Raw genomic sequence first — 57,671 nt, forward strand, 5'->3', positions numbered from 1 at the left:
GCCGATAACGACGTAACTGTTTGACGTCAGTTGAACATCGCTAGTTGCTATGATGCGCGCTAACTCAGCCGCCGCTGGCAACTTTTTTAGCATCACCTCACTATGGGGCGGCAGGTCGATGGTGTCCTCGACGGTTTCTGCAATTGCCTCTTGAATTGGCGCAGCATGGTTTTGCTGTTGCGCCTCACTTGACGATTGCGAACCAGCATACAGGGCGACAATTTCACCCAAGGTACGACACTCGGCTAAATCCTCAGGGCTCAGTTCTGGCATGTTCGGCAGTTGGTCTTGTACTGTGCCTAAAATTTCCACGCGCTTGATGGAGTCGATACCAAGGTCGGCTTCCATATCCATGCTTAGCTCAAGCATCTCAACGGGATAGCCGGTTTTGTCGGCCACGACCGCCATCATACTGCGTTCAATCGCGTCATTAGAAACCGCAGCGCTTGATGCTACTGCACTTGTGAGTACTGCATTTTGTGTCGCATGGCTAACTGTGGCCGCAGCTGTTACAGGTGCCGCTTGGCTAAATAGCGCGACAATTTCCCCTAGGGTGCGGCACTCGGCTAGATCCTCAGGGCTCAGTTCTGGCAGGTTTGGCAGTTGGTCTTGTACTGTGCCTAGAATTTCCACGCGCTTAATGGAATCGATCCCAAGGTCAGCTTCCATATCCATGCTCAGTTCCAGCATTTCCACGGGATAGCCTGTTTTGTCGGCGACGACCGCCATCATAGTGCGTTCAATCGCGTCATTAGAAACCGCTGTGTTTGCAGCTACTGGACTTGCGTGTACTGCATTTTGTGTCGCATGGTTAACTGTGGCCGCAGCTGTTACGGGTGCTGCTTGGCTAAAGAGCGCCACGATTTCTCCTAAGGTGCGACACTCGGCGAGATCTTCTGGGCTCAGTTCTGGCAGGTTGGGTAATTCATCTTGTACTGTGCCTAGAATTTCTACGCGCTTAATGGAATCGATCCCAAGATCGGCTTCCATATCCATGCTCAGTTCCAGCATTTCCACGGGATAGCCAGTTTTGTCGGCCACCACTGCCATCATAGTGCGCTCAATTTCATCATTGGAAATCGCTGCGTTTGCGGCTACTGCAGTTTGTGCCGCATGGCTAACAGTTGATGCTGGTGTTACAGGAGTCGCTTGGCTAAATAGCGCCACAATTTCCCCTAAGGTGCGGCACTCGGCAAGATCTTCTGGGCTCAGTTCTGGCAGGTTCGGTAATTCGTCCTGTACTGTGCCTAGAATTTCTACGCGCTTAATAGAATCGATACCAAGGTCGGCTTCCATATCCATGCCAAGTTCCAGCATTTCCACGGGATAGCCAGTTTTATCGGCCACCACCGCCATCATAGTGCGTTCAATTTCATCATTAGAAACCGCTGGGCTTGCAGCTACTGCACTTGCGAGTACTGCATTTTGTGTCGCATGGCTAACTGTGGCCGCAGCGGTTACAGGAGTCGCTTGGCTAAATAGCGCCACGATTTCCCCTAAGGTGCGGCACTCGGCGAGATCTTCTGGGCTCAGTTCTGGCAGGTTGGGTAATTCGTCCTGCACTGTGCCTAGAATTTCCACGCGTTTAATAGAATCGATACCAAGGTCGGCTTCCATATCCATACTGAGTTCCAACATCTCAACCGGATAACCCGTTTTATCGGCGACCACTGCCAGCATGGCGGTTTCGATTTGCTGCACGACGGACTTCTCAGAAAGCACGCGAGTTGCTGCTGCCACAGTTTGCACTTGTGGTCGTGCTACTTGTGGTTGTGTTACTTGAGGTTGCTGAACTTTGGGCTCAATCACAGGCACAACAGTCGCTTTTGGCTCTACAACTAACGCTTGAAGCACGGGCGCCTGAGTTGGAGCGACTGGCGTTGCCACTGCAACCGTCACAGGTGCCGCTTGAATGGGGGCTTGAACCTGAGGCGCTGGCATTTGGCCGAGCAGGGCTAATGCCGCTTGGCTGCTGCTGGTCTGCAATTGCATAAATTCAGCATGGCTCTTTAGGGTTTGTGCCTGATGCTGGTGGAACAGCTCCATCGAGCGTTGCAGACTCTCTGGAATGGCGATGCCAAGGCTTGCCATTTTGGCTTGCTCTGCCATCAGAGCACTGACGGTATCGCCGTATTGCTGCGGGATCGCTAAAAATTGTTGATGTAATTGCGCGGCCTGGGTTTGGGCGGCAAAAAAGGCGCTCAGGGCATTTTGATTCGCCTGTCCAGTGGTAAAGCTGGTTGGTTGTGTAGGTGTTTGCTGTTGAATATTATTGTTATTTTGTGCCACTGGCTTTTCCACTTCGACAACCTTCTCTAGAATTTTTTCGACAATCACGGGTTTTTCAACGACTTTCTCAACCACTTTCTCAACGAGGCGATCCACATACTGCACTTGGCTGGTTATTTTGCCCGATTGCAGCGAATCGACCATTTTGTTGCGGGTCGCTGGGCTGATGTAGTTGGTCGCGTTGAGCTTGATATTCATGGCTGAAGGCGTTGCTGGCGCAATCAATTCGGCTTGATAAGGGTCGATTTCCCCCAGTGTTACCCCCGCAACCGCCAGTTGCACCGCAGCGCTGCGCAGTTGGCTGTCAGAGTCGGCTTTAGGATTGGGGTTAATGCTGATAAGGCAAAGCTCGTTTAACTGCGCGGCTAAGGTATTTTCTGTCAACTTTTGCAGAATGTTTTTCGGGCCGAACTCGACAAACACCCGTGCACCATCGGCATACATGGCCTCTAGCTGCTCGCTAAAGTGCACCGATTGCAGCATATGATCTTTAAAGGCGGTTTTGATGGCGTTGGCTTCAGTAGGGTGTAGCTCTCCTGTGCCATTGGCATACAGGGCAATCTTTGGCGTGTTGAATTGAGCCTTATCGATGGCTTCGCTAAAGGGCTTTTGCGCATGGGCAACCAATGGCGTGTGGAAGGCGCCGGAAACGGGCAGGGCAATTGCCTTAAAGCCTAACTCGCCAATGGCCTTAGCGGCCTGTTGTGTTGCTGTAGTAGCGCCTGCAATCACCAGTTGAGTCGGTGAGTTGTAGTTGGCAATCTTGACGTCGTCAAACTGCGCTAGGCAATCGTTGATAGCCTCAATATTTTGTTTTTGCTTAAGAATGACGGCATACATGACGCCAGCATCACGACTGGAGTCGGCATCCTGAGGTGACTGCGCCATTGCCTGTCCACGCTCAAAGGCCAGCTTGATGTAGTCATCCATTGAGATAACGCCTGCGGCGCACAGGGCTGAAAGCTCACCAAAGCTATGACCTGCGAGCATATCTGGGGCGAAACCCGCCTGAGTCAACAGGGTGTACTGCGCCATAGAGATCGCGCCGATGGCGCTTTGGGCATAAAGGGTATTGGTTAATGCACTTTCCTGCGCTTTTCTCGATTCGTCATCGAAGGCGGGGATCGGGTACAGCACGTTTGAAAGCGAAGCCTCACCACGGTCGCTAAACACTTTATCGCTGGCGTGGATATGGCGACGAAGCTCGGGGAAGTTGTTGGCAATTTCCAGTCCCATATTCAGGTACTGCGAGCCTTGGCCGGCAAATAAGGCCGCGACCTTATTGTTATCCTTGACCAGCGCTTGGGCGCGGAAACTTATCCCTGAGGGTAACTGCCAGCTCTCGGCGCTATTGGATTCTAGCTGCGCTATCGCTTGGGTTAACAGAGTCTGTAACTGGGCATAGTCCTTGGCAATAAAGCCAAGACGGGCCGATTGCGGGGGGAGTTCACGCAGGGCGTAGGCTTTCGCAAAGGCAACAAAATGCGCCTGAGAAAGCTCTGTTTTGGCCGCAGTGGCTTGCTGCAATGCGGTTTTTAACTCGCTCAGCAGTGCGGTTTTGTCGGCGGCGGCAAACAGCCAGCTTTGCGCTACGCAGCGTTGACGATAGGCGTCATCGCGCGCGTGTTCGGGGTGATATTCTTCGAGCACTAAATGGAAGTTAGTGCCCCCAAAACCGAAGGAGCTGATCCCGGCGCGGCGCGGCGTATCGTCACTGCGTTGGATCCAAGGGCGTGCCTCGGTATTGAGATAAAAGGGCGAGCGGGTGATGTTTAATTTAGGGTTGGGCTGACTGACGTTAATTGTTGGTGGCAAGACTTTATGGTGCAGTGCCAATGCTGCCTTAATCACACCCGCTGTGCCCGCGGTGGACTTAGTATGACCGACCTGAGATTTAACTGAGCCTAAGGCGATATGCTGTAACTGCTCATTATCCTTCGAGAATACTGAGGTTAAGCCATTGAATTCGGCCACATCGCCTGCTGCTGTGCCTGTACCGTGGGCTTCAATCAAGCCAACGGTGTGCGGCGCAAAGCCTGCGTCATCATAGGCGCGCTCTAATGCCTTGGCTTGGCCTTCGGGGCGCGGTGCATAAATGCTCTTAAATTTACCGTCCGATGATGCGCCAACGCCTTTGATTACCGCATAGATACGGTCGCCATCGCGCTCGGCATCGTCGAGGCGTTTTAAGGCGACCATGCCGATCCCTTCGCCAATCATCATGCCCTTAGAATCGATATCAAAGGGTTGAATCTGTTCGTTGGTGGTAAAGGCTGGCGTCTTTGAGAAACTCATATACATGTAGGGCGAGTTGTCAGTACAGACACCGCCGGTAATCATCATGTCGCTGCGACCTTCGGTCAGTTCGGTCAGCGCCATACGCATGGCGGCAAGCGAACCGGCGCAGGCGGCATCGACGACGCAGTTCATTCCCCCTAAATCGAAACGGTTGGCGATGCGTCCGGCAATCACGTTGCCCAGGGAGCCGGGGAAAGAGTTTTCTTCCCAGTGGACATATTGATCTTGGAATTTTTTGATCAGCAGTTCGCTATCTTCATCGCTCAGGCCACTGCTTTTAAATACTTTTTTCAGCACTGGGTATTGCAGGCGGGCATTGAGGCTATGGCTTAACTTTTGGCCTCCGCCAATCCCGAGGGTGATGCCGATGCGGTCACGGTCGTAATCGTCTGGCAGATTGGCATCCTGTAGGACTTCCTTGGCGACGACTAGTGAGAGCAATTGCGAACTGTCGGTGAGTTCCAAAATATTAGGCGGCAGGCCAAACTCCATCGGATTGAAGTCGACCTCTGGCATAAAACCACCGCGTTTGCAGTAGCTCTTATCGGCCTTGGATTTATCCGCATCGTAATAGTCATCAATCGACCAGTGGGATTCGGGCACGTCGGTAATGGCATCAATCTTGTCGCAAATTAAATCCCAAAATTTATTCAAATAGCGGGAGTTAGCAAAGATACTTGCCATGCCAACGATGGCAATCGGCATATCTTTTAAGCGTTTATTCAGTCTCTTATCGGCTTTTTCATCGGTTGATAATTGAGGCTGTGAAGGGGTATGGCTCATAACGAGTCTCCACTGGCAAAGCGTTTGGCCGTTGCCTTATTAAGGGATTTAGCGATGGCTTTTGGGGTTTGCACGCCAGGAAAGCGGGCTAAAAAAGTGTGGTAGTTGCGTACCAGCAATTTACGCAGATGAAACGGCCCATCCTTCAGCACATAGGCGATGTACCGATTGGCCGCTTGGGTGTTACTGTCTTGATAAATATCGATATAAATCCAATCTGCCTTGCTATCTATGCCAAGGAGTACCGATTTAGGTTCGGCCTCGGTTAATTGCGGCGGCAGGGTGAGGGACACCACTTGTACTACGGTATCGCCATCTGTGCTTGGCAGGGCAAGCGCCTTGGCCAAGGTTTCGGAGTTGACCGTGTAGGTCTGAACATCGCTGCCTTGGCTGATAGGTAATTGATTAAAATACTGTTTAGGCACAAGCTCTTGATCAAACTCATCGAGGCGCGAAACCCCATATCGCTTAAGGCAGCGGGCCAACCCCGAGCGGGACACATTGGGGTTGATAAAGGTTTGCGTCGCTTTAAGTAGCCTATCGAGTGGCAGTTTTAGCTGATACCTCAGTCCCACCACGACGTATTCTTCCATCGGAGTGAGGGTGGTATTGAGGTGATGCGGCGTATTCGGGCTGTCGTTCACTGACTCGCGCTTGCGCCATTTTCGCACTGTGGCTTCGGTAATATTTAAAATTTTGGCGAGCTGACTCACACTCAATTCAGATTGCTGAATAAAGTGTCGCATCTCCGGCGTAGTCGTGGCATTGCGGTGCCTTGCCGTTTTGGGGGCGGATTTGTGCTCCGAGCTTGGCTTATCAGCCTGAGCATGATCCGCGGCTTGAGTACCCACTTTTCGAGAACTCATGTTGTTAGTGCTGTCCCATCTTTATTATTTTCATCCAACATAATCTATCGGGACTGCTTAAACTTGCCTGCCAAAGCGGAGTGTGGACTCATGCTTAATCTAGGCTTAAAACCCGTGAGCTATGTGTTTTGTTACGCACAATGGTGATGCAGATTACCTGAGGTTTCGGCTCGATACAATCATATGGGACTTGAAATGATTTTTTAATGTTCAAATGACTCTGTTCAAGTGAGCCAAACTCCTGTGTAGAACAGGGTCTATATTTAAATAGTCATTAAAATTCATAAGATTAGAAACAAAATTAAGATACTGCTCGTCAGGCGAGTAGAACTGAGTAGAATAGTGCAGCGGTTAAACTCAAGGGTTGTTGGGATAAATTAATGAATATTGAGCTTTTTTTTATACCATTAACCGAAATGGATACGGCCAGCACGAATGCGTGTATGGCGCTTTTGAGTGAGAACGAGCGCGCTAAAGTGGCGCGTTACCGGGCGCCCAAGGCGCAAATGAATGGCTTATTGGTGCGAGCGGCGCTGCGCTGCGTCTTATCTCAAGGATTGTCATCTCGCGGTGGCGCCTCATCTTGCACTACCCAACGACAGATTGCCCCCCAAGATTGGTGTTTTGAGTATGGGGCAAAGGGCAAACCCAGTCTTAACCATGAGCAGTTTCTGAGTACTGGCATTGAGTTTAACTTGAGCCATAGTGGCGACTGGTTATTGATTGCCTTAGCGCAAGACGATGACAAGGGAGAAACCGCTAACACAGCGCAGCCCCGTTTAGGCTTGGGTGTGGATATCGAGCGCTCCCGCGCCAGTACTCATATTTACCCGATCCTTAATCATTATTTCTCTCCGATTGAAGCCGAAGGCTTATTAGCCCTTGAGGGCGAGGATGCGCAGCGGCAGCGCTTTTTTGATCTTTGGGCGCTCAAGGAATCCTATATCAAGGCAACGGGTTTGGGCCTAGCGCAGTCGCTGAAATCCTTTGCCTTTGACTTAGCACCAAACAGTTTGCTGGCGGTTGATGGTGGCGCGCTGCAAGCTGTCGCCCCCCCTAACTGGGTTGAGCTTGAGCAGCAAGAGAACTTTGCTTCACCGAGCCAAGCTATGCCCTGTTCTTATCTTCAACTCCCATCGCGTATTCCGCTTTATTCCAATATTAAGCTACTGATTGAACCTGAAACTGCGCAGGATGCCACAAGCTCCCATGCCCAGCATTGGCGGAGTTATTTTGGTCGGCTTAATGAGGAATATCGTTTTGGGCTCAGCTTGGTTGATGGTGACAGCTTGGTTGATAGTGACAGCTTGGTGCAGGATGACAGGTTGGCGAAGGTGACTATTTCGATGCAGCTGACCAGTATCACTGCATTACTGGCGGCGTGCTCTGCCATCTAGTGTGGCCTTCGCACTAAGGCTTAGGTCGCCTTCGTTCTTGAATAACTGCTTTACGTAAACCTTTCAAAGCCCTTTCAACGAGTGCTTAGAATTAGTACTTGGAATTAGCGCTTTGAATTACTGCTTTTAATTCAGTTTCTTGTCCCTTCACTGACTTTGTTATTCCTCCATTCATATTTCATTTTGGATTAAACCTAGCTCGCTATAGTCACGCCAGAGAACTCACTGACAAGGTTGTTAATCATGAAATTCAAATGCCTTTTATCGACCACCACTTTGCTACTGCTTGGTGGCTGTGGCTACTTTGGTGGCGATGAAAAACAGCAATTAGAGCAGGCATGGCTTGCTCAAGATCCCCAACTACAACAAGTGGTTGAGCAAATCCGCAGCCGCGGGCTCGATGTGGTCGCCCAAAGTGCGGCGGCGGGCACTGTGTCGGCCTGTGTGGCCGAAAAACTCAGCCAAGATCCCCTCGGTAAATTAGTGAGTGTCGAAGGCGCCTTAGTAGAGTCGGCTAAGGTGGCGGAATTACTAGGCGATTTACAGAAGGTGATGGAACAAGAGGTGAGTTTTGATCAAGTCGCAAGCCTGTTACAAAAGGGCGCGGATGCGGCGGCCTATGCCAAAAGTTTGATCGAACAGCAAGGCGTCGAGCAAGCCATGCAAAGCCTTAAGCAAATGGCACTCGCCAGTGAACAATTTGCTCAGCAGGATTTAGGCGCGCATTTCCAGCAATTATTGCTCGAGTGCAAATCTGCTCATTAATTGAATAACCGCTGTATTAGGGCTGCTTATCCGTGCAGTCTTAGCAACATAAGGAAATCCCATGTTTAAAAAACTGCTGGCCTCTGTCGGTATCGGTGGTGCGACGGTCGATACCCAATTAATTGATAATCGACTGCTGCCAGGTCAAATCTTTAATGCCACTATCGTCGTTAAAGGCGGTAATGTGCCGCAGCAGATCTCCGGCCTCGACTTAGCACTAATGACTAAGGTGAAAGTGAGTAGCGATAACGGCGACTATTTTAAAAACCATCGCTTGGCGAGCTGGCGCTTAACTGAGTCCTTTGAAATTCAAGCGGGTGAAATTCGCGAGATCCCGTTTTCAGGTAAATTGCACCCCGAAACCCCTTTTACTCAGCTCCCAGTGCGCAATAATCAATCCCAGGTATGGTTACAAACGGGAGTGGACATAGCTACCGCGCTCGACCCTAGCGATATCGATGCGCTGGTCATTATGCCAACGGCGATTGCCGAGCATGTGTTAAAGGCGATGGACGGCCTTGGTTTTGTGTTGGTGAAAGCCGATGTGGAGCAAGGTTTCCTCAATACGCGCGCCTTTCGTTCCACCTCGGGTTGTTACCAAGAGCTAGAGTTTAAGCCGCGCAATATGGGCTTTAATCGTTTGCGTGAGATTGAGGTTTCTCTGGTGTGCGATGCCGAGCAAACCCATGTGTTGCTTGAGCTTGACCGCGCATTCCGTGGCGATGGTTACTTGTATTTCAGCCTGCCAAACAATGCCACCTTGAGCCAAGTGCAAGAGATTTTTAGGGCGAATTTGGGTTAAGTGCGGGGACAGTTTGCGTTGTAATCTAGGTTGAAAAGCTTACAACAGACAATAAAAAAGCCCTGATTATTCAGGGCTTTTTGCTGCAAGTCGATTACTGTCTTGCTAAGCGGTGGCTCTCGCCTGGGTGCTCAAAATCACTGCGGTAAGGGTTAATGTCTAAGCCGCCGCGACGGGTATAGCGGGCGTAAACGGTTAACTTAGTGCAGTGGCAGTAATGTTTTAAATCGACAAAAATCCGCTCGACACACTGCTCGTGGAACTCGTTATGCTGGCGGAACGAAATCAAATAGCGCAGTAACTTTTCGCGATCGATTTTAGGCCCTTGATAACGGATCATCACACTTCCCCAGTCCGGCTGAGAGGTGATTAAGCAGTTTGATTTCAACAGATTAGAATTGAGTGTTTCGGCAACAATCTGTTTGTCATCTGTACTGTTTTCAAGATAATCCGGGTTAAAGTCATAGTCGCTGACTTCGATATCCAGATCGTCAATGCAAGTGCCTGGCAGCTCGACGACGCGTTGAATACCAAAACTCTTAGGCTCAATAATCTTCACTGTAACTTGGCCTTGGGCACATTCACTCAGATCCTGCACTAAGGTTTTTTGCACGGCTTCGATATTGTCGAACTTGGTTTGGTTAAAACTGTTTAAATACAGTTTGAAGGATTTTGACTCGATCAGATTTTGGCTTTCATGGCTTAGCTGAATGTCGGCAATAGCCACCATAGGTTTGCCCTTGGCGTTTAGCCATGACAACTCATAGGCCGTCCAGATATCTGCTCCGTGGAAAGGCAAACTTTCCGCCTTGAGATTGATAGCGTTACGGTTAAGTGAGCGAGGAACCCCTTGCAGCAGCGACGCATCATACTCGGCTTGGTAATCCGTGGCTTTACCTAAGGTTAGGCCGGCAAGCTCTTTTGCATCACTATAGGGATCGTGATTGTGTGTCATCAATACTGTTTCCATGTCAAAATAGGCGCACATTATACCCGAAATTGGATTGTGCTTAAGTGTCTTGTCTGCCTGCTCTCGATAAATTTTTGCAAAACTATCATCAGTCTTACCTATCAACTTTAGGCGAATTACCGCGATATTACCCGCAGGGCGAGCCATCTTTGTGTATTCAAGGTGAGTTTGATGAATCATCCGATGAGGCGGTGTCTTGGCTTCCCGTTAAGCGTGAACAGCTCGGCAGTTTTGCGAATGTTGAACATGCGCTTGAGCTAACATTGTGGCCGGATATCAATCACTTTTATGGTGAATATTTTGCGGCGCCCGTGTTGTTTGATTCACCGTGGGGCACGGGCGAATTGCTGCAGGTATGGAATGAGGCAGATTTTGATGCCCTACAACAAAACATCATCGGCCATTTAATGATGAAGCAAAAGCTCAAGCAACCGGCAACTTGGTTTATTGGTTTGCTCGATGAGGGCGATAAGATGCTAACCGTTGATAATGCTGATGGTAGTGTGTGGGTTGAAATCCCTGGCGAGCTACCTTCCACCCAATTGGCGCCGAGTGTAGCTGAATTTATTGAGGCTTTATCGCCACGTATCGCGCCACCTGTGAAACATGAAGAATTGCCTATGCCGGCGCTCGAACATCCGGGGATTTTTGCCAGCTTTAAACGTATGTGGCACAACCTGATAGGTAAGCGTTAAGCGCGGGGAAATGTTGCAAAGGTCTCTTGAAAAAGCCTCTTGCAAACTCGGCTATTTTGCCTGCCGAGTTTGCGCTTCAGCACTGGGCGTTATTGATGGTCCCAAGACAAGTTAGACACTATGCGGCAAGGTTCGCAGCGAAAGTGGAACATATCTAATAGCGGCTCGTCGAGTTTCCAGTCTTGACTGCCACAGCGTGGGCAGGGGCGAGCTAACTCGGATTGCAGATCCTGTCCCCCGACGCGATACAAATAATAGTAAGTGGGGATTTTGGTCAGGTATTCGATTCGGCCGCGTAAGTCCCAACCTCTCCTAAATAAATCACTGTTTGGGCTGGATAATTCTTCTAGCGCAGCAAATTCTGCCTTAGTGGCGGCCGCCATTTGTAACTCATCACAGGCTTGCCACTCGGTTTGCCAGCGGATAACCCGTTTATGATCGCCATTAAAAGTGGCGGGGATTTGGTACAGCGGGATGGGCAATAGGTTATCGCCACTTCGCAGGGGCGAGCACATATGCACATAGCTAGTGTAGAGCAGTTGCCAGCTGGGTGGCTCAGTATTACTCACCTCAGAATTAATATCCTGACCGATGAATTTTTCGCGTGGCGCCAGTAGCTTAGCCTCGGTTAATTCCGCCAGTGCTTTTTTCACCCAAGGGCTGTGATAACGATGATTCAAACTGTTTTTTTCAGGCATGAGGAGGCGTACTCGAAATTCGCCCTCATTAAAGGCCACGGCAAATTCGCGGCCGAGGATTTGGCCATTAGCGCGGTAAGCTTCGAGTAATTGATTGATGGCACGTTCTGCCGCACTGATGGTGGTATCGGCAAAGCATTCAAAGCGCAATTCGGTGACAAACATTAAGCGGATTTTCCTTGGGATTCGAGTTGAGTGACACGTTGTTTCAGCTCGATAAGTTCATTTTTGAGTTGCATGATCTCGTTGTTTTTTAACGCGAGAGCTTGCTCAATGCTCTGTTGTAACTGGGCTAACTGTTGCGCCAGTGTGGTGACTGTGAGTGGCGAAGCTTCGGCGGTATGAGTCTCTTCAACCACGGGCTGTGATTGGGCCGCTAAACGCTCACGCTCGGCTTTAGGTATCGATTTAAACTGCTGTAACCCTTGGATTAACAGCGGCATGGGGATTTTGTTACCGACGCGGCTTTTTATCAAGGCAAGGCTTGGGGTTTTACCGCTGGCTTCGAGTGCGCACGCTGCTGCTAACACTTGGTCAATCGGACTCATAATAAGTGAAATTCCTTAATCTATATCGTGTTTTTCACTAACTTACTGTGATGTGGTTATTTTAGTTCTTATAAATCAATGTATTGCCATTTGGCATTGATTTTGCTTTTTAAGCATTTTTATAACAAGTACACAGGAAGTCATAATATGAACGCAAATATTAATCGCAAACTCATCGCGGTCACGTTTTTAGGGTTAGCAAGCTTAGGTCTTAGCGGTTGTGTGGTCAATGTCGGTGACAGTGAATCTAAGTGGGATAGCAACGAATCTTGGGAAAAAACACAGGACAAAAACCGCAATAATCTGACTAAGCTCAGCCTTGGTATGAGCAAAGACCAAGTGATGACCCTGATGGGCGCCTCGGACTTTAGCGAATCTTATCTGCAGCAGAAAGACGGCCAAGCCGATAAAGAAGTGTTGGTCCTCTTTTATCGCACCCAGCATACCCACAGTGACGGTAAAACCACTAAGGATGAATGCACGCCAATCGTCTTAAGTAACAGTGTGTTAGTTGGTTGGGGCGACACCGCCTACAGCAAAATTTAACAACTCAACGCAACTCGCCATGAAGTGATTCAGTGTCAGCCCTAAGCCATTAGGGCTTTCTTAATTGCACATCGAGCTGCTCGATAAGTTCGGTCCACTGGGCATCGGCCTCTAATGCCTCGGTCAGAAAACTCTTTTGCGCCTGCGTCCAAAATGGCGCTTCGGTTAAGTGTGTCTCAGGGGGAAGTTGATGGGTCGCAATAAACTGCCCTATGGCTTGAGCTTGATTGGCTAATCCCAACTGTTCAAATAGATGACTCAAATCGACCGGCGTTGTATCCATGCTCGCATCCTCTCTGTGTGCCTTTATTTAGGGTATGCAACTCACTGAAAAATGCAATCTATGATTAAAATTTGCACTTTTTAGTTTCCTTGATACAGTGATAATTACTCCTAAGAGTGTGATCTAAATCAAGGAATTCTAATAATGGACAATAATACCTTGGATGAGTGCCGTGCAGTTTATCTCACCGCCGAAGATTTACGCCTCGCCGCTTCGATTCTCTACAACGCCTATCATGACGACCCTTTCTTTGTGGATGCTTTATCCACTTCAGACAAATTCGCCTACGAACAAAAATTACGTGCCGCAATCCGTGAAGAGTTGAATGCGCTCTGGCAGGAGAAGCAAGCCTTAATCGGGCTGTTTGACCAAACACGCTTAGTCGGTGTTGCCTGTGTGGTCACTCAGGAAGTGCCCCTCGGGGAGGGCCGCTATTGGCACTGGCGACTCAAGATGTTGCTTGGTACGGGCTGGCAATCGACTCAGGCGATGATGAAGAAAGAATCGAGCATCGTCGAGCTGCTACCGAGCGAGCACTGCGGGATTCTACAATTTATCGCCCTTGCGCCTAATGAGCAGGGCAAGGGGTTAGGTCATCAACTCGTGCAAGCCGTAGTAAGTTGGTGCGATGAGCAGCCCGAGCTTGAGGGGATTGGAGTCTTTACTACTCAAGAAGCCCATAGCCAGTTATTTATGCAACATGATTTTGTCTCCCTCGGAGAATTGAGCATAGGCAATGTGGCCGGACAATTACTTTTTTACACGGGCCAACAAGATGAATGAACCTTACCGCTCCTTCACTGAGTTTTACCCTTTTTACCTCTCACAGCACCAAGATTTAACCTGTAGGCGATTGCACTTTATTGGCAGTTTTTTGGTACTCCTGTTATTCGTCGCTGCGCTGGTTTTCGCAAATGGTTGGCTTTTACTGTTTATCCCCCTAGTGGGATATGGTTTTGCTTGGGTGGGACACTTTGTGTTTGAGCATAATCGCCCCGCGACATTCCAATATCCCTTGTACAGTTTGATGGGTGATTGGGTGATGTTTGCACAAATTCTCACCGGTAAGTTGAAATGCTAAATGTCCCTGACCAGTGAGAAGCTGACACCCGTGTGAGAGATCGCTTACAAAGGCTGTAGGATAAAATGTTTTCTTACTGACTGTTTTGTAATCACAGCTTTTAAAGTGTATTTAAAATCATGGTGTTATGTTTTAATAAAGCTTGGTTGTATGAAAAGTGCGCTAGTGTGTGTTCTTTAACCGAAACAAAAATAGCGAGAGCCACGTAGAATTAACTCATCGCCAAAGCAAATGGACAGCAAGGATTGCAATACAGGCGAGAGGGACGCAAGAAGCGACGAATTCAGGTTCTTGGATTTGAACCACTGACAGTAGGAAAACTGTCATCTGCCTAGGATAGGCTAAGGAAAAGCAAGGCTGCTTTCTCATGGATGATAGAGGACGTTGTATCTGCTGGGATAGCAGGTTTCAGGATGAAAAAGGACAAGCTTAAGGATTAAGCGTTACTGGATGCAGGAAGTATCGAGTAAAAGGATAAGTATAAGGGTGAACAGCTTGTACTAAGGTTAGGAAAGGATTCAGCAGGACGCGATAGGGATGAGTCACTGGATGTGACAGGAGCCGAAATAGGATATTCGGGTCAAAGGATTGAGTGTAGTGGAGACTTCACTGCACAGGGAAATAAAGGGATCGAAGGACGCTTGCAGGGAGCAAACGATCGCAAGGAAGGTGCAGGGAGCACAATCAAGCAGGATGGCTTGCAGAGGATAAATGGGGTGCACATAGTGCGCCCCTTTCTTTTTTCTATTCTCCGACGCCTATTTTTACGGTACGTCATAATGTCCACTTTTACGTGCGTTATATCTTAAAAATAAATCTAGCGGACGATTTTTACTCTTTTATGCGGTCGCTATTTCCTTTGCAGTGTTTAAGCGTCTCAGGATAAATCAATGTTTGTGTTTTTAAATGGCATAAATTGCCCGACTTCTTGTGAGATATATCTCACAAGGCTGTAAGTGATTTGTAAGTTTTTTGACTGACAATGACTACCTAGTTTTAGGTAAGTCACATCTAATCAATATGTTAAGAAATTTTTTCCATTATGAACTTAATATGGCGGCTTACATTTTTATCTTTTGCGAAAGCTTGCCTGCCATGGCTGTCGTAGAATTCATTTGTAGACGGAACTATAGCGAACAGGAAGTTAGCAGTCAGGATGACTGGACAGTGTTTAAGGAATAAACACTGATGGAGTGGTAAGGAGAGACTTTCAGGATGAAAGCGATGCGAACCACGGAAGGAAAGACTATCAGGGATAGATAGCCTAATTGCACAGGATTGCAATGGCACATGGAGTGCAATAGAAAGGATGCTACTGAACCTATTTCACGGATGATGCTGGAACCGCTCAGGAAAGAGCAAGCTTGGTAAAAGGAACGCCAAGAGATAGGGAAGTACGTTGAGTACAGGGAAATATCACGGATTGAACAGGGATGATGCAGGACGCAAGTTGACGCATGGATGGTGCAGGGAGCACGAAAATAGCGGGATAGCTTAACAGAGAACAGAAGGGCGTGGTCTTATGACCACGCCCTTTCTTTTTTATTTTCAAACAGATAAGGCTGATTAAATACGGATGTCGAGCCGAGCTATGGCTTAGTGTTATGCATACAGCTCGGCGTTATTTATTCAGTCCAGCGTTATCTAAAGGTTCACTGTAGTGGCTTAATGGCACTTGCCCGAGCTACAGCTACTTTGGCTGCCGCAACCACCAAACTTGCCTTTGGCCATTGGTGCTTCTTGCCATTCTGGCTCTGGGAAAATAGGCCATTCAATCTTTTGCACTTTTTTCCCTAGCATCCAAATATGACCGCGGTATTGATTGATGCCATCGGTGCTGAATTCGAATAGGTATTTTGCCTTCCAACAGATCCCTGTCGTGCTGCCAAGGCTGGGTCGAGCCGTTTCCATTGCGATGGCTAAGAGCTGTACTTTTTGTCGGCAACATTCTTTTTCAGCAAAAATACGGCTCAATTCTGCCATTTGACGTAATTGCCAAAAGAAGGCCGCAACCACAACTAGCGCAATAATTAACAGCAGATCTGACATCATTTACTCGTAGCCTTAAACAAGCCGCCAATGGCCTGTGATAGTTGAACACTCCGATTGGGGTTTCTTAACTCACCCAATAAGTGGTTACGCAAACTGGGAATCGCCACAATATCAGCAAAGATCTGATTAAAAAAGGCTTGGGGTTGTCGTGCCAGTGCTTCCAGGTAAATACTGCGACTCAGCTCTTGCTTTAATACGGTCCAGTTTCGGCCCGCGATGCTGATGAGTTCATTGGCCTCTAAGCGCTCGGTTTGTTGAAGATGGGCGAGGGCTTGCTGACTCAATTCGGTATGAGAGGCGAGTGCGCGCAAGTAATAGGCTTGGTACTCGGGAGGAGCCGCCACAAACTTAGCGTACAGCTTATTGGCGAGCGCTTCTGTTAAATGCAGGTGTTCGAGACATTGGCACAGGGCAATTTGTACTTCAATCGCACTATTGTCAAAACTGGCAAGGAGTTGCTGCTCGTGATCTAACTCGCCAAGGCGAACACACACGTCGCTCAAACCTTGCAGGCCAATATGCTGCCATTCACTCGCTGCAATTTGTCCCGAGAGATATTGCACTGCAAATTCATATTGAATAGAAGCGCTAAAACCTAACTGTTTACGCACTAAGGCGTTAAATACCGCCAGTTTTTCTTGGCTGGGTTTAAAGCTAAACGGATTGTTAGCGAGGCGATTCTGCAGTTCATCGGTTAATGGCTGAGTCGGATCTTGCCCCAGTGCCGTTAATACCATTTCAATAAACTGCGAGCGCGGCGCAGGCGAGAGCAGTCCTTGTTCGTCTAATGGTAGCTTTAGGAACCAAATAAAGTGCTGTTGGCTCTCATTCCAAAACACGATGGCAAATTGGGCATGCCCTTGAATGGGGTAAGGGTAGGGCGTGACTAATGATTCGATTTGATGGAAGGCTAGCATATCGATGTGCTGCACTCTTCGTCCTAATTCATAGACTTGGAATTGGGTTTTGGCTGTCGTTAAAAATTGGCTAAGCGTGGTAATTTCAGTCATTTGGCTGCCATATCAATCAAAAAGGCTCAATAAATTGGCGACATTATAGGGGGAAGTTGTCCGCGATGGTATGATTGCCACAGTTTTATCGCCTCAGTCGCAGCGCTTAATTGTTGAATGACTGTGGCTTAATGGACCTTATATCTATGCTTTACAGCCAAACTCAAACCAAACTAGCCCAAATTGCCCACGAGCTACAAAGTGCCGGATTTTGGTCTACTCGTACGCCCAGTGATGAAGCCATGGCCAGTACGGCGCCTTTTGCCTGCGATCTGATGTCGTTAGAGCAATGGTTGCAGTTTATCTTTATTCCACGCATGCAAGCCCTTATCGATGCGGGGCAACCCTTGCCAAGCAAAATTGCGATAGCCCCGATGGCGGAACATGTGTGGTCTGAACAAGCGGCGTTAGCGCCTTTAATCGGTGTCTTGAATGAATTGGATATGTTGTTAAATGAACCTAGATGATGATTGGCTGGATATGCCAGAGGATAAATATAACCCAAGCGAGAGCGACGAGCAGTCAGAGCCTGCGCCTGAACTGTGTGTTTTGTATCAAGACGAGCACTTGGTGGCTATCCACAAACCCGCGGGATTATTGGTTCATCGCAGCTACTTAGCGCGGCGTGAGCGCTTTTTTGCTATGCAGCTGACTCGTGACTTGGTTGGTTGTCATGTGTTTCCAGTACACCGTTTAGATAGACCCACCTCGGGCGTGTTGTTATTTGCCAAAAGCAGTGAGGTGGCCAACGCCCTTTGCGAGCAATTTGCCAACCACAGTATTGAAAAACAATATTTGGCACTGGTGCGTGGCAATATGCACGAGAGTGGCATCTTGGATTATGCGCTTAAAGTCGAATTGGATGAGGTGGCTGACAAATTTGCCAATCAAGATAAAGCCGCGCAGGATGCTGTGACTCAATATGAGCCGCTATTAAATACCGAAATTCCTTATCCGTCGGGGCGTTATGCAACCAGCCGCTTCGCGTTAGTGAAACTGAGCCCAAAAACGGGGCGTAAGCACCAACTCAGACGCCATATGGCGCATTTACGCCATCCGATTATTGGCGATACCACCCACGGCGATGGGAAGCAAAATGCGTTTTTCCGCGCGCATTTCGATATCAATCGATTGTGGCTGATTGCGAAGAAGTTAACCTTTAGTCACCCGGTGACACTTGAGCGCTTAAGTATTGAAACCGAGCTTGAGCCAGAATGGGAAACCGTGTTTGCCGGACTGGGCTGGGACGATGCCGCGCTTTGTTGCGAGCCAAGTGTGTTGATTGCAGAGCAAACGACGACCGTTTAAGACAATACTTGTTTGGGCGTTTAAGGCGAGTGTTCGCTCGAGGCGACTCCTAGCCTAAGGCGAGTGCTCACTTAAGCTTGCATCGTGGCTATCTGCTTAGTGGCATGCAATTCGTTGCAACATTCGGCGGTCTTAACTACTGGGTGGTTTGAGACTGGATATCAAGGTGGCTAAGTTGGCGTATTCCGCCGGAACGGTTAGCGGGAATTGCAGATTTTGCTGGGCGGCGTGAAAGTAATGTTTGCGTCTAATTTGGGTGGTTTTATGTTGGTGCTTGAGGTGTTTTTGCCTATTGCTCTGTCGCATCAGTTCGCTTCCCCATGCTCAATAACTTGATTTATAAAATTTTTACCTTGTTGCTTGCCCTAAAGCCTCACAATAAAGTAACTTCAGCTAAGTTGCGTTTACGCATGTGGCACGGAGTATATCATGAAAAAAGTTAATCTGGTGTTTGGCACTGTGTATGGTAGCGCACAATTTACCGCCGAAACCTTAGAAAAAGCGCTGACAGAACTCGGTTATGACGCCAAATTGTGGCAACCGAATGAAATAAGTCAATTTACGCCGCCACAGGATGAGCTGTTAGTGGTAGTGACTTCGACCACAGGGCAAGGGGATTTACCCGACGATATTCAGCCTTGGTACTATCATCTTAAGGAGACTGCGCCTTATCTGCCTGAGCTGAAATACAGTGTGATAGCTCTTGGCGATTCGAGTTACGATACCTTTTGTGGTGCGGGTAAATCGGTAGATGAATTGCTCAGCGAGCTAGGCGCCAAACCCGTTGTGGCGCGTCTTGAAATTGATGCCTGTGAAACCATGGAACCCGAGGTCGAAGCGATAAAATGGCTGGAAAGCTGGAATCAAATCGTCAAATCCGAACGCGCCGCTTAGGTCATTTCGTTACTCAGCAGTGGTTTAAATTTGCCCAGCGCTTAAGTCAGGCGCTGTTAATTCCTATTGCAATTTTGCCCGCAGCGGGTGTGATGTTGGGCTTAACTGTGAGCCCAATCCCTTTTATGCCCGAGGTGCTAACCGTATTAATGCTGGCGGTTGGCAAGCTGATTTTCGCCATCATGCCCATTTTATTCGCGGTGGCGGTGGCGATAGGGTTTTGCCGTGATCAAGGCATCGCCGCTTTTACTGCCGTATTTGGTTATGGGGTGATGACGGCCACCTTAGCCGCCTTAGCGGATCTCTACCAATTGCCGACCCAATTACTACTCGGCATGGAAACCTTAGACACTGGGATTGCCGGCGGCATGTTAATAGGTGGCGTGACTTGCTTTGCCGTGCGCTGGAGTCAATATATTCGCCTGCCCGCGATTTTTTCCTTTTTTGAGGGGCGACGTAGTGCCTCTTTATTGATCATTCCGTTGGCTATGGGCTTAGGTTATATCCTTGCCCATGTGTGGCCGCCGTTATCTCTGCTCATCGAGCGTGTGTCCGACTGGGCGGTTTACCAAAAACCGGCCATCGCCTTTGGTGTTTATGGCGCGCTCGAACGTTTACTCATTCCCCTCGGTTTGCATCATATCTGGAATGCGCCTTTCTATTTAGAAGTTGGCCAATACCAGTTACAGAACGCTGAAGTGGTTCGGGGTGAAGTGGCGCGCTATTTAGCCGGCGATCCACAGGCGGGGAATTTAGCGGGCGGTTATTTGATAAAAATGTGGGGACTTCCTGCTGCGGCACTGGCTATTTGGCGCTGCGCCGATCCCTCAGAGCGTAATCGGGTCGCGGGTATTATGCTTTCCGCGGCGGCCGCCAGTTGGCTGACCGGAGTCACAGAACCGATTGAGTTCGCCTTTATGTTTGTGGCACCTATCCTGTTTCTTATCCATGTGTTGCTGTCGGGGCTGGCATATTTTGTCTGCATCATGCTCGATATTCACCACAGTATTGTGTTTTCCCATGGGCTGGTGGATTTCACGCTGCTGTTTTCCCTCTCGCGCAATACGGGTTGGTTTGCATTCTTAGGGCCGCTGACGGCGGTGATTTATTACCTGCTGTTTAGGGGCAGTATTCTGGCATTTAATTTAAAGACGCCAGGACGACTCGAACCCGATGAACCCCATGGCGCCAAAGAGAGTTTAAGAGCCATCATTGCGGCATTGGGTGGTCGCGAGAATATTGTTGAGCTCAATGCTTGTCTTACCCGGTTACGCTTGAGTGTGCACAGCCCTGAGCTTGTCAATAAAGTGCGGCTCAGCCAGCTCGGTGCTAAGGGCGTGATTGTGATGGGCAAAGGCGTGCAAGTGGTGTATGGCACCAAAGCCGAAACCCTACGCAAAGTCTTACAGCGCTACTTAGATACCCGGCGTTAATATTACATCTTATTGAAATTAATCGCTGATTTATTGTGTTTAATAAAGTTAACTCACAATAAATTCACTTTTTATCACAAAAAATAAGCTTTTCATGCTGTATGAGTGGATTGGCTATGGCACACTCGTATGAGGGACCATAGAGGAGATCAGATTTTGCAGTCACAGCATGAAGTAGTATTGAACGCGCAACCCGCCTTAGCACGTAAAATCCTGATGACAGATTGCGCCGATGCCCAAGGGCTTATCGCCAAAATCACCAGTGTTTGTTTTAATCATCAGCTTAACATCATTAAAAACAGTGAGTTTGTGGATAATGCTCAGGGGCGATTTTTTATGCGTACTGAGCTTGAGGGGCACTTTAACAGCGAGCAATTACTGCAGGATCTGCGTGAGGTGTTACCCGCCCAAAATCATATGACCTTGGTCAGCGCGGGCAAAAAGCGCATCGTCGTATTAGTCACCAAAGAGGCCCATTGTTTGGGCGATCTGCTGATGAAGGCCTACTATGGCGGCTTGAATGTTGAGATAGCTGCTGTGGTGGGTAACCATGATGTGTTAAGGGAATTGGTTGAAAAATTTGATATTCCTTTTCACCTTGTGAGTCACGAAGGGCTCGACAGAATTCAGCATGAGCAGGCGTTATTGGCCGCCGTGTCGCAATATGCGCCCGATTATCTGGTGCTCGCCAAATATATGCGGGTGCTGACACCGGATTTTGTCGCCGAATACCCAAACCGTATCATCAATATCCATCACTCTTTCTTGCCTGCCTTTATTGGGGCCGCCCCTTACCGCCAAGCCTGGGAGCGAGGGGTAAAGATCATCGGCGCGACGGCGCATTTTGTGAATAATTGCCTCGATGAAGGACCAATCATTAAGCAGGACGTGATCCCCGTCGATCACAGTTACAGCGCGCTTGAAATGGCCAAAGCGGGGCGCGATGTCGAAAAAAGTGTCCTCAGTAAAGCGTTACAGCTAGTGCTGAATGAGCAAGTGGTGGTTTATGGTAATAAAACCATTGTTTTTTAAGGCTAACTTGCTTGTATGAACTTGAAATATAGCTGCTGACTGGCCGATTAAGACTTTAGGATTAACAGGCGGCTTTGGGCTTGCTATCAGTATGGTTAATTGCAATATTTAAGACGTTATCACCTAGTTGCTGCACCTTGAGCCGAACTTCAAGTACTTGATTTGAGATTGTTGTTCGGCCAGTGCATTCATCATGGAAGGGGTGTTTGATGTCTATGAGCCGTAGCCTCATTATAGGAATAAAAGACCTGCCCGAGGATTTACCTTTGTCTTGGGCACGTCTAGATAGTCAGTTTAGGGTGCAGTGCATGAGCCGGGCGTTTTATCAGCGTTGCCAGCGCTCGGCGGCACAGATCATCAATCAGCCGATTTGTCAGTTATTTACTGAATTTAATGCCGAACTTTGCCGTGATATTCTTCAACGTACCGATAACTACATCGGGCTGGTACTGCGGGATAATCAGGGCATGCGGGTGCATTTTGCCCTGTACGCTATTCCTGAGCTGGGCTGGCAACTCTTCCTCTCAGAAATCAATTTCGAAGAATGGCCACTCAAAGGACTGCATGCCGATTATCGCCAAGCGATTCAAGCGAGCGATGCTTGGTTGCAACATATTGATGATGTAATCCAATCTCCACAGGAACAAGTGTTTAAGGTCGCTGTCGCAAAGGCGATTGCGTTGATGAACAGTCGCTACGGTTTTATTTTACTGCATAACGATAAATCCAAGTCACTCACCCTCGCGGCCCGTTCGGACTATCCCGCGCCTAAGGTCAATCAGGCCGAATTTGTCGAAGAAAATACCCAAGCCTCAGAGCTGGAAAGTCAGTTATGGCAAGAGTGTGTTAAAGATTACAAACCCATTATTGAGAATACGTTAGCGGATAATCGGCCGGATAATTTGTTGTTTGACCGCTTACTGCTGGGCGAGCGCTACCTTGCTGTACCTATGGTGTTCCATCACCGTTTAGCCGGGATAGTGTGTGTCGTGGGGCGAGACGAGCCCTATAGCCGCAATGATGCCCGTTCGCTCCTGACCTTCGCGAGTATTTTATGGCATTCGATTGAGCTTCCCCGCAGTCTGCGAGCGGTGTCGCGCCAATCAAAAATCATCAAGGCGCAAAAAGAGCAGTTATCCCAATCCTTGACCCAGCTTATCAGCGCGATTTCGGAGGCGCTTGAATTAAAGGATGCCTATACCGCAGGGCACCAAAAATCGGTTGCCCAGTTAAGCTATTTGATTGGTGAAAAACTCGGGCTTGAACCGCAGCGATTAGAAGGGCTTAAAATCGGTGCGCTGGTACACGATATTGGTAAGCTTGCGATCCCGTCGCAGATTTTGACTAAACCCTCCAAATTATCCAAAGAAGAGTACGCATTAATCCAAACCCATCCGTTGCATGGGGCTGAAATTGTTGCCGATGTGGAGTTCCCTTGGCCGATTAAGCAGATGATTTTGCAGCACCACGAGCGGCTCGATGGCTCGGGTTATCCCTTAGGCTTGAAGGATAAAACGATCCTTTATGAGGCTAAGATCATTGCCGTGGCCGATGTGGCCGACTCTATCTTGTCCCATCGCCCTTATCGTCCTTCTATGGGGTTGGCTAAAATGACTGAGGTATTAAAAGCAGGTCGAGGCAGCTTGTTTGACGCAAAAATTGTCGATACTTGCTTAGAGATTTTAATCAATCGAGAGCTGAGTATCAGTGACCATGTCGGCGCTGCGGTATTGGATCCTGTGGTGTCTGTGACACTCGACCATGAGCTTGCCGATATCAAACGTTTATTAACTGCGGCCCATGCCAAGGTGGCGGTGGTGCTCGATGAGAGCCATAAAATCATCGGTGTGATCACTCAGCGCCTTGTCGATTATTGGCTTAGCCCCTTGATTGGCACTGCGGCGGAGCGGGAACACGACAGGGCATTCCTGCGTAAAAAAGCCCATCAAATTATGGAGCACTCAGTGCCTTTGATTAGCGATGTCGCCACCTCTGAAGATGCCTTGCAGCTGCTTAACCAAATGGATACTGAGTTTTTGGTCGTGGTGAATAAAGCTCAGCATGCGATAGGTGTGATTGGTTGGCGAACCATCGCCATGGCCAATAAGGACCGCCAAGAGGCGGAGCGGTTGATTTGACAACTTTGTTTGGATTTATCTGCGTTGGCTACATGAACTGAACCCAAGGTGTCTGCCGCATGTGCTCCAAATCGTCATTAATCGTTCATCCATTAAATCGATAGCAGTAAAAAGGCGTCAAATTGACGCCTAATCTTACCGTGACGTTCAAATTAAAAATTAACGGCATACACCTCATCCATTGAATTTTGGGCGATATCTTTGATGGTGACAGTACCTTGTACATAACGGCCAATACGTTTGGCGGTTTTGTCGGCGCCTTGGCTGAGGGCGAACTGATGGAAGCTTTCGCCGTTACAGACCAAACGAGGGAATATCCGAGCTTGGTTGATGCGGTATTCCTGCATAGTGTTGCTAAATGAGATCAGATTATTACTGGCTCCAGCCTTACAAACCGCCACTAAAGTATTTTCTAACTGTGGATCCATGGCGGCAAAAGCGTTTGAGCCTATTCCTATAGTGCAGAGTAGGGCGGCACCGCCCAATTTTACCAATGTTGCTTTCATCTTTAGCTCCTTGACGGGTGAGTAGACCCTTTGAGTAAAGTCTGTTTTTACCGGCCTTGCAGAGGGATTTGGCCGCAGAAGTGTATCTAAATGTGGGGTTGGGAACAGAGTGTGTCTCGGTGTAACTTGATGTGTCTTTGAGCCCTTTGGAGTGTGTTTTTACCATAAAAAATGCCAAGCATTAGCTTGGCATTTTGGCATGGTGTACAGCATGAATATGGCTTAATCGACGATACGTAACAGTTCGTTGATACCCACTTTACCGCGGGTTTTCGCATCCACTTTTTTAACGATAATCGCAGCGTATAGGCTGTATTTACCGCAAGCCGATGGCAGGTTACCCGATACTACGACAGAGCCAGCTGGTACGCGGCCATAGTGGATTTCGCCCGTTTCACGGTCATAGATACGGGTGCTTTGGCCGATATAAACGCCCATTGAAATCACAGAGCCTTCTTCAACGACAACGCCTTCGACAATCTCAGAGCGTGCGCCGATAAAGCAGTTGTCTTCAATAATGGTCGGACCCGCTTGCAGCGGCTCGAGTACGCCACCGATGCCCACACCACCGGATAAGTGCACGTTCTTACCGATTTGTGCACATGAGCCAACAGTTGCCCAAGTGTCAACCATAGTGCCTTCGTCAACGTAGGCGCCAAGGTTCACGTAAGAAGGCATTAACACAGTGTTTTTACCGATAAAAGAGCCTTTACGTACGGTTGCCGATGGCACCACACGGATAGCTTCGGCTTTAAAGCGGGCTTCGTCATACTCGGCGAACTTTAACGGTACTTTATCGAAATATTTGGTTTCGGCACCATCGATAACCGCGTTATCGAAAATACGGAATGACAGTAATACCGCCTTCTTCAACCATTGATGTACATGCCATTGGCCATCGATTTTCTCGGCGACGCGCAGTTCACCTTTATCGAGCATATTGATGACATTTTGCACATCGTTACGCACGCTTGCGTCAACAGTGCTTGGTGTGATGTCGGCACGCGCTTCAAATGCGGCCTCAATACGTTGGCGTAAAGCCTCCATTTACTTCTCCCGTTCTGGTTAATTGGTTGACTCTGTGTTGATGGCGCTCAACGCGCTAATCAAGGCTTCCTTGAGCGTATTCTCTTGGGTTTCATTGAGTTGCAAGCCATCATTGGTTTGCAAAATAAAAAAGTCTTCGGCTCGCTCGCCAATGGTGGTGATTTTGGCGGCTAGCAAGGTCGTGTTGCAGCGATAAAAAATATCGCCCACTTTAGCTAATAATCCCGGCGTATCCAAGGCGATGAGTTCCATCATACTTGTACCATGACGGTTACTCTCAAGGAAACTCACCTGAGTGGGAACATTAAAAGGTTTCATCTTGCGTGACAGCTTTCTAAAGCGCGGCAGCTTAGGGTTATCGCTTGCAAGTGCTTTTTCAAGGGCCTTACGGATACTCTGAATGCGTGAGAGTTGGCTCACGGGGGCGCCGTCTTGCTCGAGGATAACGAAGGTGTCAAGGGCGTAATTATCCTTCGATGTCATAATGTTAGCATCGTGGACGTTGATGTTTTTATTGTCGAGCACCGCCATCACGGTGGCGAACAGCTTAGGTCTGTCCTGACAGTAGACAAAGAGCTCTGTGCCACCGCGTGTCGTGTGTTTTGACACCAGCACCAGCGGCTCATCTAGCTGTTTATGCTTAAGGATAGCTTCGGCATGCCAAGCAACTTGATTCGGCTGGTGGCGCAAAAAGTAGTCGGCCTTAAAGCGTTGCCAGAGGGTATCTAAATCTTTTTCTTTCACGCCACGGCGAAGCAGGTCTTTTTTGGCCTTGGCTTGATATTCCCGTACTCGCGCGCGGATATCGACGGGTTTTTCTTTCCCCCGCGCCAGCACCCTTTGGGTAGAGAAATATAAGTCACGCAGCAGTGAGCCTTTCCAGTTGTTCCAGGTCTTCTCATTGGTGGCGCAGATATCGGCGACGGTTAAGCAATATAAATAACTTAAATGCACCGCATCGCGCACCTTGCTGGCAAAGTCGGCCACCACATCGGGATCGGAAATATCGCGGCGCTGAGCGGTTACCGACATCACTAAGTGATTTTCGACCAGCCAAGCGACTAAGCGGCCATCGTGGTCGTTTAAGCCATGGAGCTTACAGAAGGCGAGGGCATCGCTTGAGCCAAGCTTGCTGTGATCGCCGCCGCGTCCCTTGGCGATATCATGGAAAATTGCGCCGAGTACCAACAAACCTTTTTTCGGTAACTGATTGATCAGCACTGAGCCTAAAGGAAACTCTTCCTTCTGCTCCGGCTGTGAGAAGCGCTCGATGTTGAGCAGCAATCTGTGGGTGTGTTCATCCACCGTGTAGGCATGGAACAGGTCAAACTGCATTTGGCCTTCGATATTGCGCCATGCGGGCAAATAGGCCGACAGCACCCCGTGTTTATGCATCAGCGATAAGGCCGCGATGCCACGAGGATGCTTTAAGATTTCCATAAAGGCTTGTCGGCACTGCGGATTTTCCTGCAAGGGTTGCAGCTGTGCTCGGCGTGCGCGTCTTAGGGATCTCAGCGTCGGCGCATAAATGCCTTTAATATTGGAGTTTTTAGCGACATGGACAAAGAGGCGTACAATTTCTTCGCCGCTATCGAATAAATCGTCTCTTAGGGCCTCGATAAAGGCACCGCGACGTTGATAGTTATTGTCAATCGCTTGAATTTCTAAGGCCTTGGTTTGGCCAAGAGTCGCCCGCTTAAACAGTTGCAGCAGCATTTCGTTCAGCTCCATCACCCGGCGCACCGTGCGATAGTAGCGTTTCATCATCTGCTCAACGGCGAGTTGAGTGGCGTCTTCATAACCCATCAGCTCGGCCACTTGGCGCTGGACATCGAACAGCAGGCGATTTTCATCGCGACCGACCGCCATATGCAGGGCAAAGCGCAGCTTCCACAGAAAATGCTGACACTCGAGCAGCTCTTCTAACTCGGCGGGTTCTAAAAATTCGTATTGAACCAGTTCTTCTAGGCGTGAGGCGCCAAAGTGGCGCATGGCAACCCAGGCGATAGTTTGAATGTCCCGCAGGCCGCCGGGGCAACTCTTAATATTTGGCTCAAGATCGAAGGCGCTTGCCTTGGCATGGCGGGCCGTTTGTTCATCACGTTTGGCGATAAAGAACTGGCTCGACGTCCAAAAATCACTCTGGCGGATGGCGTCATAGAGTTGATCAAACAGGGATTCTGGGCCTGAGAGTAACCGTGCCTCGAGCAGGTTAGTGGCGATAGTAATGTCTTCTCGACCTAGATTTAGAGTGTCGCTGAGAGTGCGAACACTGTGACCAATCTCAAGGCTGGCGTCCCATAAAAAGGCGATAAATTCGCTCAGTGCTGTTTCAGCCGCCTGCGATAACTCGCCTTCGAACAGGAATAATAAATCGACATCCGAGTGCGGATGTAACTCGCCGCGACCGTAGCCGCCAACGGCAATCAGGGCGATAGGATATTGGTCCAGACCGTGCTGTTGCCAGGCCTGCTTGACGAGGGAATCGACGAACTGACAGCGCTGCGTCACTAGCTCTTCAATCGGGGTTTTGGCCTTGAATCTTGCTAAAAGCGTTTGATTCTGTTCGATTAATGATTGTTTAGCTAGCAGAGCTGTATTCATCGAGTCCCTTGTTTGGATGAGTTAGGTGTTCAGTAATCCTCTGAGTCCTAACGTACTAAGTATGTCGCTTAGTGATTAATGATACGCGGGAAGTCTTCCTCATCACGTAGAGTCAGGACTTCTACACCGGTTTCGGTCACTAATAATGTATGTTCCCATTGGGCAGAGTTTTTACCATCGGAGGTGGTGACAGTCCACTTATCGTCACGGTCTAACACTGTGGTGTGGCGACCGGCGTTGATCATTGGCTCAATGGTAAAACACATGCCAGGGCGTAAAATGGTGTTATCGCCATTACGGTAGTGCATGACTTGCGGCTCTTCATGGAAACCGGCACCAATACCGTGACCACAATAATCTTGCACGATGGAATATTTCTCAAGACCTGTTTTGCTGGCTTTGATGAATTTTTCGATAGTATTACCGATTTCACCCAGTTTTAACCCCGGGCGAACCTTACGAATGGCGAGGTATAAACTCTCTTGCGCGATACGGCACAGGCGCTTGTCCTTAGGGCTGACTTCACCGATTAAGAACATTTTAGAGGTATCACCGTGGTAACCGTCTTTGATGACTGTGATATCGATATTGAGAATATCGCCATCCTTGAGAACGCGGTCACTCGGAATACCATGGCAAATAACGTTGTTTAACGAAGTACAAATCGACTTAGGAAAACCATGGTAATTGAGCGGGGCAGAAATCGCGCCTTGCTCTTCGGTATATTTGGCGCAGATATCGTTTAGTTCATTAGTGCTCACGCCAGCCTTAACATAAGGGGCGATCATTTCTAATACTTGTGCGGCCAGCTTACCCGCTGCGCGCATTTTCTCGATTTCTTCTGCTGTCTTAATGACTATACTCATTGCGTTTTCTCTTGTGTCTTCGATGTCTATTGGCGGCATCTACCCGATGCAAAAATTTGTGCTTTAGGGCTATTTATGGTATAAAGCGCGCCGTTATGTTTAAGTCTTGCAGGATGTATAAGGTCAGCTTTTGCTTATCTTAACCCAAGGCAAGACTAAAGATGGCGGCCATTATACATGGCAATTTATCTAAATACTAAATCACACACGTGTCGACACATTCTTCGGGGTGCCCTCAGCTGTTAACTGCGGGGTCGAAGACATGGGATACGTGGAGGTCTAACCCCCTAAATTTTAAGGTAATAGAAATGACTACAGTTTCAATGCGCGATATGCTCCAGGCCGGTGTCCACTTCGGTCACCAAACCCGTTACTGGAACCCAAAAATGAAGCCATTCATTTTCGGTGCTCGCAACGGCGTTCACATCATCAACCTAGAGCATACTGTGCCAATGTTCAATGAAGCACTGGCTTTCATCAGCAACGTTGCTTCAAAGAAAGGTAAAGTATTATTCGTTGGTACTAAACGTGCTGCTGGCGAAGCGATCAAAGAAGCTGCTATTTCTTGCGATCAGTACTACGTTGATCACCGTTGGTTAGGCGGTATGCTGACTAACTGGAAAACCGTTCGTCAGTCAATCAAGCGTCTGAAAGAACTGGAAAGCCAATCAGTAGACGGTACTTTCGACAAGCTGACCAAGAAAGAAGCGCTGATGCGTACTCGTGAGCTTGAAAAGCTGGAAAAATCTTTAGGCGGTATTAAGAACATGGGCGGCCTGCCAGACGTATTATTCGTTATCGGCGCTGACCACGAGCATATCGCTATTAAAGAAGCTAACAACCTGGGTATCCCTGTTGTTGCAGTTGTTGATACTAACTCTGCTCCAGACGGTGTTAACTACATCGTTCCTGGTAACGACGACGCAATGCGCGCTATTCGCCTGTACACTACTTCTGTTGCTGCAGCTGCTAACGCTGGCCGTGGTCAAGATTTAGCTGTTCAAGCTGAGCAAGACGGTTTCGTAGAAGCCGAATAATAATAAGGCGGGATGAGTTTCATCACCCTTATTAACCAAGATTTTGATTGGTTAACAGGGGCCATTCGGCCCCTGTTTTATATCTGCAAATTAGTCGAATTTTTAGAGAGGATTTAACAATGGCAATTTCTGCTGCCCAAGTTAAAGAACTGCGCGAGCGTACTGGCGCAGGCATGATGGATTGTAAAAAAGCGTTAGAAGAAACCAACGGCGACATGGAGTTAGCAATTGACAACATGCGTAAGTCTGGTGCTGCTAAAGCTGCTAAGAAAGCAGGTAACATCGCTGCTGACGGTACTATCCTGATCAAAAACGGTGAAGGTTTCGCAGTACTGTTAGAAGTAAACTGCCAAACTGACTTCGTTGCTAAAGATGCGAACTTCTTAGGTTTTGCTAACGCTGTTTTAGACGTTGCTGCAGCGTCTAAAGTGTCTTTAGAAGACTTAAAAGCCCAATTCGAAGAAGCCCGTGTTGCTCTGGTTGCTAAAATCGGTGAAAACATCAACGTTCGTCGCGTTGAGTACATCGACGGCACTCAATTAGCTTCATACCGTCACGGTGAGCGTATTGGTGTTGTAGTAACTGGTGAAGCGGATGAGGAAACTCTGAAGCACTTAGCAATGCACGTTGCAGCTTCTAAGCCAGAATACGTTAACCCAGAAGACGTTCCAGCAGACGTAGTTGCTCGTGAACAAGCTCTGCAAATCGAAATCTCTATGAATGAAGGCAAGCCTGCTGAAATCGCAGAGAAAATGGTTGTTGGTCGTATGAAGAAGTTCACCGGTGAGATCTCTCTGACTGGTCAAGCTTACATCATGGAACCAAAGAAAACTGTTGGCGAATTCTTGAAAGAGAAAGGCGCTAAAGTCACTAACTTCATTCGTTTAGAAGTGGGTGAAGGTATTGAGAAGAAAGAAGAAGATTTCGCAGCTGAAGTTGCTGCTCAAATCGCTGCTTCTAAAAAGGCTTAATCGCCAACGCTAAATACCCCCAAGACCGCAGCAATGGCTGCGGTCTTGTTATGACCAGGACAAAAAAATATGAGCACCAATCCAAAACCTGCATTTAGACGCATTCTTCTAAAATTAAGTGGCGAGGCACTGATGGGCGACGAAGGCTTCGGCATCGACCCTAAAGTGTTAGATCGCATGGCTCAAGAAGTGAAAGAGCTGGTAGAGTTAGGCATTCAGGTGGGTGTGGTCATTGGTGGTGGTAATCTATTTCGCGGTGAAGGCCTAGCAAAAGCGGGCATGAACCGTGTGGTGGGCGATCACATGGGTATGCTGGCAACGGTTATGAACGGCTTGGCCATGCGTGATGCCCTGCACCGTGCCTATGTTAATGCTCGTCTGATGTCGGCAATCCCGTTAAAAGGGGTATGCGACGACTACAATTGGGCTGAGGCTATCAGCTTATTAAAATCAGGCCGTGTAGTGATTTTTGCTGCGGGTACTGGTAACCCATTCTGCACTACCGATTCTGCTGCTTGCTTACGCGGCATTGAAATCGAAGCAGAAGTCGTGCTAAAAGGCACTAAAGTTGACGGCGTTTATTCTGACGACCCGATGAAAAATCCAGAAGCAGTGAAGTACGATGAATTATCGTACACTGAAGTACTGGACAAAGAATTAAAAGTAATGGACTTAGCAGCCTTTACGATGGCGCGTGATCATGACATGCCAATCCTAGTATTCAACATGAACAAACCTGGTGCACTGCGCCGCGTGGTCATGGGTGAAGAAGAAGGCACATTGATCAAAGCGAAATAAGTTTTTAATGACCAAGAAGGACATTTAACGTGATTGCAGATATTAAAAAAGATGCTCAAGAGCGCATGGGTAAATGCGTAGAAGCGACTAAGAACCAAATGGCGAAAGTACGTACTGGTCGTGCACACCCAAGCTTACTGGACTCTATCCAAGTGTCTTACTACGGCACTATGACCCCGCTGAACCAAGTGGCGAACGTGGGTATTGAAGATGCGCGTACCCTGTCTGTGACTGTATTCGACCGTAGTGCAATCCAAGCGGTTGAGAAAGCGATTATGAGCTCAGACCTTGGCTTAAACCCAATGTCAGCGGGCGCAACCTTACGTATTCCATTACCCGCACTGACTGAAGAACGTCGTAAAGACTTCATCAAAGTGGTTCGTGCAGAAGCCGAAGGCGGCCGTGTGGCGATTCGTAACGTACGTCGTGACGCGATTTCTGAAGTGAAGAAACTCGAAAAAGCCAAAGAATGTACTGAAGATGATGTTCGCCGCTTTGAAGACGAAGTGCAAAAGTTCACCGATGCTCACATTAAGAAGGTCGATGAGATTTTAGCGGCCAAAGAAATTGAGTTGATGGAAGTCTAATCTCAGGCGCTATAAGCTAGAGTTGCTACGCCGTGTAGGGGTATACTACACGGCGTTTGTCTATTTTAAAGGGTTGTAATAGATGTCATCCACAGTGGAATTTGATCCGCAATCTAGGTCAACTGAGCAGGATGCTTGTGCTCAGACAAGCTTACCGGAGGTATTACCCGAACTCGTTAAACAGTCATTACCTAAACATGTTGCGATTATTATGGATGGTAATGGACGTTGGGCCCAAACCCAGGGCAAACCACGAGTGATGGGGCATAAAGCCGGCGTAAAGGCGGTGAGACGTGCGGTGAGTGCGGCCAGTCAGTTAGGGATACAATCGCTGACGCTATTTGCGTTTTCCAGCGAGAATTGGCGTAGACCCGATAAAGAAGTCAGCTTGCTGATGGAATTGTTTTTTACCGTGTTACAACGGGAAATTAAGTTACTCGATAAAAACCAAGTCCGATTGAATATCATCGGCGATATCAGCCGTTTTTCTGCGCGTTTACAAAAACAAATTCGTGCCGCAGAAGAAAAAACTGCAGGCAATAGTGGATTGATATTGAATGTAGCGGCCAATTACGGTGGCCGTTGGGACATACTGCAAGCAGCTCAAAAGTTAGCTGAAAAGGTGGAAAATGGCGAAATGACCAGCAGTCAGTTCACCGAAGAAGCCTTGAGTGAACATTTGTGCATGCAAAATCAGAGTGAAGTTGATTTAATGATCCGTACGGGTGGGGATTACCGGATCAGCAATTTTGTGCTCTGGCAGGCTGCCTATGCTGAATTGGTGTTTATGGACACCCTTTGGCCTGATTTCGATGAACAGGCTTTTCATGAAGCGATTGCTACTTTTGCCAGTCGCCAGCGCCGTTTTGGTTTGACCGGAAGTCAAATTGATGAGATGCGCGCATTGTAAAACGTCATGAGGGATTTTTTTTGCTAAAACAACGTATAATAACAGCAATTTGGTTAATTCCATTAGTTTTGGGAGCGATCTTTTTACTCCCCGTAGAGTACTTTGCTTGGGCCTTAGTGGCCGTGTTTCTGATCGCCGCTAAGGAGTGGGGCAGGATCATCGATAGTCAATGTGATGTGACTCAATGGAGTTTTACTTGCACCGTCGGTATTTTACTTATCGCCTTGAATTTAATTGTTCCCGCCGACACCATTTGGCTCAGGGGACAAATTCATCCTATCTACCTTGCCGTGATTGCCATCGGCGCATTCTGGTGGATAGTGTCACTGCTGTTGGTGGTGACTTACCCTAAGAGCGCCAAACTCTGGCAAAAGAACCCGATGCTGAAGTCCATGTTTGGACAACTCACCTTAGTGCCGTGTTTTGTGGCGCTGATTGCACTCAAATCCATTAGTTCGCAAATATCGCCTTACTATGGCGCGTCATTGGTATTTCTGGTGATGCTGATTGTCTGGGCGGCCGATTCGGGCGCGTATTTTGTCGGCAAAGCGGTCGGCAAGACCAAGCTGATGCCAGCGGTGAGCCCAGCTAAAACTCTAGAGGGTTTATTGGGCGGCCTGATGACAACACTGATTGTTGTCGCTGGCGTGATGTATATTTCGCCTGAGCAGGAATTAGGATTAGTGGTCGCGGTTACCATTTTCGTGGCACTGATTTCGGCGCTTGGCGATTTATCCGAGAGTATGTTTAAGCGTGCCGCCTGCATCAAAGACTCTGGCACGATTCTGCCTGGGCATGGTGGCGTGCTCGATCGCATCGACAGCCTCACTGCGGCCTTGCCGGTGTTTACCTTAATCTACATTGCATTTTGGATGTAACGCTATGCAAAATATGGTGATTTTGGGCGCAACTGGGTCGATTGGTGCCAGCACTTTAAGTGTGATTTCGGCTAATCCCGATGCCTATCGTGTTTACGCTTTAGTGGCGAATGCGAGTGTCGATAAGATGCTCGCCCTGTGTGTAACCCATCGCCCCCAAGTCGCCCATATGGTCGATAGTCAGGCCGCATTAGCGCTACAAGCCAAGCTTCCCCCTGAGCTTAATATCCAAGTCAGTAGCGGTGAGGATGAACTCATCGCCTTAGTCACAGCCGCTGAAGTGGATACTGTGATGGCTGCTATCGTCGGCGCTGTGGGGCTTGTGCCCACCTTAGCTGCCGTCAAGGCGGGTAAGCGGGTATTGCTCGCCAATAAAGAAGCCTTGGTGATGTCCGGTGAACTCTTTATTGAGGCCACTAAAGCCTCTGGCGCGACTCTATTGCCAGTTGATAGTGAGCACAATGCGATTTTCCAATGCTTACCCGAAGAGGTGCAGGCCAATTTAGGCCGCTGTGATTTAGGCGCATCGGGAATTTCCCATATTTTGCTGACCGGCTCTGGCGGCCCCTTCTTGACCGCTGAGCTTGCCAGTCTTGCGTCGATGACGCCAGCGCAGGCCTGTAAACATCCAAACTGGTCGATGGGGCCGAAAATTTCAGTCGACTCCGCCACTATGATGAATAAGGGCTTGGAGTTTATTGAAGCGCGCTGGTTGTTTAATACCCAGAAAGACCAATTAAAGGTGGTTATCCATCCGCAGAGCGTTATCCATTCGATGGTGCAATACCGGGATGGCAGCGTCATCGCGCAAATGGGGAACCCGGATATGCGTACACCGATTGCACATTGTATGTCCTATCCACAAAGAATTAGCTCTGGCGTTGAACCTTTGGATTTTTTCAAAGTCGGACAGTTAAGCTTTTGTGAGCCGGACTTTAATCGCTTTCCTTGTTTGGCGTTAGCGATCGCCGCTTGTGCCCAAGGCCAAGAAGCAACTACGGTACTCAATGCCGCTAATGAAATCGCCGTCGAGGCATTTTTACAGGGGCAGATTGGTTTTACCCATATCGCCAAGGTGAATGAAGCCTGCTTATCATCAGTGCCTAAACGGGCGATGACCAGCATCGATGATATTATCGCCCTCGATGCACAAACGCGGATTTATGCCCGCGAACAGTTAGCGAAATTTGCTTAATCCCCATTTGATGAGGGATAAGCGGATTTGACGATGACATAAGGAGTGGAATGTTAGATTTTTTGTGGAACTTAGGTTCGTTTATCGTTGCGCTTGGGCTGCTTATTACCGCCCACGAATACGGCCATTTCTATGTTGCACGCCGCTGTGGCGTGAAGGTTGAACGTTTCTCTATTGGTTTTGGTAAGGCTATTTGGCGCAAAGTGGGTCAAGATGGCACTGAATACGTCATCGCCATGATCCCGTTAGGCGGCTATGTCAAAATGCTCGATGAGCGAGTAGAAGACGTACCCGATGAGTTAAAGGACCAAGCCTTTAACCGTAAAACTGTTTGGCAACGGATTGCGATTGTGGCCGCAGGGCCGATTGCAAACTTTATCTTTGCGATTATCGCGCTGTATTTTATGTACTTAATTGGCGTGCCATCGCTCAAGCCTGTGATTACCTCAACCACACCTGGCACGGCAGCGGCGCAAATCCAAGTGAATGAGCCTATGCAAGTGACGGCGATTTCAGGCCAACCAGTACGAAATTGGGAAGAAGTGAATTTAGCGCTTGTGGGCCATATTGGCGATGACAGCCTAACCGTCTCCCTCGCGCCGCTAAATGGCTTGCAGGGTTTAGACACCACGGCTCGCACCTACACCCTTGATACCCGCGAGTGGCGTTTCGATCCAGAAAAAGAGTCGCCGATTACGGCGCTGGGGCTGGGCGTGTATCGCCCTGCGATTGAGCCACAAATTGCGCTCATCAGCGAAGGCAGCGCGGCGGCTAAGAGTGACCTGAAAGTCGGTGATACCTTGGTTGCCATCAATGGCCAAAATTACACCGATTGGCAAGCTTTTGTTGACATTATTCAACATTCTGCCAATGTGCCAGTGGAGTTAACTGTGCGCCGTAATGGCGAGCAGTTTGCCATCTCAGTGACACCTGCGAGTGTTAAAAATAGTGATGGTAAAGAGGTAGGCGTGCTTGGGGTTAGCCCGGCTCAGGCACAGTGGCCTGAGAATATGCGCCTGCAACTTGAATATGGCCCAATCGAATCTTTTGCTATCGCAGCCGATAAAACATGGCAACTTGTTGCGGTGAGCTTTAAGATGATTGGCAAATTATTTACTGGCGATGTGTCAGTGAAAAACTTAAGTGGACCTATCTCAATCGCACAGGGTGCGGGCAATAGTGCAAACTATGGCTTGGTTTACTTTCTCGGTTTCCTCGCGCTTATCAGTGTCAATTTAGGCATCATTAACCTGCTGCCATTGCCTGTGCTCGATGGGGGACACCTGCTGTATTACTTCGTTGAGGTAATCACTGGTAAACCTGTGTCTGAAAAGGTACAGGAAATAGGATTCAGATTTGGGGCAGCATTGCTGCTGATGTTGATGAGCATCGCGCTCTTCAATGACTTTGCCCGACTCTGAGCAAGGACAGACTAATAATTAGAAGTGCTCTATGAGATTGAATAAACTTTTTGCCTCGATGTTATTCGTCGGTGCGTCGTTTTCAGGGACTGTGTTGGCGGATACGTTCCAACCCTTTGAAGTGACCGACATCCAAGTTGAAGGTTTGCAGCGAGTCGCACTGGGTGCTGCCTTGTTAAGCTTACCAGTGAAAGTGGGTGACACTGTTGACCAGTTAAAAATTCAACAAGCCATTAAAAGCCTGTATGCATCGACTAACTTTGAGAACATCTCAGTCAGTCATGATGGCGGTGTGTTGATTGTTAAAGTCACTGAGCGACCAACGATCAGCGCCGTGACCTTTGAAGGCAACAAAGACATTAAAGATGAGCAGTTACAGGAAAGTCTGGACGGCTCAGGCGTGAAAGTCGGCGAGTCCTTAGACCGTACTATGCTGACGGGTATCGAGAAGGGATTACAAGACTTCTACTACGGTGTGGGTAAATACGGTGCGAAAGTCGAAGCGCAGGTGATTAACTTGCCCCGTAACCGTGTCGAACTCAAATTCAAGTTCACCGAAGGTTTAGCGGCTGAAATTCGCCAAATTAACGTGGTTGGTAACAAAGAGTTCACCGATGCTGAGCTTATCGGCATGTTAGAGCTTAAAGACTACGTGGCCTGGTGGGATCTGTTCGGTGAGCGTCGCTACCAGAAGCAAAAGCTGCAAGCTGACCTTGAAACCATTAAAACCTATTACCACAACAAGGGTTATATTCGCTTTGAAGTCACCTCGACTCAAGTGGCGATGACGCCTGACCGTAAAGGTTTGTATATCACCATCAACGTCAACGAAGGTGAGAAGTACAAGGTTAAAGACGTTAACCTCACTGGCGACTTAATGGGCCGTGAAGAGTTAATGAAATCGATTCTGCCAATTAAGGCGGGCGATATGTACAACGGCGGTGATGTGACCTTCACCGAAGAGATGTACAGCAAATACTTAGGTCGTTTCGGTTACGCGTATCCTGAAGTGAAAACCTACCCTGAAATTGATGATAAGACCAAGGAAGTGACCGTAAACATCAATATCAAACCGGGTAAACGTGTGTATGTCCGTTCGGTTAACTTCACCGGTAACACAGTGACTAAAGACGAAGTGATGCGCCGCGAGCTGCGTCAGATGGAAGGTGCTTGGTTAAACTCGGCGCAGGTTGAGCAATCAAAAGCCCGTCTAAACCGTTTAGGCTTCTTCGAGACCGTCGACACTGAAACCATTCAAGTGCCGGGTACCGACGATTTAGTCGATGTGGCTGTTAAGGTTAAAGAGCAACCATCGGGCTCATTTAACGCCGGTGTGGGTTATGGTACTGAATCGGGTCTAAGTCTGCAGTTTGGTGTGCAGCAAAATAACTTCCTCGGTACGGGTAACCAAGCGGGCGTGAGTTTAAGCACCAACAAGTATTCTAAGAACGTAAACTTATCTTATACCGATCCTTATTGGACCAAAGATGGTGTGAGCTTAGGTGGTAGCGTTTACTGGAACGAGTTCGATGCGAACGAAGCTAACCTTGAGCGCTATAAAAACAGCTCCTACGGTGTGGCATTAAACTCTGGCTTCCCAATTAACGAATACAACCGTATCAACGGTGGTATTGGCTATCGTCATAACACGATTTCAGAAATTTCTGCCTACGAACAGGCACTGCGTTTCTACAATATCTACCGTGAAGATGATCCTAATGCCGATTTAAGCTTCGATAACTTCGAGCTCAGCTTAGGCTGGTACCGCAGCACCTTAAACCGTGGCACCTTCCCAACGGACGGTTCGTCACAGCGTTTAAGCGGTAAAATGACAGTACCAGGCTCGGATCTGCAGTACTTTAAGACTGACTTCGATACTAACTATTATTTCCCTATCACCCGCAGCCACAGTTTTGTGCTGTTAGCACGTGGTCGTTTAGGTTATGGCAACGGTTACGGTCAATTTAATGATAATGACCAAATCCTGCCATTCTGGGAAAACTATTACTCGGGCGGTAGTACCTCACTGCGTGGCTTTAAGTCTAACTCGGTCGGTCCTCGTTCATTCTATCTCTTCCGTGGTAGTGAGCCATGTGCGCCGGATCCATCGGGTGACGGTTGTAGCTTACCGGGCGATCCAAACAGTATTCAGGTCAGTTCTGGTCGTTCAATCGGTGGTAACGCGATTGCAACCGCCAGTATGGAGCTGATTGTGCCAACGCCATTCTTGGATGAGGCCTACACTAACTCTGTTCGTACCAGCTTCTTCGTCGATGCGGGTAACGTATGGGATACTGAGTTTGATTTCGCTAAGTATCAAACGTTGCCAGCGGAAGAGTTTGATAAGTTGCAGGACTACAGTGACCCAGGTCGTATCAGAGCCTCTTGGGGGGTAAGCTTACAGTGGCTGTCTCCTATGGGACCTATGGTATTCAGCTTGGCATGGCCGATTAAAGAATACGAAGGCGATCAAACAGAGATCTTCTCGTTCAATATTGGCAAAACTTTTTAAAAGGCATACACTCGGCAGGTTTTGCTGAATATAACAAAGGTAACAAGGAGTCTATTTTGAACAAGATGGTAAACCGTGCCCTGGTGACGTTGGCTTTATTAGGTGCACCTTTAGCGGCGCAGGCAGAAAATATTGCTGTTGTTGATATGGGCGCTGTGTTTGAACAGTTACCTCAACGTGAGCAAATCTCCCAATCTCTGAAATCAGAGTTTGGTGATCGCATGGCTGAAGTTCAGAAAATGCAAGAAGAAATGCGCTCTCTGATGGAGAAGCAGCAACGTGACGGCGCGTTAATGAATGACACGCAAAAAACTGAGCTGGTTCGTAAAATGGAAGCGTTAAAATCTGAATATCAGCTAAAAGGTAAAGCGTTGGATGAAGACTTACGTCGTCGCCAAGGTGAAGAGCAAAACAAACTGTTAGTTAAGGTTCAAAAAGCCATTAACACTATCGCTGAAAAAGAAAAATACGATTTAGTTTTACAGCGCGGTGCCGTCATTTATGTTAAGCCAAATGCTGACATCAGTGGCAAAGTGGTTGAAGCCTTAAGCAAAGGCAAGTAATTAATGAAAAGTGTGACTTTAAAAGAGCTAAGCCTGTTATTAGATGGCGTTGTCCAAGGTGATGAAACGTTAGTGATCAACAGCGTTGCGACACTTGAACATGCCCAATCGGGTCAAATCTCTTTTTTAGCCAACAGCAAATACCGTGCTCAGCTTGAGTCAACTCAAGCGAGCGCGGTGTTATTGTCGGTTAAAGACGCGCAGGACTATTCAGGCACTGCGTTAGTTGTTAAAGACCCCTATGTGGGGTTTGCCCGTGTGGCACAGTTTTTAGATACCACGCCCAAGGCGGCCGTGGGTATCCATCCTTCGGCGCAAATCGACTCTTCTGCCCAGTTAGGCGAAGGTGTAGCGATTGGTGCCAATGTGGTGATCGGCGCGAATGTGATCCTCGGCGAAAACGTGCAGATTGGTGCGGGCTCTGTGATTGGTCAAGACTCTATCGTAGGCTCTAATACGCGTCTGTGGGCCAATGTGACCCTCTATCATAACGTTCATTTAGGCCAAGATTGTATTATCCATTCCGGCGCCATTATTGGCTCCGACGGTTTCGGTTACGCCAACGAGCGTGGACAATGGATTAAAATTCCACAAACCGGTGGTGTACGCATTGGCGATCGCGTCGAAATCGGTGCGAACTCAACCATCGACCGTGGGGCTTTAGGTCATACCGAGATCCATAACGGTGTGATCATCGACAACCAAGTACAGGTTGCCCATAACGATATAATTGGTGAAAATACCGCGATCGCTGGCAGCACGACCATTGCTGGCAGTGTAACCATTGGTAAACATTGTATTATTGGTGGTAACTGCGCGATTGCAGGCCACTTGACCATTGCCGACGGTGTCCATCTTTCTGGCGCGACAAACGTTACAGGTAACATGCGTGAGCCTGGTTTGTATTCTTCTGCGACAGTGGCAATGGAAAACAAAGTGTGGCGTAAAAATACAGTTCGCTTCCGTCAATTGGATGAACTGTTTCAACGTGTGAAAACGTTGGAAAAGAATTCAAATACACCAGAGTAATTGCCCCAAGGCAATTTTGAGGAACTAGGTTCGTGTCTAATCAAATGAACACTATGGATATTACGGAGATCCTTAAGTATCTACCCCATAGATATCCATTTTTATTAATCGATCGCGTTTTGGATTACACCCCAGGTGAGAGTCTCCATGCGATTAAAAACGTGACGATTAATGAACCCTTTTTCCAGGGACATTTCCCTGTTCAGCCTGTGATGCCCGGCGTGCTGATTTTAGAAGCTATGGCACAGGCCACTGGTCTGCTCGCGTTTAAGACCATGAGTGACGATGTACCGCCTCCTGGTGTGTTGTACTATTTTGCTGGTATCGATAATGCACGTTTTAGACGTGTGGTTGAGCCTGGCGACCAAATCCATTTTGAAGTCAAAATGATTAAAGAGCGCCGCGGGATTGGCGTTTTCTATGGTGAGGCCAAAGTGGATGGTGAAGTGGTTTGTTCCGCTGAAATCATGTGTGCCCGCAGAGAGATTAATCAGTGATAGATACATTAGCGTTTGTGCATCCCGATGCAAAAATTGGTAAAAACGTCACCATAGGCCCATGGAGTTATGTGGGCGCGGGTGTCGAGATTGGCGACGATTGTTGGTTAAGCTCCCACGTAGTGGTGAAGGGGCCAACCATTATCGGTAAAGGCAACCGTATTTTCCAATTCGCCTCCGTGGGTGAAGAATGCCAAGATAAGAAATACGCTGGCGAGCCGACTCGACTCATTATTGGCGATAACAACGTTATCCGTGAACATGTGACCATTCACCGTGGTACGGTTCAAGATAATAGCGAAACTCGTATCGGCTCTAATAACCTGTTTATGAACTACGTGCATATCGCCCATGACTGTGTGGTCGGTAATAACGTGATTATGGCTAACAATGCCTCTATCGCAGGCCATGTGCATGTGGGTGACTGGGCGATTCTCGGTGGTATGACTGGGGTTCACCAGTTTGTGCATATCGGTGCCCACGCCTTTACCGCGGGTTGTTCGTTATTGCTACAGGATGTGCCACCCTTTGTGATGGCGGCGGGACAACCTGCCATTCCTCGAGGCTTAAACAGCGAAGGTATGAAGCGCCGTGGTTTCTCAAAGGAGAGCCAATTAGCGGTACGCCGTGCCTATAAAACCTTATATCGCAGCAGTTTAACTGTTGATGAAGCGATTGAAGCGCTTGCCGAAGATGCGCAGAACGATGAGCAAGTTAAGTCGTTCATTGAGTTTGTTAAATCATCGGGTCGCGGCATTATTCGTTAAGAGTCCTAGACTCTACACTATGCCATTCATAGGCACTGCTCGTAATATTCTGCTTTAGACAATGCCATGGCAGAGATGCGCTGCGGTGCCATTCACTTGTCAGATATGATTGGTTTATGAGCAAAAAATCTCAATTAGTGTTTGCAATGGTCGCCGGAGAACTCTCCGGCGATATTTTAGGTGCAGGTTTAATGGCTGCACTGCAAAAAACACACCCCAACGCCCGTTTTGTCGGTATTGGTGGACCTCGAATGGAAGCCCTAGGCTTCGAATCTCTGTTCGCGATGGAAGAGTTAGCCGTGATGGGGATAGTCGAAGTGCTATCACGCTTGCCACGCTTACTCCACGTGCGCTCATCCCTAATTAAGTCCATCACCGAGCTTAAGCCCGATTGTTTTATTGGTATCGATGCACCGGATTTTAATATTGGTCTTGAGCTTAAGTTAAAGGCGCAGGGAATTAAAACCGTTCACTACGTGAGCCCTTCGGTATGGGCATGGCGCCCTAAGCGTATTTTTAAAATCGCTAAGGCCACCAATATGGTGCTGTCGTTATTGCCCTTTGAGAAGGCCTTTTACGATAAACATCAGGTGCCTTGTACCTTTGTTGGCCATACCTTGGCTGACGATATTCCGTTAGAGAGTGATAAAGCGAGCGCCCGTCAACTGCTTGAGCTCGATCCTGATGCCGAATACCTCGCGATTTTACCCGGCTCACGCGGCGGTGAATTAAAGCAATTGGCCGAGCCTTTTGTGAAGGCTGCGCTACTTATCAAACAGCAATTTCCCGATATTCGCTTTGTGACGCCTTTAGTGAACCAAAAGCGCCGTGAGCAGTTTGAGCAAGCATTAAAAGCGCATGCACCGGATCTGGAAATCCACATGGTGGAAGGCAAGTCCCGTGAGGTGATGGCCGCCGCCGATGGCATTTTACTGGCGTCGGGCACGGCAACACTTGAGGCCATGCTGATCAAACGTCCTATGGTGGTGGCGTATCGCGTGAGTCCGCTGACCTATCAGATAGCGAAAACCATGATGCAAGTGAATCGTTTCTCACTGCCGAATCTGTTAGCGGGGCGAGATGTAGTGCCAGAGCTTATCCAGCACGATTGCACGCCAGAAAAGATTGCCGCTGCGGTTGGCGTTGAGCTGAACCGCGACTTTGCGCCAATCAAAGCCGAGTTTGAGCGTTTACATCACATGCTGCGCTGTGATGCCAGTCAAAAAGCGGCAGAGGCGGTGCTTGCACTCGTCGATGCTAAGGATGTGAACTAATGGCGGTATTTAAGACGTTGACCGACGCCGATATTGCCACCTTCTCAACAGGTTTAGTGGCGGGGGTGGATGAAGTTGGCCGTGGCCCACTTGTTGGCGATGTGGTCACCGCTGCGGTGATCCTCGACCCCAATCGTCCCATTGCTGGCTTAAATGATTCTAAAAAACTCAGCGAGAAGCGCCGTGAGGCCCTGTTCGATGAGATTTGTGAAAAAGCCTTGAGTTATCATGTGGGGCGGGCCAGTCCTTTGGAAATCGATGAGCTGAATATCCTCCATGCCACAATGCTTGCGATGCAGCGTGCGGTAGCGGGGCTTACACGTGCGCCCGAGTTAGTTTTAGTCGATGGTAATCGCAGCCCGGCGTTTACGCACCAGGGGCTGACTCTGACCAGTCATAGCATAGTCAAAGGTGATGGCCTGATTGCGAGTATCAGTGCGGCGTCGATTATTGCCAAAGTCACCCGCGATCGGGAGATGGATGCCCTCGATGCCGCTTACCCCCAGTATGGATTTGCTAAGCATAAGGGGTATCCGACTAAGGCGCATTTTGACGCCATCGCCGAGCACGGCGTGTTCGACCAATATCGTAAAAGTTTCAAACCCGTCAAGGCATTACTGGAGCGTTAACACCGATTGAGTGTTTTCACTTCAGCTTGAGAGCAAAGTCACTAGCCCAAGGGCTGTGACTTTGTTAGTCTGCTTTTTTAGTGATTGTTAACCTGCTATTCAAAGATAATTCTAATTATGTCCGATCCTCGTTTTGTGCATCTTCGTGTCCACAGTGACTTTTCTATGTCCGATGGTGTGGCTAAGGTCAAACCCATCCTCGCCCAAGTTGAGGCGAAGGGCATGGCCGCGGTGGCCTTAACGGATCAAAACAACCTCTGTGGTCTGGTCAAGTTTTATGGTGGCTGCCATGGGGCGGGGATTAAGCCTATTATCGGCGCGGACTTTTGGATGCAAGTGCCGGGGTTTGATGGTGAGTTTTGTGCCTTAACCATTATTGCAATGAATAATGATGGCTATCAAAACCTCACTCAAATCATCAGCCAAGCCTATTTACGTGGCCATGTTCAAGGACGCGTGGTGATTGACCAAGAGTGGCTGGTCACCTACAACGAAGGCATTTTACTGCTGTCTGGCGGTCGAGAAGGGGACGTAGGTAAGGCGCTGCTTAAGGGCAACAATACTCAAGTCGAGTCCTTATGCGAGTTTTATCAGCAGCATTTTGAAGGGCGTTATTACCTCGAGTTATTGCGTACGGGGCGCACCGATGAGGAGCGTTACCTGCATATGGCGGTGGTACTGGCGCAGGAAAAGGGCATCCCTGTGGTGGCCACCAATCAGGTGGTGTTTTTAAAACCTGAAGACTTTGAGTCCCATGAGATCCGTGTGGCAATTCACGATGGTTTTACGCTCGCCGATCCCCGCCGTCCTAAAAAATACAGTGAGCAGCAGTACCTTCGCAGTGAAGAGGAAATGTGCGAGCTGTTTGCCGACATTCCGGCCGCGCTCGAAAATACCGTTGAAATTGCCAAGCGTTGCAACGTTACCATCCGCTTATACGAATATTTCTTACCGAACTTCCCCACCGGCGATATGTCGATTGAGGATTATCTGGTTGATTGCTCTAAGAAGGGGCTTGAAGAGCGTTTAGAGTTCTTATTCCCCGATCCACAAGTGCGCGCTGAGCGCCGCGGTGAATATGACGAGCGTCTCGATGTCGAGCTTAAGGTTATCAACCAGATGGGCTTCCCCGGTTACTTCCTGATCGTAATGGAGTTTATCCAGTGGGGTAAGGATAACGGCATTCCCGTGGGGCCAGGCCGTGGCTCGGGTGCGGGCTCGCTTGTGGCCTATGCCCTAAAGATTACCGACTTAGACCCCCTCGAATTCGACCTGCTGTTCGAACGTTTCTTGAACCCAGAGCGGGTATCTATGCCCGACTTCGACGTCGACTTCTGTATGGATAGACGCGATGAGGTGATTGACCACGTGGCAGAACTCTACGGCCGTGAGGCGGTATCGCAGATCATTACCTTCGGTACCATGGCGGCCAAGGCGGTTATCCGCGACGTGGGTCGTGTGCTTGGCCATCCCTATGGCTTTGTGGACCGCATTTCGAAGCTGATTCCGCCAGAGCCTGGTATGACACTCGCCAAGGCCTTTGAGGTGGAGCCTGCGCTGCAGGAGTCCTACGATGCCGATGAGGATGTGAAAGATCTTATCGACATGTGCCGTAAGCTCGAGGGTGTGACCCGTAACGCCGGTAAGCACGCGGGGGGCGTGGTGATTGCGCCCACCAAGATCACCGACTTCTCGCCGCTTTACTGCGACGCCGAAGGTAAAAACCCTGTGACCCAGTTCGATAAGAACGACGTGGAAACCGCTGGCTTAGTCAAATTCGACTTCTTGGGATTAAGAACCCTCACCATCGTCGACTGGGCGCTGGAGATGATCAACAAGGTGGAGGTTAAAAACGGTCGTCCACCAGTGCGGATTGAGGCGATTCCCCTCGACGATCCAGCTTCGTTCCGCTTGCTGCAACGCTATGAAACCACTGCGGTATTCCAGCTCGAATCCCGTGGTATGAAGGATTTGATTAAGCGTCTGCAACCCGACTGTTTCGAAGATATGATCGCACTCGTGGCACTGTTCCGCCCGGGGCCCCTGCAATCGGGCATGGTGGATAACTTTATCGAGCGTAAGCATGGTCGTGAAGAGGTGTCTTATCCCGATTCTCAATACCAGCATGAATCCTTAAAGGAGCTGTTGTCGCCCACCTACGGCATTATTTTGTACCAAGAGCAGGTGATGCAGATTGCGCAGGTGCTATCGGGTTATACCTTAGGTGGCGCTGACATGCTGCGCCGTGCTATGGGTAAGAAAAAGCCTGAGGAGATGGCTAAACAGCGCGGTACCTTTAAAGAAGGGGCGATTAAGAACGGCGTCGATGGCGAGTTGGCGATGAAGATCTTCGACTTAGTGGAAAAGTTTGCGGGCTACGGCTTTAACAAATCCCACTCCGCCGCGTACGCGCTCGTGTCCTATCAAACCCTGTGGCTCAAGACTCACTTTCCCTCGCAGTTTATGGCGGCGGTAATGTCCGCCGATATGGACAACACAGATAAAATCGTCACCTTAGTGGATGAATGTGAGCGTATGGGACTCACCATTATTCCGCCGGATGTGAACAAAGGTCTGTTTAAGTTTACCGTCGATGATGATCTGCGCATCGTCTATGGCATCGGCGCCATCAAAGGTGTGGGTGAGGGGCCAGTTGAATCGATTTTAGAGGCGCGTAAGGACGGCCCCTTTAAAGATTTATTCGACTTTTGTGCCCGTATCGATCTTAAAAAGCTTAACAAGCGGGTGATTGAAAAGCTTATCTGCGCTGGCGCCTTAGATGCGCTTGGGCCGCACCGCGCCTCTATGATGGCCACCTTGCCCGAGGCAATAAGCGCCGCCGATCAGCACGCTAAGGCCGAGGCCATCGGCCAGCATGATATGTTTGGTCTGCTCAATAGCGACCCAGAGGACAGCAAGCAGCAGTTTGTCGAATGCACTCCGTGGCCCGATAAAATTTGGCTCGAAGGGGAGCGTGAGACCTTAGGTCTATATTTAACCGGTCACCCGATTAATCAATACCTTAAAGAGCTTAAGCATTACACTTCTGGGCGCTTAAAGGACGTGCACCCAACCGATCGCGGCAAAACCGTGAAGGCGGCAGGCCTTGTGGTGGCAACCCGAGTGATGCTCACTAAGCGTGGCTCGAAAATGGGTCTGCTGACGCTAGATGACAAGAGTGCACGCCTTGAGGTGATGCTCTTTACCGAAGCCTTTGAGAAGTTTAACCATCTGCTCGAGAAGGACAGGATCCTGATCTGCGAAGGTGAAGTAAGCTTCGATGATTTTGCCGGTGGCAACCGCATGACGGCGCGTAACATTATCGATATCAGCGAGGCGCGTAGCCACTTTGCCAGCGCCTTAGAAATCGATTTAGACGCCTCGCAACTAACGCCAAGCGTGCTCGAAAGTATCGAGCAGTCAATAAGCCCATGGCGCAATGGTGCCGTGCCCGTGGTGATTAACTACAGTCAAGCCCAGGCCAAAGGCCAATTTAGGTTGGCGGAAAATTGGCGAGTGAACCCAAGCGATGAATTGGTGTTTGCCCTTGAGAGCCTGCTTGGGCCTAATAAGGTGCGGATCCTGTTCCCCTAATCGATAACCTGACAAAGACTTGGGGTTGGCAGGGGATAATTGAGCATCAGCGTGTGATGGATTTTATAGGGTGAGTGCAATGGCTGCGGTGGAACTGAGTGCCCATATAGCGCGATTTTTAGCGAGCTTACCGCTGCAAGCGGGGAGCAAGTTAGTCCTCGCTTACAGCGGCGGCGTCGACTCCGAAGTGCTCGCCTACGGTTTGAGTGAATTCGCCAAACATCACCCCGAGTTTCATTATCAGCTGATTTATGTGCACCATGGCTTGAGCCTTAATGCCGACGCTTGGGCCGAGCACTGCCAAACTCGCGCCGCCAACTATGGTTTACCAATCACGGTCGAGCGAGTACAACTCACCCTCGGGCCGAGAGTGAGTGTTGAGGCCGAGGCGCGAAAAATGCGTTATCAGGCGATATTGCAGCACCTTAAGCCTCAGGATGTGCTGCTGACCGCCCACCATGAAGACGACCAACTCGAGACGCTTCTACTCGCCCTCAAACGCGGTCAGGGCCCCAAAGGGTTAGCCGCCATGGGGCAAATCCAAATGCTCCCACTCGGCGAGCAGGGGGCTTGCCTGCAAGTGCGTCCCTTGCTCGATATTAGCCGTGAGCAGATTGAAGCTTTCGCCCAGACCCGGCAGCTAGTGCATATCGAAGATGAAAGTAATCAAGACGATAAATACGATCGTAACTTTTTACGCCTCGAGATTATCCCACGCCTAAAAGCACGTTGGCCCAGTATCGCCACCACTGCAAGTCGCAGCGCCCAGCTTTGCGCCGAGCAGCAGGCCATAGTGGATGCCGAGGTGAGTGAGCGTTTACCTAAGCTGTTAACCGAGGCACCCTTTACTCAGCAAACCGTGCTTAAGCTTGATGCGCTCTCTACGCAAACCAGCGAATGGCAAGGATTACTGCTGCGGGGCTTTATCGAATCCCAAGGCTTTGCATTGCCTTCCTATGTGCAGTTACTGCAAATCCTGCAGCAGTTAATGGGGGCAAAAGAGGATGCCAAAGTACAGATCCAGATTGGTGACTGTGTGCTGCGCCGCTTTGCCGGCATGCTTTATCTGGATAATGTAAACATTGCATCCGCCGCACCGCGAATCACAGCGGACGAACTGCATCAAGATATTCTGGCTTTACTGACTCAAGCATCAACAAGGCTTGAAGATAAGATTGCACCATTTTCTTTAGCTACCGCAGGCCCTCGGCTGCGATTACCCAAGGCAGGTGAGGTGGTGAGCCTGCGTTATCAGTTACCGGGTCAATTTCGCTGTCAGCCGCATTTTCGCGATAAGGGACGCGAGCTTAAAAAACTCTGGCAAGAATGCGCTGTGCCGCCATGGTCACGTGCTGATGTAGGGTTCTTGTTCTATAACGAGCGTTTAGTGATGGCGCTAGGACTCTGGGTCGAAAAGGCATTTTGTGCCCAAGGGGATGATGTCGGGCTGAAGTTTGATGGGCATGTAATTGGATAGCAAAGCCTATTTGCCATGCTTTATCGCTAGTGAGCAGCATCCATGCTCGATTAAGACAATTGGGCTGGGCTTAACTTGTAGCAATTACGGCCCGAGGCTTTGGCTTGATACAAGGTTTTATCAGCCTGTTCATAGAGTTGTTCGGCTTCCATAGTGTCGCTCGCCTCAGCCGCTCCTAGGCTGCTGCTCACGCCAAATTGATGGAAACTCGCATGGGCATTGGTTGCTGTGACGATACGTTCGCACAGTAAACCCGCCGCATGAATATTGCCTTGCACTATCACCACAAACTCGTCGCCTCCGATACGGAAGGCCTGATCGGTACTGCGGATACTGCTGCGGATAATGTCTCCAAACTCCTTCAAAATATAATCACCACATTTGTGACCATACCTATCGTTAAGCTGCTTAAAATTATCCAAATCCAATACGATAAGTGATACCGCACCCTGTTTTCTGTGGGCTCTGGCCACCGCATTTTTCAAACTTTGAGTGTAATAATGACGATTGCCAAGGCCGGTGAGGGAATCGAACATCGCCTGCATCGACATCTCTTGATACTGCATGGCATTTAATAATGGTTGCAGCAGTAAGGGCTCAATCTCTTGCAGGATAATGGTTTGCGAAGGTGTGAGCGGCGTCAGCAGTTGATACTGCAGTGTAAGTGGGGTGCCGCCACAGATGATCTGTCGTTTCAGACTGATCCCATAACGTTTGCCCCAGCTTAATTTTTGTTGCTCGGCTTGCAGGCGAACACCTTGGACGGGCAAATGTTGTCCTAGCACTTTGCCGTAGCAGGCAAAGACGGTCCGCGGATCTAGGCTGGCATGCAGTTGCTGGATCACTTGAACTAAATCCAATGACGACGTTGTTGGGCTATACGCCTCTGTTTGATAGTTATAATCGTCTGGATACAAGGTTGTCGCTAAGCCAAAGTCCATTATGTTTACCCCAGCAAATGAAATGGCAATTGGAACTATTGTCCATATTAAGCAATATATGTGCCGTGTTGTTTGCTAATAAAATTTGTCTTTGTATGTCACTCAGTTAAGCTTAAAGCGCACTCCCTTATTTTTGACACGCCAGTTATTTGACAGGAGTTATCGAGCCTATGGAGCATGGTTTCTTGATCCAAGTTCTCCTTATGTTGCTGATCGCCATCGTCGCGATTGCCTTGCTGCGGCGTATCGGCTTGCCGGTGATTTTGGCGTATTTATTAACCGGAGTGGTAAGTGGGCCCAGTGGATTCCACTGGTTTACCCAGCAGCAAATGCAGTCCGTCGCCGAACTTGGGGTTGTGCTCTTGATGTTTACGCTGGGACTCGAGTTTTCGGTGCCAAGATTGTGGGCCATGCGCAGAACCGTATTTGGATTAGGTAGCGCGCAGGTAATTGTCACCACAGTACTCACTATGTTGGTTGCCTTAGCCTGTGGCTTGAATGGCATAGAATCTTTAGTCATAGGCGCGGCAATTGCACTTTCTTCCACCGCAATTGTGCTCAAACTGCTCAACGAGCAGGGCTGGCTTAGGCGCCGCCATGGCGAGCTGTCGGTCAGTGTGTTGTTATTTCAGGATTTAGCCGTCGTTCCTCTGCTTATTTTGCTGCCATTACTCGGGCAGAATGATGAGCCCTTGATGTTAGCGGCAATCGTCTTGGCGCTACTAAAGGGGATTCTTGCTTTCTTCTTGCTAATGGCCTTAGGTAAATGGGCTTTGCCTCGACTGTTTGATGAGGTGGCAAGATCCCGCTCCAATGAACTTTTTGTACTTTCGACGCTGGTGGTGGCCTTAGTTACGGGGGCCTTTACCCAGTGGTTAGGCTTGTCGATGGCGCTCGGCGCCTTTATGGCGGGAATGTTGCTCGGTGAGAGTCAGTACCGCCGCCAGCTAGAGGCGGATATTCGGCCGTTTCGCGATTTACTCATGGGGCTGTTTTTTATCTCCATCGGCATGATGCTCGATTTCGCACTGGTGATGCAATTCTGGTGGCAGATTTTACTGATCTTGCTCGCCGTTGTGGTTGGCAAAGCGCTGATTGTCCATAGTTTATTGCGACTGGTCGGCGAGCCGTTTCGGATTGCTATCAGCACGGCTTTGAGTCTGGCTCAGGTCGGCGAATTCAGTTTTGTGGTATTAGCCCTGGCGGTCAGTTATGGGTTATTGAGCAATCAGCTCAGCACTATGCTGGTGATGGTTGCGGTATTGTCGATGAGCATTGCCCCTTGGTTGGTGCGCCATAGCGTGGATATTGCCAAGTGGCTGTTAGGGATCCGCCAGTCGGGGCATGTGGATGAAGTGGTGCCGATTATTACCGAGGATCACGATCTGGTGGTGATTTTAGGTTATGGCCGCGTTGGCCAAACCATAGCCCGGTTTTTAAAGACAGAAGCCGTGCCCTATTTAGTACTCGATCTTGACCCCACGCGGGTATCTGAGGCGCGCCGGGCAGGGGAGCCGATTTATTTTGGCGATGTGTGTAAGCGGGCGATCCTTAAGCAAGTAGGGATTAAACACGCCAAAATGATCGTTATTACCTTCTGCGAGACCCGCAGTTTAGAAGAAGCCTTACCCCTGTGTAAGCAATTGGCGCCAGACGCTAAAATCCTCGTTAGAACCCGCGATGACAGTGAGTTAGACATGCTGCAAAAGGCGGGGGCGAATCAGGTGATCCCCGAAACCTTAGAGGGCAGTTTGATGTTGGTCTCGCAGGTGCTGCATCAATGCGGTGTACCGTTGGCGCGGATCCTTAAGCGGTTGGAGTCGGAGCGGCGCAACCATTATCAATTTTTACACGGTTTCTTTTCCGGTACCGAAACCGACTTTACCTTAGAGTCGCTCCACGCCGTGCTGTTACACCGCGGCGCGGATGCCGTGGGTAAGCAAGTGGCGGATATTGACTGGGAGCTGCTACGGGTAGAGTTAAGAGCCATCCGCCGCAGTGGCGCCGAAGTTGAACATCCTGCGCAGGATTGGGTCTTTCGCGCGGGTGATATTTTACTGATTGTGGGTAAGCCCAGAAGGCTTGAAAAAGCCGAGGCTAAGCTATTGCATGGATAGCTGTATGGTTGCTTAGGTAGTGACATCACGACTGGCAAAAGCAGCCGCAATCTTAACTTATCAACTTGCTCGTCGAGCACATTGGGTTAACCGTTCGTTATCCGCTTATTCTTCTGAGAGTTTTTGCCGGGCTGAGGCGCTATGCTGGCAAACACCAATTGCAATGATTCGTTACGTTATAAAATTGTTGCTTAACTGTGGTGGTGATATTCTCGCTGCCAAATTATCTTGGGCGCATGGTCCCGACAATGGCAAGGAGCGTGAATATTGAAAACGGTATTAAAACGAATTGGACTGGGCACTCTCGCCTTAGTGTTATTGCTCGGGGCGCTCGCCGCCCATGAATGGTTTGCGAAAAAGCCTTTTTTCTTCCGCGCATTTTTAGATAGAAGCATGGTCAAAATGGCATTCGAAAGCCCCGAGACCTTAACCTCCTTGGGATTTTTAGAATCCGTTGGTATCACTGGCCACAATGCCTTGCTCGACGATGATAGCCCCGAGGCCATGGATAAAACCTTTACCCAAGTCCGTGCCCTAAGGGATACCTTACTCAGCTACCAAGATACCGATCTGGATGATAATCAGCGCATTTCGAAGGATATCGCACTGTATTTGGCGGATTTTGCCTTGGCATCTGAACCCTATCGTTACCACAATTATCCTGTCAATCAGCTGTTTGGTGTGCAAAATGGTTATCCGAGCTTTATGCAGGCGCAGCACCAAGTGCACTCGGTTGAAGATGCCGAAAACTACCTATCACGCTTAATTGCGGTGAAGACCAAATTTGGCCAAACCTTAGAAGGATTAAAGCTTCGAGAAGCTAAGGGCATTATTCCGCCTAAGTTTGTGATTGAGCGGGTGCTAACCGAGATGAATGACTTCATCAATGCGCCCGTCGAAGACAATATTCTCTACAGCTCCTTTAAAACTAAGCTCGCCGACACGCAAATCAATGCCGATGAACAGGCGCGTTTGCTTGCTCAGGCAAAAGCCAATATCGAGTCCGATGTTAAACCGGCATATCGACTCTTTATCGATTACTTCACGGCGTTACAGGCCAAAGCGGGCACGGATGATGGTTATTGGGCCTTGCCGAATGGCGATGTGGCCTACGAGCAGTTGCTGAAGTTTTTTACCACCACAAATTACAGTGCTGATGAAATCCATGCCAAGGGATTAGCCGAGGTGAGCCGTATTCAGGACGAAATCATGACGATTTTGGCCGCGCAGGGATACGACACCAGCCAAGGATTCTCGGTGGCAATCGAAGCGCTGGCCGCCGATCCTAAGTTCTATTATGAAGACTCAGATGCGGGCCGGGCGCAGATCTTAGTGGATTACCAAAAAATCCTCGACGAGGTGAATGCGGGCTTAGATAACGCCTTCCGTATTCGTCCTAAAGCGGGGATGGAAGTGGTGCGCATTCCTGAATTTAAAGAGAAAACTGCACCGGGCGCTTATTACCAGCAGCCGGCGATTGATGGTAGTCGTCCGGGGCGTTTCTACGCCAACCTGTTCGATATCAAAGCGACCCCTAAATATGGCATGCGTACCTTGGCTTACCATGAGGGCATCCCAGGGCATCACTTCCAAATCGCGGTGGCTATGGAGCTTGAAGGGCAACCGCTGATCCGCAAGATGGCACCTTTTACGGCCTATATCGAAGGTTGGGCGCTCTATTCTGAGCGTTTAGCCTGGGAACTCGGTTTTCAGCAAGATCCCTTCGACAATATTGGTCGATTACAGGCGGAGCTGTTTAGGGCCGTGCGTCTGGTTGTCGATACGGGTATCCACCATAGCCGCTGGACCCGTGAGCAAGCCATTGACTATATGAAACAAAACACCGGTATGTCCGACCGCGACGTGACTGCAGAAATCGAGCGTTATATCGTTATGCCTGGCCAAGCGACGGCCTATAAGGTGGGCATGATGAAAATTCTCGAGCTGCGGGAAAAAGCCAAACAAGCCCTAGGTGATAAATTCGATTTACGGGATTTTCATGATGTAGTGCTGAAAAATGGTGCGGTTCCCTTAGATATTCTAGAAAAATTAGTTGACCGTTATATCGCCGAAAAACGCAGCCAAGCCTAAGCTTGCGTGAGCTAACGACCCGCAGGCTAGCCCTGCGGGTATGTTATCCGGCTCTCGTATGTGAGTCCTATTCTGGCTTTCCCCATTCGGTTTCAATACAATTCTCCCTTACACGTTGATAAATGCCTTAGACAATCATGGGTTATTGTCCGTCGAGGTATTTTTGAGTTTCAAGGTTTTGCAGATGAATCGCTTGTCCCCCCAAGAGCCAATCCAATTGACTCAAACGGCTATTGAGTCCTTATTCACGCCGCCGACACTGATGCGCGCCCGTGATTATGTGATGCAGGGGAGGGTGTTAAGCGCGAAAGCCAATGCCGATTTTCGCCATATCGAAGGCACAGTCACGGGCACGGAAACCACGCCCTATCGTCAGGATATTCGTCTGGTCAGTGTTAATCATAAACTCGTGATGAATGGCTTTTGTTCCTGCCCCGCCAGCGGTAACTGTAAACATATGGCCGCGGTGCTCTATAGTCTGCTTACAGACAAAACCGTTGAAGATCAACGTATTGCACAGTGGTTACACCTACTCGATGAAGCCGATGATCCCAATGTGAATGATGTCGAATCCCTCTACGATGACAGGGTGCTGTATATCCTCTCAAAGGACGATAACGGGGTGTTTATCGAGCTGAGACGCGGCAAGCTTGGCAAAAAGGGCGGTTACAATAAGGGCACTAAGATTGCGCTCTCGGACGTGCAATATTATATGCCCGCTTGGATTGGCGCCGAGGATGTGCTGATCTTAAATCTTATTATGTCGACCAGACGCCACGGCGCATCGCGCCTATATCTTAAGGCGCAGCTAGGGGCGGTAGCCATCGAGAAAATGCTTGCCACCGAGCGCTGTTTCTGGGAAGAGAGCCGCCTCGCATTAACCGCTGGTGAGGGCATTACACCGCAATTTCTCTGGCAGGATATCGACAGCGAGCACAAGCAAATGCGCCTAGTCTTGCCCGAGCGGGATAACTGGGAGCTGGTGCCGACTGAACCGCCTTACTATATCGAGCTGGATTATTTTCACATCGGCCTTATCGATACCGATATTAGCGTCGATAAGCTGCGGCTACTCAGCCAAATGCCGCCCGTGCCGAGCACTCAGGTTGAATTGGTGAGCCATCGACTGATCAAGCATTTTTCGGCGCGCACTGTGCCGCCACCAAGCGCCATCGATTTTGTCGAGTTGAGGGATAAGTTACAGCTTCGTTTGACGCTTAAGCTAATCCCCGCAGGCACAATGCCTAGCAGCAATCAGTCGTCTGTGCTGGATACAGGCATCGCCCAGCCGTATCTCGCGCTGGAGTTTGTCTACGGGGATCTCGTCTTAAGTGGCAATGCCGCCAAAGAAGCATTAACTCTGGTGACTCAGGGTGGCACCACCTATCAAATTAACCGCGCGCTTGAAGAAGAGCAGCAAGCCGTATCAAAGCTGCAAACCCTTGGCTTTAGCCGCTTTAGCTTGGAGGGCGCCGCAAATGGGACTTCCCTCTGGAGCTTAGGCAACTTGCCCGATGCGATTCGGGAATGGCTAGCGTTTATCGATGAAGAAGTCCCAAGATTACAAACTCAAGGCCTAGAGGTGCGACTTGCCCCAGAGTTTAGCCTTAAGGTGGTCGATACGCCGTTAACGGTTGAGCTGGATGACAGTCAAGAAGGCTGGTTTTCCCTATCGTTACATGCCGATATCAATGGTCAACGCTTACCTATGTTGCCGCTGGTGGCCACTTGGTTAAAACAACATGGTGAGCCAGCCGATGATGCCGAGTTATTGCTACCCAGCCCCTCTGGCGAATGGCTTAAAATTAAAGCCAGTGTTATCAAACCTTTAATGAGCATTATTCAAGAGTTGTTTGAGCAGCATCGTGGCCAGAGTATCGCCTTACCTAAGTACCGTGCGCATTTACTCAATGAGTTAGCCGAAAGCGAGATTAGCCTGCTCAATGGTGAAAGGGTGCGTCAGCTCGCGACAAAATTAGCCGAATTTAATGGTGTGGTTGCGGTCAGCGCGCCGACAGGACTGAATGCACAGCTGCGGGCTTATCAGCAGCAGGGCTTAAATTGGCTTTGTTTTTTAAAAGAATATCAACTCGGCGGCATCTTAGCCGACGATATGGGGCTTGGAAAAACCATTCAAACCTTGGCGTTCCTGTTAAAGCAGCAGGAGGCTAAATCGGTTGGGCAGCCAAGATTGCCGAGCCTGATTATTTGCCCAACCAGTTTAGTGGGAAACTGGGCGAAGGAGGCGGCCAAGTTTGCGCCATCGTTAACCTTGGCGGTGATCCATGGCGCGCAGCGTGGGCCCCTGTTATCGCGATTAAGCGAGTTTGATGTCGTCGTCACTACCTATCCCCTTATGGTGCGGGATTACGATTATTACCAGGCTCAGCCGTTTGAGCACATTGTGCTCGATGAGGCGCAGCAGATTAAAAACGCTCAAGCCAAAGTGAGCCAGCAAATTAAGGCGTTGCAAGCGCCGTTTAGACTCTGCCTTACCGGCACCCCCCTTGAGAATCATTTAGGTGAACTCAAGTCATTGATGGATTTTTGTTTACCGGGACTCTTGGGTACAACCGCCTATTTCAATAAGGCGTTTCGCTATCGGATTGAGCGTTATGGCGATGGCGAGCAGGCTAAGGTGCTGAGTCAACGTATCGCTCCCTTTGTATTAAGGCGAACCAAGGCTGAGGTGGTGACTGAGCTGCCACCTAAAACCGAGATCTACCAAACCCTAGAGCTTGAGAAAGATCAGCGTAATCTATACGAAAGTATTCGCCTGAGTATGGAGAAAAAAATTCGAGAATTGTTTGCAACCCAAGGTGTGGCGGGCAGCCATATCGAGTTTTTAGATGCCTTGCTCAAATTGCGCCAAGCCTGCTGCGATCCGCGATTAGTCAAACTCGAGCAGGCGCAAAAGGTTAAAAATAATGCCAAGCTAAACTGGCTGAGCCAAAACCTGCCGGAAATGGTGCAGGAAGGTCGCAAGATTTTAATCTTCAGCCAATTTACCAGTATGTTGCTGTTAATTGAGGAATTGCTGCAATCCCTCGACATCGACTACAGCAAACTAACGGGGCAAACTCGGCTGCGTCAGGGGCAAATTGATAAGTTCCAAGAAGGCGATACGCCGGTATTTTTAATCAGCTTAAAGGCTGGCGGCACTGGGCTTAATCTCACTGCGGCGGATACGGTTATCCATTACGATCCTTGGTGGAATCCGGCGGCAGAAAAGCAAGCGACGGACAGGGCGCACCGCATTGGCCAAGAAAACCCAGTGTTCGTTTACAAGCTGATTGCCGAAGGCACGGTAGAAGAGAAAATCCAAGAAATGCAGCAGCATAAGCAAGGTTTAGCGGATAGTATTCTCGAAGGAAAGGGCAAAGGCGCGTGGCAAGGCAGTGCCGATGAATTGCTCTCGCTATTCCACTAGTTGAGCCTAAGGGACGTTAACCGACTAATGGTTAACGCATAC

General features: G+C 49.1%; 47 protein-coding genes (1 of these 47 cut by a window edge). 33 read left to right on the forward strand and 14 right to left on the reverse strand.

Annotated features, from left to right (window positions below; translation table 11 throughout):
• Positions 1–5,370, reverse strand: the 5' portion of a protein-coding gene (locus B5P39_RS04595; protein WP_088210627.1) for a type I polyketide synthase. Its footprint begins 2,529 nt before the window's first position; 5,370 of the gene's 7,899 nt are visible here — the first part of the coding sequence; the start codon lies at positions 5,368–5,370; its stop codon lies off the left edge, out of view.
• Positions 5,367–6,236, reverse strand: a complete 870-nt coding sequence (locus tag B5P39_RS04600) for a transcriptional regulator (protein WP_088210628.1) — start codon at positions 6,234–6,236, stop codon at positions 5,367–5,369. The genes B5P39_RS04595 and B5P39_RS04600 overlap by 4 nt, the downstream gene beginning before the upstream one ends.
• Positions 6,237–6,616: 380 nt before the next feature.
• On the opposite strand from B5P39_RS04600, the gene B5P39_RS04605 reads away from it, so the two are divergent.
• The 3 genes from B5P39_RS04605 to B5P39_RS04615 all read left to right on the forward strand — a co-directional run bounded on the left by B5P39_RS04605 (position 6,617) and on the right by B5P39_RS04615 (position 9,200).
• Positions 6,617–7,633 (forward strand): 4'-phosphopantetheinyl transferase family protein, encoded by a 1,017-nt coding sequence (locus B5P39_RS04605; protein WP_088210629.1) that lies wholly within the window; start codon positions 6,617–6,619, stop codon positions 7,631–7,633.
• A gap of 243 nt (positions 7,634–7,876) precedes the next feature.
• A complete protein-coding gene (locus tag B5P39_RS04610) occupies positions 7,877–8,398 on the forward strand; it encodes a hypothetical protein (protein ID WP_011623414.1) in 522 nt (173 codons plus the stop codon).
• A 61-nt stretch (positions 8,399–8,459) separates the two neighbouring features.
• Positions 8,460–9,200 (forward strand): sporulation protein, encoded by a 741-nt coding sequence (locus B5P39_RS04615; RefSeq protein WP_088210630.1) that lies wholly within the window; start codon positions 8,460–8,462, stop codon positions 9,198–9,200.
• Positions 9,201–9,294: 94 nt separating this feature from the next.
• Here the strand turns inward: B5P39_RS04615 and queF are convergent, their stop codons facing one another.
• Positions 9,295–10,155, reverse strand: a complete 861-nt coding sequence (gene queF / locus B5P39_RS04620) for an NADPH-dependent 7-cyano-7-deazaguanine reductase QueF (RefSeq protein WP_088210631.1) — start codon at positions 10,153–10,155, stop codon at positions 9,295–9,297.
• A gap of 59 nt (positions 10,156–10,214) precedes the next feature.
• On the opposite strand from queF, the gene syd reads away from it, so the two are divergent.
• Positions 10,215–10,865 (forward strand): SecY-interacting protein, encoded by a 651-nt coding sequence (gene syd / locus B5P39_RS04625; protein ID WP_088210632.1) that lies wholly within the window; start codon positions 10,215–10,217, stop codon positions 10,863–10,865.
• 89 nt (positions 10,866–10,954) lie between these two features.
• Here syd and B5P39_RS04630 read toward each other — a convergent pair whose 3' ends face one another.
• Together B5P39_RS04630 and B5P39_RS04635 are read right to left on the reverse strand one after the other, a co-directional pair.
• Entirely contained in the window at positions 10,955–11,728 is a 774-nt protein-coding gene (locus B5P39_RS04630; RefSeq protein ID WP_088210633.1) for a Zn-ribbon-containing protein, read from the reverse strand.
• Positions 11,728–12,111 (reverse strand): hypothetical protein, encoded by a 384-nt coding sequence (locus B5P39_RS04635; RefSeq protein ID WP_088210634.1) that lies wholly within the window; start codon positions 12,109–12,111, stop codon positions 11,728–11,730. Before B5P39_RS04635 ends, B5P39_RS04630 begins: the two co-directional genes overlap by 1 nt.
• Before the next feature lie 147 nt (positions 12,112–12,258).
• On the opposite strand from B5P39_RS04635, the gene B5P39_RS04640 reads away from it, so the two are divergent.
• Positions 12,259–12,657 (forward strand): DUF3192 domain-containing protein, encoded by a 399-nt coding sequence (locus B5P39_RS04640; protein WP_011623408.1) that lies wholly within the window; start codon positions 12,259–12,261, stop codon positions 12,655–12,657.
• Positions 12,658–12,706: 49 nt separating this feature from the next.
• Here B5P39_RS04640 and B5P39_RS04645 read toward each other — a convergent pair whose 3' ends face one another.
• Complete coding sequence (locus B5P39_RS04645) at positions 12,707–12,940, reverse strand: DUF2789 domain-containing protein (protein ID WP_011623407.1); 234 nt, start codon at positions 12,938–12,940, stop codon at positions 12,707–12,709.
• A gap of 144 nt (positions 12,941–13,084) precedes the next feature.
• On the opposite strand from B5P39_RS04645, the gene B5P39_RS04650 reads away from it, so the two are divergent.
• Together B5P39_RS04650 and B5P39_RS04655 are read left to right on the forward strand one after the other, a co-directional pair.
• Positions 13,085–13,723 carry a GNAT family N-acetyltransferase gene (locus tag B5P39_RS04650; protein WP_011623406.1) on the forward strand — a complete coding sequence of 213 codons (639 nt, stop codon included), beginning with the start codon at positions 13,085–13,087 and terminating at the stop codon, positions 13,721–13,723.
• Positions 13,716–14,021, forward strand: a complete 306-nt coding sequence (locus tag B5P39_RS04655) for a DUF962 domain-containing protein (RefSeq protein WP_088210635.1) — start codon at positions 13,716–13,718, stop codon at positions 14,019–14,021. Before B5P39_RS04650 ends, B5P39_RS04655 begins: the two co-directional genes overlap by 8 nt.
• 1,665 nt (positions 14,022–15,686) lie before the next feature.
• Here the strand turns inward: B5P39_RS04655 and B5P39_RS04665 are convergent.
• Positions 15,687–16,073: a DUF3301 domain-containing protein gene (locus B5P39_RS04665; RefSeq protein ID WP_088210637.1), complete on the reverse strand. Its 387-nt coding sequence runs from the start codon at positions 16,071–16,073 to the stop codon at positions 15,687–15,689.
• The gene (locus B5P39_RS04670) at positions 16,070–17,083 is read right to left on the reverse strand and encodes a DUF3549 family protein (protein WP_088210638.1); all 1,014 of its coding nucleotides are present in this window, start codon (positions 17,081–17,083) and stop codon (positions 16,070–16,072) included. The genes B5P39_RS04665 and B5P39_RS04670 overlap by 4 nt, the downstream gene beginning before the upstream one ends.
• Positions 17,084–17,229: 146 nt before the next feature.
• Here B5P39_RS04670 and B5P39_RS04675 point away from each other — a divergent pair, with 146 nt between their 5' ends.
• Positions 17,230–17,550 carry a YqcC family protein gene (locus tag B5P39_RS04675; RefSeq protein ID WP_088210639.1) on the forward strand — a complete coding sequence of 107 codons (321 nt, stop codon included), beginning with the start codon at positions 17,230–17,232 and terminating at the stop codon, positions 17,548–17,550.
• Positions 17,537–18,391: a tRNA pseudouridine(65) synthase TruC gene (truC, locus tag B5P39_RS04680; protein ID WP_088210640.1), complete on the forward strand. Its 855-nt coding sequence runs from the start codon at positions 17,537–17,539 to the stop codon at positions 18,389–18,391. Before B5P39_RS04675 ends, truC begins: the two co-directional genes overlap by 14 nt.
• Positions 18,392–18,523: 132 nt before the next feature.
• Here the strand turns inward: truC and B5P39_RS04685 are convergent, their stop codons facing one another.
• The gene (locus tag B5P39_RS04685) at positions 18,524–18,697 is read right to left on the reverse strand and encodes a hypothetical protein (protein WP_088210641.1); all 174 of its coding nucleotides are present in this window, start codon (positions 18,695–18,697) and stop codon (positions 18,524–18,526) included.
• 123 nt (positions 18,698–18,820) lie between these two features.
• Here B5P39_RS04685 and B5P39_RS04690 point away from each other — a divergent pair, with 123 nt between their 5' ends.
• The 4 genes from B5P39_RS04690 to B5P39_RS04705 all read left to right on the forward strand — a co-directional run bounded on the left by B5P39_RS04690 (position 18,821) and on the right by B5P39_RS04705 (position 23,888).
• Positions 18,821–19,285, forward strand: a complete 465-nt coding sequence (locus tag B5P39_RS04690; protein WP_011623400.1) for a flavodoxin — start codon at positions 18,821–18,823, stop codon at positions 19,283–19,285.
• Entirely contained in the window at positions 19,237–20,718 is a 1,482-nt protein-coding gene (locus tag B5P39_RS04695; RefSeq protein WP_086902370.1) for a PTS transporter subunit EIIC, read from the forward strand. Before B5P39_RS04690 ends, B5P39_RS04695 begins: the two co-directional genes overlap by 49 nt.
• A gap of 216 nt (positions 20,719–20,934) precedes the next feature.
• Complete coding sequence (gene purU, locus B5P39_RS04700) at positions 20,935–21,750, forward strand: formyltetrahydrofolate deformylase (protein ID WP_023267379.1); 816 nt, start codon at positions 20,935–20,937, stop codon at positions 21,748–21,750.
• A 209-nt stretch (positions 21,751–21,959) separates the two neighbouring features.
• The gene (locus B5P39_RS04705; protein ID WP_088210643.1) at positions 21,960–23,888 is read left to right on the forward strand and encodes an HD domain-containing phosphohydrolase; all 1,929 of its coding nucleotides are present in this window, start codon (positions 21,960–21,962) and stop codon (positions 23,886–23,888) included.
• A 152-nt stretch (positions 23,889–24,040) separates the two neighbouring features.
• Here the strand turns inward: B5P39_RS04705 and B5P39_RS04710 are convergent, their stop codons facing one another.
• The 4 genes from B5P39_RS04710 to map all read right to left on the reverse strand — a co-directional run bounded on the left by B5P39_RS04710 (position 24,041) and on the right by map (position 28,911).
• Positions 24,041–24,394, reverse strand: coding sequence for a DUF3718 domain-containing protein (locus B5P39_RS04710; RefSeq protein ID WP_011626710.1), 354 nt, complete (start codon positions 24,392–24,394; stop codon positions 24,041–24,043).
• 222 nt (positions 24,395–24,616) lie between these two features.
• The gene (gene dapD, locus B5P39_RS04715) at positions 24,617–25,441 is read right to left on the reverse strand and encodes a 2,3,4,5-tetrahydropyridine-2,6-dicarboxylate N-succinyltransferase (protein ID WP_011623395.1); all 825 of its coding nucleotides are present in this window, start codon (positions 25,439–25,441) and stop codon (positions 24,617–24,619) included.
• An 18-nt stretch (positions 25,442–25,459) separates the two neighbouring features.
• Positions 25,460–28,045 carry a bifunctional uridylyltransferase/uridylyl-removing protein GlnD gene (glnD, locus tag B5P39_RS04720; RefSeq protein ID WP_011626709.1) on the reverse strand — a complete coding sequence of 862 codons (2,586 nt, stop codon included), beginning with the start codon at positions 28,043–28,045 and terminating at the stop codon, positions 25,460–25,462.
• A 68-nt stretch (positions 28,046–28,113) separates the two neighbouring features.
• Positions 28,114–28,911 carry a type I methionyl aminopeptidase gene (gene map, locus B5P39_RS04725; RefSeq protein ID WP_041408815.1) on the reverse strand — a complete coding sequence of 266 codons (798 nt, stop codon included), beginning with the start codon at positions 28,909–28,911 and terminating at the stop codon, positions 28,114–28,116.
• A gap of 308 nt (positions 28,912–29,219) precedes the next feature.
• Here map and rpsB point away from each other — a divergent pair, with 308 nt between their 5' ends.
• The 17 genes from rpsB to tilS all read left to right on the forward strand — a co-directional run bounded on the left by rpsB (position 29,220) and on the right by tilS (position 49,050).
• On the forward strand, positions 29,220–29,948 hold the full coding sequence (gene rpsB, locus B5P39_RS04730; RefSeq protein ID WP_011071784.1) for a 30S ribosomal protein S2: 729 nt from the start codon (positions 29,220–29,222) through the stop codon (positions 29,946–29,948).
• A 119-nt stretch (positions 29,949–30,067) separates the two neighbouring features.
• Positions 30,068–30,919, forward strand: coding sequence for a translation elongation factor Ts (gene tsf, locus B5P39_RS04735; protein ID WP_011623392.1), 852 nt, complete (start codon positions 30,068–30,070; stop codon positions 30,917–30,919).
• 69 nt (positions 30,920–30,988) lie between these two features.
• Positions 30,989–31,717: a UMP kinase gene (gene pyrH / locus B5P39_RS04740; protein ID WP_011717690.1), complete on the forward strand. Its 729-nt coding sequence runs from the start codon at positions 30,989–30,991 to the stop codon at positions 31,715–31,717.
• A 29-nt stretch (positions 31,718–31,746) separates the two neighbouring features.
• Positions 31,747–32,304, forward strand: a complete 558-nt coding sequence (gene frr / locus B5P39_RS04745; RefSeq protein WP_011717689.1) for a ribosome recycling factor — start codon at positions 31,747–31,749, stop codon at positions 32,302–32,304.
• Between the two features lie 82 nt (positions 32,305–32,386).
• A complete protein-coding gene (gene uppS / locus B5P39_RS04750) occupies positions 32,387–33,214 on the forward strand; it encodes a polyprenyl diphosphate synthase (protein ID WP_011623389.1) in 828 nt (275 codons plus the stop codon).
• 20 nt (positions 33,215–33,234) lie between these two features.
• A complete protein-coding gene (locus B5P39_RS04755; protein ID WP_088210644.1) occupies positions 33,235–34,092 on the forward strand; it encodes a phosphatidate cytidylyltransferase in 858 nt (285 codons plus the stop codon).
• A gap of 4 nt (positions 34,093–34,096) precedes the next feature.
• Complete coding sequence (ispC, locus tag B5P39_RS04760; RefSeq protein WP_088210645.1) at positions 34,097–35,287, forward strand: 1-deoxy-D-xylulose-5-phosphate reductoisomerase; 1,191 nt, start codon at positions 34,097–34,099, stop codon at positions 35,285–35,287.
• Positions 35,288–35,337: 50 nt separating this feature from the next.
• The gene (rseP, locus tag B5P39_RS04765) at positions 35,338–36,708 is read left to right on the forward strand and encodes a sigma E protease regulator RseP (RefSeq protein ID WP_088210646.1); all 1,371 of its coding nucleotides are present in this window, start codon (positions 35,338–35,340) and stop codon (positions 36,706–36,708) included.
• Between the two features lie 31 nt (positions 36,709–36,739).
• Entirely contained in the window at positions 36,740–39,220 is a 2,481-nt protein-coding gene (gene bamA, locus B5P39_RS04770; RefSeq protein WP_088210647.1) for an outer membrane protein assembly factor BamA, read from the forward strand.
• A gap of 65 nt (positions 39,221–39,285) precedes the next feature.
• Positions 39,286–39,783 carry an OmpH family outer membrane protein gene (locus tag B5P39_RS04775; RefSeq protein ID WP_011623384.1) on the forward strand — a complete coding sequence of 166 codons (498 nt, stop codon included), beginning with the start codon at positions 39,286–39,288 and terminating at the stop codon, positions 39,781–39,783.
• A gap of 3 nt (positions 39,784–39,786) precedes the next feature.
• The gene (gene lpxD, locus B5P39_RS04780) at positions 39,787–40,812 is read left to right on the forward strand and encodes a UDP-3-O-(3-hydroxymyristoyl)glucosamine N-acyltransferase (RefSeq protein WP_088210648.1); all 1,026 of its coding nucleotides are present in this window, start codon (positions 39,787–39,789) and stop codon (positions 40,810–40,812) included.
• 32 nt (positions 40,813–40,844) lie between these two features.
• The gene (gene fabZ, locus B5P39_RS04785; protein WP_041412686.1) at positions 40,845–41,309 is read left to right on the forward strand and encodes a 3-hydroxyacyl-ACP dehydratase FabZ; all 465 of its coding nucleotides are present in this window, start codon (positions 40,845–40,847) and stop codon (positions 41,307–41,309) included.
• Complete coding sequence (gene lpxA / locus B5P39_RS04790) at positions 41,306–42,076, forward strand: acyl-ACP--UDP-N-acetylglucosamine O-acyltransferase (RefSeq protein WP_011717682.1); 771 nt, start codon at positions 41,306–41,308, stop codon at positions 42,074–42,076. The genes fabZ and lpxA overlap by 4 nt, the downstream gene beginning before the upstream one ends.
• Before the next feature lie 116 nt (positions 42,077–42,192).
• Complete coding sequence (gene lpxB / locus B5P39_RS04795; RefSeq protein WP_088210649.1) at positions 42,193–43,350, forward strand: lipid-A-disaccharide synthase; 1,158 nt, start codon at positions 42,193–42,195, stop codon at positions 43,348–43,350.
• Positions 43,350–43,979 carry a ribonuclease HII gene (gene rnhB / locus B5P39_RS04800; protein WP_088210650.1) on the forward strand — a complete coding sequence of 210 codons (630 nt, stop codon included), beginning with the start codon at positions 43,350–43,352 and terminating at the stop codon, positions 43,977–43,979. The genes lpxB and rnhB overlap by 1 nt, the downstream gene beginning before the upstream one ends.
• A gap of 117 nt (positions 43,980–44,096) precedes the next feature.
• Entirely contained in the window at positions 44,097–47,573 is a 3,477-nt protein-coding gene (dnaE, locus tag B5P39_RS04805; RefSeq protein ID WP_088210651.1) for a DNA polymerase III subunit alpha, read from the forward strand.
• Between the two features lie 79 nt (positions 47,574–47,652).
• Complete coding sequence (tilS, locus tag B5P39_RS04810; RefSeq protein WP_088210652.1) at positions 47,653–49,050, forward strand: tRNA lysidine(34) synthetase TilS; 1,398 nt, start codon at positions 47,653–47,655, stop codon at positions 49,048–49,050.
• Between the two features lie 50 nt (positions 49,051–49,100).
• On the opposite strand, the gene dgcS is transcribed toward tilS, so the two are convergent.
• The gene (gene dgcS, locus B5P39_RS04815) at positions 49,101–49,991 is read right to left on the reverse strand and encodes a diguanylate cyclase DgcS (RefSeq protein WP_088210653.1); all 891 of its coding nucleotides are present in this window, start codon (positions 49,989–49,991) and stop codon (positions 49,101–49,103) included.
• Positions 49,992–50,161: 170 nt separating this feature from the next.
• Here dgcS and B5P39_RS04820 point away from each other — a divergent pair, with 170 nt between their 5' ends.
• The 3 genes from B5P39_RS04820 (at position 50,162) to B5P39_RS04830 (ending at position 57,629) form a co-directional block, all read left to right on the forward strand.
• Positions 50,162–52,108 carry a monovalent cation:proton antiporter family protein gene (locus B5P39_RS04820; protein WP_088210654.1) on the forward strand — a complete coding sequence of 649 codons (1,947 nt, stop codon included), beginning with the start codon at positions 50,162–50,164 and terminating at the stop codon, positions 52,106–52,108.
• A gap of 267 nt (positions 52,109–52,375) precedes the next feature.
• A complete protein-coding gene (locus B5P39_RS04825; RefSeq protein ID WP_088210655.1) occupies positions 52,376–54,199 on the forward strand; it encodes a DUF885 domain-containing protein in 1,824 nt (607 codons plus the stop codon).
• Between the two features lie 184 nt (positions 54,200–54,383).
• Positions 54,384–57,629, forward strand: a complete 3,246-nt coding sequence (locus B5P39_RS04830) for a DEAD/DEAH box helicase (protein ID WP_088210656.1) — start codon at positions 54,384–54,386, stop codon at positions 57,627–57,629.
• Positions 57,630–57,671: the final 42 nt, after the last annotated feature.

The organism is Shewanella sp. Shew256 (assembly GCF_002196695.1).
Taxonomy (GTDB): domain Bacteria; phylum Pseudomonadota; class Gammaproteobacteria; order Enterobacterales; family Shewanellaceae; genus Shewanella; species Shewanella mangrovisoli.

Coding starts and splice junctions, on each gene's coding strand:
- B5P39_RS04600 (WP_088210628.1), bottom strand. CDS start 6,236: ATGAGTTCTCGAAAAGTGGGTACTCAAGCCGCGGATCATGCTCAGGCT.
- B5P39_RS04605 (WP_088210629.1), top strand. CDS start 6,617: ATGAATATTGAGCTTTTTTTTATACCATTAACCGAAATGGATACGGCC.
- B5P39_RS04610 (WP_011623414.1), top strand. CDS start 7,877: ATGAAATTCAAATGCCTTTTATCGACCACCACTTTGCTACTGCTTGGT.
- B5P39_RS04615 (WP_088210630.1), top strand. CDS start 8,460: ATGTTTAAAAAACTGCTGGCCTCTGTCGGTATCGGTGGTGCGACGGTC.
- queF (WP_088210631.1), bottom strand. CDS start 10,155: ATGACACACAATCACGATCCCTATAGTGATGCAAAAGAGCTTGCCGGC.
- B5P39_RS04630 (WP_088210633.1), bottom strand. CDS start 11,728: ATGTTTGTCACCGAATTGCGCTTTGAATGCTTTGCCGATACCACCATC.
- B5P39_RS04635 (WP_088210634.1), bottom strand. CDS start 12,111: ATGAGTCCGATTGACCAAGTGTTAGCAGCAGCGTGCGCACTCGAAGCC.
- B5P39_RS04640 (WP_011623408.1), top strand. CDS start 12,259: ATGAACGCAAATATTAATCGCAAACTCATCGCGGTCACGTTTTTAGGG.
- B5P39_RS04645 (WP_011623407.1), bottom strand. CDS start 12,940: ATGGATACAACGCCGGTCGATTTGAGTCATCTATTTGAACAGTTGGGA.
- B5P39_RS04650 (WP_011623406.1), top strand. CDS start 13,085: ATGGACAATAATACCTTGGATGAGTGCCGTGCAGTTTATCTCACCGCC.
- B5P39_RS04655 (WP_088210635.1), top strand. CDS start 13,716: ATGAATGAACCTTACCGCTCCTTCACTGAGTTTTACCCTTTTTACCTC.
- B5P39_RS04665 (WP_088210637.1), bottom strand. CDS start 16,073: ATGATGTCAGATCTGCTGTTAATTATTGCGCTAGTTGTGGTTGCGGCC.
- B5P39_RS04670 (WP_088210638.1), bottom strand. CDS start 17,083: ATGACTGAAATTACCACGCTTAGCCAATTTTTAACGACAGCCAAAACC.
- B5P39_RS04675 (WP_088210639.1), top strand. CDS start 17,230: ATGCTTTACAGCCAAACTCAAACCAAACTAGCCCAAATTGCCCACGAG.
- truC (WP_088210640.1), top strand. CDS start 17,537: ATGAACCTAGATGATGATTGGCTGGATATGCCAGAGGATAAATATAAC.
- B5P39_RS04685 (WP_088210641.1), bottom strand. CDS start 18,697: ATGCGACAGAGCAATAGGCAAAAACACCTCAAGCACCAACATAAAACC.
- B5P39_RS04690 (WP_011623400.1), top strand. CDS start 18,821: ATGAAAAAAGTTAATCTGGTGTTTGGCACTGTGTATGGTAGCGCACAA.
- B5P39_RS04695 (WP_086902370.1), top strand. CDS start 19,237: ATGGCTGGAAAGCTGGAATCAAATCGTCAAATCCGAACGCGCCGCTTA.
- purU (WP_023267379.1), top strand. CDS start 20,935: ATGACAGATTGCGCCGATGCCCAAGGGCTTATCGCCAAAATCACCAGT.
- B5P39_RS04705 (WP_088210643.1), top strand. CDS start 21,960: ATGTCTATGAGCCGTAGCCTCATTATAGGAATAAAAGACCTGCCCGAG.
- B5P39_RS04710 (WP_011626710.1), bottom strand. CDS start 24,394: ATGAAAGCAACATTGGTAAAATTGGGCGGTGCCGCCCTACTCTGCACT.
- dapD (WP_011623395.1), bottom strand. CDS start 25,441: ATGGAGGCTTTACGCCAACGTATTGAGGCCGCATTTGAAGCGCGTGCC.
- glnD (WP_011626709.1), bottom strand. CDS start 28,045: ATGAATACAGCTCTGCTAGCTAAACAATCATTAATCGAACAGAATCAA.
- map (WP_041408815.1), bottom strand. CDS start 28,911: ATGAGTATAGTCATTAAGACAGCAGAAGAAATCGAGAAAATGCGCGCA.
- rpsB (WP_011071784.1), top strand. CDS start 29,220: ATGACTACAGTTTCAATGCGCGATATGCTCCAGGCCGGTGTCCACTTC.
- tsf (WP_011623392.1), top strand. CDS start 30,068: ATGGCAATTTCTGCTGCCCAAGTTAAAGAACTGCGCGAGCGTACTGGC.
- pyrH (WP_011717690.1), top strand. CDS start 30,989: ATGAGCACCAATCCAAAACCTGCATTTAGACGCATTCTTCTAAAATTA.
- uppS (WP_011623389.1), top strand. CDS start 32,387: ATGTCATCCACAGTGGAATTTGATCCGCAATCTAGGTCAACTGAGCAG.
- ispC (WP_088210645.1), top strand. CDS start 34,097: ATGCAAAATATGGTGATTTTGGGCGCAACTGGGTCGATTGGTGCCAGC.
- rseP (WP_088210646.1), top strand. CDS start 35,338: ATGTTAGATTTTTTGTGGAACTTAGGTTCGTTTATCGTTGCGCTTGGG.
- bamA (WP_088210647.1), top strand. CDS start 36,740: ATGAGATTGAATAAACTTTTTGCCTCGATGTTATTCGTCGGTGCGTCG.
- B5P39_RS04775 (WP_011623384.1), top strand. CDS start 39,286: ATGGTAAACCGTGCCCTGGTGACGTTGGCTTTATTAGGTGCACCTTTA.
- lpxD (WP_088210648.1), top strand. CDS start 39,787: ATGAAAAGTGTGACTTTAAAAGAGCTAAGCCTGTTATTAGATGGCGTT.
- lpxB (WP_088210649.1), top strand. CDS start 42,193: ATGAGCAAAAAATCTCAATTAGTGTTTGCAATGGTCGCCGGAGAACTC.
- rnhB (WP_088210650.1), top strand. CDS start 43,350: ATGGCGGTATTTAAGACGTTGACCGACGCCGATATTGCCACCTTCTCA.
- dnaE (WP_088210651.1), top strand. CDS start 44,097: ATGTCCGATCCTCGTTTTGTGCATCTTCGTGTCCACAGTGACTTTTCT.
- tilS (WP_088210652.1), top strand. CDS start 47,653: ATGGCTGCGGTGGAACTGAGTGCCCATATAGCGCGATTTTTAGCGAGC.
- dgcS (WP_088210653.1), bottom strand. CDS start 49,991: ATGGACTTTGGCTTAGCGACAACCTTGTATCCAGACGATTATAACTAT.
- B5P39_RS04820 (WP_088210654.1), top strand. CDS start 50,162: ATGGAGCATGGTTTCTTGATCCAAGTTCTCCTTATGTTGCTGATCGCC.
- B5P39_RS04830 (WP_088210656.1), top strand. CDS start 54,384: ATGAATCGCTTGTCCCCCCAAGAGCCAATCCAATTGACTCAAACGGCT.